Origin of the sequence: Nostoc sp., from assembly GCF_036917375.1 — a bacterium.
Classification (GTDB): Bacteria; Cyanobacteriota; Cyanobacteriia; order Cyanobacteriales; family Nostocaceae; genus Nostoc.
Genome location: NZ_JBALDN010000079.1, coordinates 57,672 through 115,342, shown reverse-complemented (window position 1 = coordinate 115,342; position 57,671 = coordinate 57,672). Strand labels below are relative to the sequence as shown.

Annotated in this window: 50 protein-coding genes and 1 tRNA gene (2 of these 51 cut by a window edge); 28 read left to right on the top strand and 23 right to left on the bottom strand. The window is 42.9% G+C overall.

The features are described 5' to 3' along the window. The 3 genes from V7K45_RS21165 to V7K45_RS21155 all read left to right on the top strand — a co-directional run. Positions 1-383, top strand: the end of a protein-coding gene (locus V7K45_RS21165) for an FAD binding domain-containing protein (protein ID WP_335006871.1). It extends 601 nt beyond the left edge of the window; 383 of the gene's 984 nt are visible here — the last part of the coding sequence; the start codon falls outside the window, past its left edge; its stop codon occupies positions 381-383. Further along, positions 380-2,593 (top strand): xanthine dehydrogenase family protein molybdopterin-binding subunit, encoded by a 2,214-nt coding sequence (locus V7K45_RS21160; RefSeq protein WP_335006869.1) that lies wholly within the window; start codon positions 380-382, stop codon positions 2,591-2,593. The genes V7K45_RS21165 and V7K45_RS21160 overlap by 4 nt, the downstream gene beginning before the upstream one ends. Before the next feature lie 290 nt (positions 2,594-2,883). Further along, positions 2,884-3,813 carry a cation diffusion facilitator family transporter gene (locus V7K45_RS21155; protein ID WP_335006867.1) on the top strand — a complete coding sequence of 310 codons (930 nt, stop codon included), beginning with the start codon at positions 2,884-2,886 and terminating at the stop codon, positions 3,811-3,813. A 161-nt stretch (positions 3,814-3,974) separates the two neighbouring features. Here V7K45_RS21155 and V7K45_RS21150 read toward each other — a convergent pair whose 3' ends face one another. Further along, complete coding sequence (locus V7K45_RS21150) at positions 3,975-4,346, bottom strand: hypothetical protein (RefSeq protein WP_335006865.1); 372 nt, start codon at positions 4,344-4,346, stop codon at positions 3,975-3,977. A 463-nt stretch (positions 4,347-4,809) separates the two neighbouring features. Here V7K45_RS21150 and V7K45_RS21145 point away from each other — a divergent pair, with 463 nt between their 5' ends. The 5 genes from V7K45_RS21145 to V7K45_RS21130 all read left to right on the top strand — a co-directional run bounded on the left by V7K45_RS21145 (position 4,810) and on the right by V7K45_RS21130 (position 10,311). Further along, positions 4,810-5,187: a DUF6632 domain-containing protein gene (locus V7K45_RS21145; RefSeq protein WP_335006863.1), complete on the top strand. Its 378-nt coding sequence runs from the start codon at positions 4,810-4,812 to the stop codon at positions 5,185-5,187. A 734-nt stretch (positions 5,188-5,921) separates the two neighbouring features. Next, positions 5,922-6,041: a twin-arginine translocation signal domain-containing protein gene (locus tag V7K45_RS33035; protein ID WP_366932849.1), complete on the top strand. Its 120-nt coding sequence runs from the start codon at positions 5,922-5,924 to the stop codon at positions 6,039-6,041. Positions 6,042-6,208: 167 nt separating this feature from the next. After that, positions 6,209-6,886: a DUF4142 domain-containing protein gene (locus tag V7K45_RS21140; RefSeq protein ID WP_335006861.1), complete on the top strand. Its 678-nt coding sequence runs from the start codon at positions 6,209-6,211 to the stop codon at positions 6,884-6,886. Between the two features lie 368 nt (positions 6,887-7,254). Next, the gene (locus V7K45_RS21135; protein ID WP_335006859.1) at positions 7,255-8,571 is read left to right on the top strand and encodes a Gfo/Idh/MocA family protein; all 1,317 of its coding nucleotides are present in this window, start codon (positions 7,255-7,257) and stop codon (positions 8,569-8,571) included. 168 nt (positions 8,572-8,739) lie between these two features. Then, positions 8,740-10,311 carry an MFS transporter gene (locus tag V7K45_RS21130; protein ID WP_335006857.1) on the top strand — a complete coding sequence of 524 codons (1,572 nt, stop codon included), beginning with the start codon at positions 8,740-8,742 and terminating at the stop codon, positions 10,309-10,311. 482 nt (positions 10,312-10,793) lie between these two features. Here V7K45_RS21130 and V7K45_RS21125 read toward each other — a convergent pair whose 3' ends face one another. The 6 genes from V7K45_RS21125 to V7K45_RS21100 are packed head-to-tail and all read right to left on the bottom strand — an operon-like array spanning position 10,794 to position 15,089. Beyond that, positions 10,794-11,411, bottom strand: a complete 618-nt coding sequence (locus V7K45_RS21125; protein ID WP_335006855.1) for a flavin reductase family protein — start codon at positions 11,409-11,411, stop codon at positions 10,794-10,796. A gap of 28 nt (positions 11,412-11,439) precedes the next feature. Then, a complete protein-coding gene (locus V7K45_RS21120; RefSeq protein ID WP_335006853.1) occupies positions 11,440-12,234 on the bottom strand; it encodes a phosphate ABC transporter ATP-binding protein in 795 nt (264 codons plus the stop codon). Then, entirely contained in the window at positions 12,231-13,085 is an 855-nt protein-coding gene (gene pstA, locus V7K45_RS21115) for a phosphate ABC transporter permease PstA (RefSeq protein WP_335006851.1), read from the bottom strand. Before pstA ends, V7K45_RS21120 begins: the two co-directional genes overlap by 4 nt. After that, entirely contained in the window at positions 13,078-13,956 is an 879-nt protein-coding gene (gene pstC / locus V7K45_RS21110; protein ID WP_335006849.1) for a phosphate ABC transporter permease subunit PstC, read from the bottom strand. Before pstC ends, pstA begins: the two co-directional genes overlap by 8 nt. Then, positions 13,913-14,761 (bottom strand): phosphate ABC transporter substrate-binding protein, encoded by an 849-nt coding sequence (locus tag V7K45_RS21105; RefSeq protein WP_335006847.1) that lies wholly within the window; start codon positions 14,759-14,761, stop codon positions 13,913-13,915. Before V7K45_RS21105 ends, pstC begins: the two co-directional genes overlap by 44 nt. A gap of 28 nt (positions 14,762-14,789) precedes the next feature. Further along, positions 14,790-15,089, bottom strand: a complete 300-nt coding sequence (locus V7K45_RS21100) for an ArsR/SmtB family transcription factor (RefSeq protein ID WP_335006845.1) — start codon at positions 15,087-15,089, stop codon at positions 14,790-14,792. A 562-nt stretch (positions 15,090-15,651) separates the two neighbouring features. Between V7K45_RS21100 and V7K45_RS21095 the strand changes: the two genes are divergently transcribed. Next, positions 15,652-16,809 carry an XdhC family protein gene (locus tag V7K45_RS21095; RefSeq protein WP_335006843.1) on the top strand — a complete coding sequence of 386 codons (1,158 nt, stop codon included), beginning with the start codon at positions 15,652-15,654 and terminating at the stop codon, positions 16,807-16,809. A gap of 5 nt (positions 16,810-16,814) precedes the next feature. After that, positions 16,815-17,450, top strand: a complete 636-nt coding sequence (locus V7K45_RS21090) for a nucleotidyltransferase family protein (protein ID WP_335006841.1) — start codon at positions 16,815-16,817, stop codon at positions 17,448-17,450. A 183-nt stretch (positions 17,451-17,633) separates the two neighbouring features. Here the strand turns inward: V7K45_RS21090 and V7K45_RS21085 are convergent, their stop codons facing one another. The 8 genes from V7K45_RS21085 to V7K45_RS21050 form a co-directional block, all read right to left on the bottom strand. Next, positions 17,634-18,044 (bottom strand): peptidoglycan-binding domain-containing protein, encoded by a 411-nt coding sequence (locus tag V7K45_RS21085; RefSeq protein ID WP_335006839.1) that lies wholly within the window; start codon positions 18,042-18,044, stop codon positions 17,634-17,636. Between the two features lie 709 nt (positions 18,045-18,753). Further along, complete coding sequence (locus V7K45_RS21080) at positions 18,754-20,121, bottom strand: NAD(P)/FAD-dependent oxidoreductase (protein WP_335006837.1); 1,368 nt, start codon at positions 20,119-20,121, stop codon at positions 18,754-18,756. Between the two features lie 144 nt (positions 20,122-20,265). Further along, a complete protein-coding gene (locus V7K45_RS21075) occupies positions 20,266-20,511 on the bottom strand; it encodes a hypothetical protein (RefSeq protein ID WP_335006835.1) in 246 nt (81 codons plus the stop codon). Between the two features lie 41 nt (positions 20,512-20,552). Further along, entirely contained in the window at positions 20,553-21,218 is a 666-nt protein-coding gene (locus V7K45_RS21070) for a cytochrome c oxidase subunit 3 (RefSeq protein WP_335006890.1), read from the bottom strand. 155 nt (positions 21,219-21,373) lie between these two features. Continuing rightward, positions 21,374-23,029 (bottom strand): cytochrome c oxidase subunit I, encoded by a 1,656-nt coding sequence (gene ctaD / locus V7K45_RS21065; RefSeq protein WP_335006833.1) that lies wholly within the window; start codon positions 23,027-23,029, stop codon positions 21,374-21,376. Next, positions 23,019-23,942, bottom strand: a complete 924-nt coding sequence (locus V7K45_RS21060; RefSeq protein ID WP_335006831.1) for a cytochrome c oxidase subunit II — start codon at positions 23,940-23,942, stop codon at positions 23,019-23,021. The genes ctaD and V7K45_RS21060 overlap by 11 nt, the downstream gene beginning before the upstream one ends. Positions 23,943-23,974: 32 nt before the next feature. After that, a complete protein-coding gene (locus V7K45_RS21055) occupies positions 23,975-24,580 on the bottom strand; it encodes a DUF2231 domain-containing protein (protein WP_335006829.1) in 606 nt (201 codons plus the stop codon). After that, positions 24,577-25,071, bottom strand: coding sequence for a DUF2231 domain-containing protein (locus V7K45_RS21050; RefSeq protein ID WP_335006827.1), 495 nt, complete (start codon positions 25,069-25,071; stop codon positions 24,577-24,579). The genes V7K45_RS21055 and V7K45_RS21050 overlap by 4 nt, the downstream gene beginning before the upstream one ends. Before the next feature lie 785 nt (positions 25,072-25,856). On the opposite strand from V7K45_RS21050, the gene V7K45_RS21045 reads away from it, so the two are divergent. From V7K45_RS21045 to V7K45_RS21030, 4 genes are all read left to right on the top strand, one after another. Further along, positions 25,857-26,669: an SDR family oxidoreductase gene (locus V7K45_RS21045; protein ID WP_335006825.1), complete on the top strand. Its 813-nt coding sequence runs from the start codon at positions 25,857-25,859 to the stop codon at positions 26,667-26,669. A 289-nt stretch (positions 26,670-26,958) separates the two neighbouring features. Further along, positions 26,959-27,897: a cation diffusion facilitator family transporter gene (locus V7K45_RS21040; RefSeq protein ID WP_335006823.1), complete on the top strand. Its 939-nt coding sequence runs from the start codon at positions 26,959-26,961 to the stop codon at positions 27,895-27,897. 73 nt (positions 27,898-27,970) lie between these two features. Beyond that, the gene (locus V7K45_RS21035) at positions 27,971-30,367 is read left to right on the top strand and encodes a glycoside hydrolase family 15 protein (RefSeq protein ID WP_335006821.1); all 2,397 of its coding nucleotides are present in this window, start codon (positions 27,971-27,973) and stop codon (positions 30,365-30,367) included. 302 nt (positions 30,368-30,669) lie between these two features. Next, complete coding sequence (locus V7K45_RS21030; RefSeq protein WP_334841545.1) at positions 30,670-30,822, top strand: lmo0937 family membrane protein; 153 nt, start codon at positions 30,670-30,672, stop codon at positions 30,820-30,822. 288 nt (positions 30,823-31,110) lie between these two features. Here V7K45_RS21030 and V7K45_RS21025 read toward each other — a convergent pair whose 3' ends face one another. Together V7K45_RS21025 and V7K45_RS21020 are read right to left on the bottom strand one after the other, a co-directional pair. Continuing rightward, positions 31,111-32,319, bottom strand: coding sequence for a 4-hydroxy-3-methylbut-2-enyl diphosphate reductase (locus V7K45_RS21025; RefSeq protein WP_335006819.1), 1,209 nt, complete (start codon positions 32,317-32,319; stop codon positions 31,111-31,113). A 117-nt stretch (positions 32,320-32,436) separates the two neighbouring features. Next, positions 32,437-33,303: an SGNH/GDSL hydrolase family protein gene (locus V7K45_RS21020; RefSeq protein WP_335006817.1), complete on the bottom strand. Its 867-nt coding sequence runs from the start codon at positions 33,301-33,303 to the stop codon at positions 32,437-32,439. Here V7K45_RS21020 and V7K45_RS21015 point away from each other — a divergent pair. After that, positions 33,224-33,424: a hypothetical protein gene (locus V7K45_RS21015; protein ID WP_335006894.1), complete on the top strand. Its 201-nt coding sequence runs from the start codon at positions 33,224-33,226 to the stop codon at positions 33,422-33,424. The two genes, V7K45_RS21020 and V7K45_RS21015, sit on opposite strands and share 80 nt — an antisense overlap. Here V7K45_RS21015 and V7K45_RS21010 read toward each other — a convergent pair. Then, the gene (locus V7K45_RS21010) at positions 33,418-34,815 is read right to left on the bottom strand and encodes an ammonium transporter (protein ID WP_442942025.1); all 1,398 of its coding nucleotides are present in this window, start codon (positions 34,813-34,815) and stop codon (positions 33,418-33,420) included. The genes V7K45_RS21015 and V7K45_RS21010 overlap by 7 nt on opposite strands. 691 nt (positions 34,816-35,506) lie before the next feature. Next, positions 35,507-35,830: a YnfA family protein gene (locus V7K45_RS21005; RefSeq protein WP_335006813.1), complete on the bottom strand. Its 324-nt coding sequence runs from the start codon at positions 35,828-35,830 to the stop codon at positions 35,507-35,509. A gap of 236 nt (positions 35,831-36,066) precedes the next feature. Here V7K45_RS21005 and V7K45_RS21000 point away from each other — a divergent pair, with 236 nt between their 5' ends. Then, positions 36,067-40,794 (top strand): GAF domain-containing protein, encoded by a 4,728-nt coding sequence (locus V7K45_RS21000; protein WP_335006811.1) that lies wholly within the window; start codon positions 36,067-36,069, stop codon positions 40,792-40,794. 130 nt (positions 40,795-40,924) lie between these two features. On the opposite strand, the gene V7K45_RS20995 is transcribed toward V7K45_RS21000, so the two are convergent. Continuing rightward, on the bottom strand, positions 40,925-41,065 hold the full coding sequence (locus V7K45_RS20995) for a hypothetical protein (RefSeq protein WP_194044144.1): 141 nt from the start codon (positions 41,063-41,065) through the stop codon (positions 40,925-40,927). 94 nt (positions 41,066-41,159) lie between these two features. Here V7K45_RS20995 and V7K45_RS20990 point away from each other — a divergent pair, with 94 nt between their 5' ends. The 5 genes from V7K45_RS20990 (at position 41,160) to V7K45_RS20970 (ending at position 45,636) form a co-directional block, all read left to right on the top strand. Next, on the top strand, positions 41,160-41,360 hold the full coding sequence (locus V7K45_RS20990) for a hypothetical protein (protein WP_335006809.1): 201 nt from the start codon (positions 41,160-41,162) through the stop codon (positions 41,358-41,360). A 472-nt stretch (positions 41,361-41,832) separates the two neighbouring features. Then, entirely contained in the window at positions 41,833-42,555 is a 723-nt protein-coding gene (locus tag V7K45_RS20985; RefSeq protein ID WP_335006807.1) for a hypothetical protein, read from the top strand. 32 nt (positions 42,556-42,587) lie between these two features. Beyond that, positions 42,588-42,656, top strand: a tRNA-Phe gene (locus V7K45_RS20980). Between the two features lie 500 nt (positions 42,657-43,156). Then, positions 43,157-44,590 (top strand): vWA domain-containing protein, encoded by a 1,434-nt coding sequence (locus tag V7K45_RS20975; RefSeq protein WP_335006805.1) that lies wholly within the window; start codon positions 43,157-43,159, stop codon positions 44,588-44,590. 41 nt (positions 44,591-44,631) lie between these two features. Further along, positions 44,632-45,636, top strand: coding sequence for an AlbA family DNA-binding domain-containing protein (locus V7K45_RS20970; RefSeq protein WP_335006803.1), 1,005 nt, complete (start codon positions 44,632-44,634; stop codon positions 45,634-45,636). 354 nt (positions 45,637-45,990) lie between these two features. Here the strand turns inward: V7K45_RS20970 and V7K45_RS20965 are convergent, their stop codons facing one another. Next, positions 45,991-46,371 (bottom strand): hypothetical protein, encoded by a 381-nt coding sequence (locus V7K45_RS20965; RefSeq protein WP_094341303.1) that lies wholly within the window; start codon positions 46,369-46,371, stop codon positions 45,991-45,993. A gap of 89 nt (positions 46,372-46,460) precedes the next feature. On the opposite strand from V7K45_RS20965, the gene V7K45_RS20960 reads away from it, so the two are divergent. Both V7K45_RS20960 and V7K45_RS20955 read left to right on the top strand, forming a co-directional pair. After that, a complete protein-coding gene (locus tag V7K45_RS20960; protein ID WP_335006802.1) occupies positions 46,461-47,294 on the top strand; it encodes a hypothetical protein in 834 nt (277 codons plus the stop codon). 26 nt (positions 47,295-47,320) lie between these two features. Beyond that, positions 47,321-47,959, top strand: a complete 639-nt coding sequence (locus V7K45_RS20955) for a HesA/MoeB/ThiF family protein (protein WP_335006800.1) — start codon at positions 47,321-47,323, stop codon at positions 47,957-47,959. Between the two features lie 158 nt (positions 47,960-48,117). On the opposite strand, the gene V7K45_RS20950 is transcribed toward V7K45_RS20955, so the two are convergent. Next, positions 48,118-49,620, bottom strand: coding sequence for an acyl--CoA ligase (locus V7K45_RS20950; RefSeq protein ID WP_335006798.1), 1,503 nt, complete (start codon positions 49,618-49,620; stop codon positions 48,118-48,120). A gap of 255 nt (positions 49,621-49,875) precedes the next feature. Between V7K45_RS20950 and V7K45_RS20945 the strand changes: the two genes are divergently transcribed. From V7K45_RS20945 to V7K45_RS20925, 5 genes are all read left to right on the top strand, one after another. Then, complete coding sequence (locus tag V7K45_RS20945; protein ID WP_335006796.1) at positions 49,876-51,027, top strand: glycosyltransferase family 4 protein; 1,152 nt, start codon at positions 49,876-49,878, stop codon at positions 51,025-51,027. Positions 51,028-51,250: 223 nt separating this feature from the next. Then, complete coding sequence (locus V7K45_RS20940; RefSeq protein ID WP_335006794.1) at positions 51,251-52,036, top strand: WecB/TagA/CpsF family glycosyltransferase; 786 nt, start codon at positions 51,251-51,253, stop codon at positions 52,034-52,036. A gap of 109 nt (positions 52,037-52,145) precedes the next feature. Next, entirely contained in the window at positions 52,146-53,990 is a 1,845-nt protein-coding gene (locus tag V7K45_RS20935; RefSeq protein WP_335006792.1) for a tetratricopeptide repeat protein, read from the top strand. 644 nt (positions 53,991-54,634) lie between these two features. Continuing rightward, on the top strand, positions 54,635-55,414 hold the full coding sequence (locus tag V7K45_RS20930) for a class II aldolase/adducin family protein (protein WP_335006790.1): 780 nt from the start codon (positions 54,635-54,637) through the stop codon (positions 55,412-55,414). A gap of 190 nt (positions 55,415-55,604) precedes the next feature. Then, positions 55,605-56,705 (top strand): LLM class flavin-dependent oxidoreductase, encoded by a 1,101-nt coding sequence (locus V7K45_RS20925; protein WP_335006788.1) that lies wholly within the window; start codon positions 55,605-55,607, stop codon positions 56,703-56,705. Here the strand turns inward: V7K45_RS20925 and V7K45_RS20920 are convergent. Next, a protein-coding gene (locus V7K45_RS20920; RefSeq protein ID WP_335006786.1) for an MFS transporter crosses the window boundary here: on the bottom strand, positions 56,702-57,671 show its 3' portion. The gene runs 302 nt beyond the window's last position; the window shows 970 of its 1,272 coding nt (coding positions 303-1,272); the start codon falls outside the window, past its right edge; the stop codon is at positions 56,702-56,704. The two genes, V7K45_RS20925 and V7K45_RS20920, sit on opposite strands and share 4 nt — an antisense overlap.

Genomic DNA, 57,671 nt, shown 5'->3' with positions numbered 1-57,671 from the left:
AGGAGACGGTTCTAGAACACGGAGAGTTAATTGTTGCCGTTGATTTACCTGCTTTAAACTTCGCAAAGCGATCGCACTATTTAAAAGTCCGCGATCGCGCTTCTTATGCCTTTGCGATGACATCGGTTGCGGCAGCATTAGATATTCAAAATGGGATTATTCGCTCGGCACGCATTGCCCTTGGTGGCGTTGGCACAAAGCCCTGGCGTGCCTTAGAAGCAGAAAAAATCCTTTTGAACAAGCCTGCAAATCAGGCAACATTTCAAGCAGCTGCGGACGCTGCGATCGCCGGAGCTAAACCTCAAAAATACAACGGCTTTAAGGTCGAACTGGCTAAACGCACAATTGTGAAAGCGCTGACAACGGTGGGAGAGATGGCATGAATACTGGGGACACAAATATAGTTGTCGGCAAACCGCTCAATCGAGTTGATGGATACCTGAAGGTGACTGGTGGCGCACGTTATGCGGCTGAGTTTCCGGTAGCAAAAATGACTTATGGCGTGACAATTCAAAGTGCGATCGCCAAAGGTAAAATAGCCCAAATCGATACCAAGGCGGCGGAACAAGTACCGGGTGTATTAGCAGTAATTACCCACCTCAACGCGCCCAAAGCTTCTGGAGAAAAGGGCGGCGGTCGCAAGCTGCAAGTCCTACAAGATAACATTGTCCTGTATAGCGGTCAGCATATTGGTGTTGTGGTTGCCGATACCTTTGAACGAGCGATGTATGCTGCTTCGCTAGTGCAAGTTCGCTATGACGAAGAGAAACCAACCATCAATATGCGGGAAAACCTCACTAAGGCATACTTGCCTAAAGGTAAAATCCCTAGAGAAGAACCGCCCGATTTAGCGCACGGCAATGTCAACCAGGGACTAGCGGCGGCGGCTGTCCGCGTCGAGCAAACCTATACCACCCCAGTCGAAAATCACAATCCAATGGAGCCTCATGCTACAACAGCAGTTTGGCAAGGCGATGAACTGCTGCTGTATGACGCAACTCAGGGAATCTTTCAGGCTCAACAAAAAGTTGCAGGGGTATTAGGAATTGAGCCTGAGAAAGTCCGCATTATGTCTTACTTTGTGGGCGGTGGCTTCGGTTGCAAAGGAACGGCTTGGTCGCACGTACCGCTAGCGGCGATCGCAGCAAAGCAAGTTAATCGCCCAGTGAAATTAGTTCTGGGACGCATACAGATGTATGGGCCTGTCGGCTTTCGACCGGAGACAATTCAACAGGTTTCTCTCGGTGCAACCCGCGATGGCAAATTGACTGCTTTGCGACACACCGGGATTTCGCAAACTTCAACTTTCGATGAATTTATCGAACCTGTTGGTAAAAGCGCCCGCATGCTTTACGCTAGCCCGAATATCGAAACTAGCCATCATCTGGTTCAACTCGATCAAGGAACACCAACCTATATGCGTGCGCCTGGAGAAGCTTCTGGGTCGTTTGCCCTAGAATCGGCAATGGATGAACTAGCTTATGCGCTCAATATCGATCCGGTAGAACTGCGTTTGCGTAACTATGCTGAAGTCGATCCTAGCAAAGGACTGCCTTGGTCGAGCAAGTCACTGAGAGAATGTTACAGATTAGGGGCAGAAAAGTTTGGCTGGCAAAAGCGCAATCCCAAGCCTCGTTCGATGCGCGATGGTAATTATTTGATTGGTTGGGGTATGGCGACAGCTACTTATCCTACCAACCGTTCTCCAGCATCAGCGATCGCTCAAATTATGGCAGATGGTACAGCCGTAGTGCAGAGCGGTTCGCAAGATATTGGTACGGGAACTTATACTGTGATGACTCAAGTTGCAGCTGAGGCACTCGGTTTACCAGTTAATAAAGTCCGCTTTGAACTAGGCGATACCAAGATGCCAAAAACCCCTGTTTCTGGTGGTTCTCAAACCGCCGCCAGTGTGAGTTCAGCCGTGCATCTAGCGGGAAATCAAGCACGCAGTCAGCTTTTGCAACTAGCACTTGCCGATCGAAAATCGCCCCTTTATAGTTCAAAGGCTGAGGATGTGATTGCCGAGAATGGCAGCTTTTTCTTAAAAAATAAATCCTCCGCCAGCGAAACATATCAGGCAATCTTGGCACGACATGGAAAGAAAATGATCGAAGCGCGTGCAGATGCCAAGCCGGGAGAAGAACAAGACAAGTTCTCAATGCACTCATTTGGAGCGCAGTTTGCCGAAGTGCGCATTGAACCTGATTTGGGTGAAGTACGAATATCCCGTTGGGTGGGAACTTTCGGTGTTGGACGCATCCTCAATGCTAAAACAGCCAACAGTCAACTGATTGGTGGGATTATTTATGGTATTGGCATGGCGCTAATGGAACATACGCTAACAGACCCCAACCGAGGACGCGTTGTCAACCATGATTTAGCTGAGTATCACGTACCAGTGAATGCAGATGTTCCTGATATTGAAGTGTTGTTTGTCGATGAACGCGATCCACATATCAACCCGCTTGGTGTCAAAGGAATTGGCGAAATTGGCATTACTGGCACTGCGGCAGCGATCGCTAATGCTGTCTATCATGCCACAGGTAAGCGCGTCCGCGATTTGCCAATTACATTAGACAAACTGCTGTAGATATAGCGATCGCTACATTACCAGTATCGGCAATGACACCTTGTAGAGACGCGATTTATCGCGTCTTGATTTATCACCGCGTCTCCATTTATAAAGAAGGGGAAGGGGGACTGGGGTTGGGGGAAAGGTAAAAACCTCGCCTCTTGTGGCGCGACAATCATCATCCCTTTCCCCTTTCCCCTTTAACCTTTTCCCTTTTATCGCGTCTAAAAATACTCAAGACTGATGATCCCTCAAGTAAAATTTGGTACTCTTATCTCGGAATCACTGTAATTACGTCCGCGACCGAGATGAGTAGTCGAACAGCCCGATCCTATGCTTTCTTGTCGATTGCAGCAGCAATCATCACTATTGCCCTAAAATTTGGCGCTTACATGCTAACCGGGTCAGTAGGTTTGCTTTCAGATGCTATTGAATCAATTGTAAATCTCCTAGCTGCATTAGTTGCTCTATGGGCATTGACCTATGCTGATAAACCAGCCGATGCCGAACACGCCTTTGGGCATTCTAAAGCCGAATACTTCTCCAGTGGTGCAGAAGGTGCGTTGATTATAGTGGCAGCCATTAGCATTGCTGTTGAAGCTTGGGGACGCTTGTTGCATCCAGAACCATTAACACAGCTGGGATTAGGGTTGGCACTCTCTCTCTTTGCAACCGCAATCAACGGCGTTGTTGCCTTTATCTTGCTACGAGCAGGGCGACGGTTACGTTCCATTACACTTAGAGCTGATGCTCACCACCTGTTTACTGATGTAGTAACTTCGGCTGGTGTGGTAGTTGGAATCTTTCTCGTCAAGCTAACAGGCACTCTCGTCCTCGATCCAGTTGTTGCGCTGATAGTGGCAGCAAATATTACTTGGACAGGATTTCGTTTGCTGCGGGAAACCAGTAGCGCGTTACTGGATGCAGCTTTGCCTAAAAAAGAAATTGACGCAATCAAGAGCATCCTTAACGAGTACAAACGTGAGGACATCCAGTTTCATGCCTTGCGAACCCGTACTGCTGGAACCCGTCGCTTTGTTTCCTTTCATGTTCTCGTGCCTGGATCTTGGACAGTGCAACAAGGGCATGATTTGTGCGAGGCAATTGAGCTTGCTATTGTTCGGGTGCTACCTTCAACCCACGTTACAACTCATCTAGAACCTGTAGAAGATCCAGTTTCTTGGGACGATTTGGAGTTGGAGCGTTCGAGCAATCAGCAAATGCAAGATATGAAATAAGAGATTAATGCTGTTGAGTTTTCAGGAATTGGGGAATTAGGAGGCAGGAGGCAGAAGTTGCACTAAGTTTTCCCCTCTGCTCCTCTGCTCCTCTGCTCCTCTGCCGTCTGATAAATCTTTAACCGGACACGATATAACTTGCGATCGCTTCCAGCGGGCGGTTACGCCATTGCAACTTGCTTTTTACGGGTGGGACGCTTGCGGTCTGATTTTTTCTTCAGTCCTACAGCCTGAGCTTGATCGCTATCTGAACCATATTGTCCGCGCACAACTTCTTTCATCGCTAATACGGCATTATGAAATTCCCACTCTGCTAATCGCGCAGCATCAGCAGCAGCACGGTATAAAGCTAGTTTCTCGGTTTCGGTTTGTTGAGAAATCAACATTGCCTGATAAGCTTCCTGTAAATTAGCAGATGAGGCATCAGCACGACTTGTGTTGTAATTGCTGACGGTTTGCAAACCGTGGAATGAGTCAATATCTTGACTAATCAGTTGAGGGCGCAAACGGTTTGTTGTATTTTGGGGAGGCATACATTTATACTTAGTAATTTGTATACTTAATGTACCCATTACAACAAGAAAAGTTATCAGTAAGATGAAATTTTCAGATAGGGCAAGCTTAGAAAGGATAGTTTAAGATAACAGACCGATGTATTGGCATAACAGACCGATGTATTGGCATAACAGACCGATGTATTGGCATAACAGACCGATGTATTGGCATAACAGACCGATGTATTGGCATAACAGACCGATGTATTAACATAACAGACCGATGTATTGGCATAACAGACCGATGTATTAACATAACAGGTCAATGTATTGGCATTGCAGACCGATGCAATTACAAAACCATAAGACGACACTAAAAACCACGAGGAGCATTAAAATTTCTAACACTCTAAAGCTGAGGTGTCACTAGTGGGAATACAATCACAAAATGATGCAGTTTTGTTAGTAAAGACTGCACTAGAAAATAGTGGAGGTTAAAGCAATGGATGAGCGCGATCGCTACTTACGAATCGCTCTGGTTCTTGTTGGCATAGCTTTTCTACTTATCTATCCGCTAACTCAGGTCTGGGCATCAGGCTGGTTATGGCAACCAGGTCAGCACGAATACGAACAGATGATTATTGGTGTTTATGCGACGCTTGGTGTCTTTTTGCTGTTAGCTTCAAGGCAACCAGAAGCTCACCTCAGTTTAATCTGGTTCACCGTCATATCAAGTGCAGTCCACGGGCTGATCATGGCGATACATGCAGTAATTGACCCTGTTGAACAGGGACACCTTTTTGGTGATGTTCCAGCATTGTTCTTGGTAGCAATTGTCCTTGGCTTTTTAGCGCCCCGCAAAGTGGTGTCAAGTACATGAACGGGCGTAGGATGTCTATCTATAAAATATACGGTGTACAAACAAGTCTGAAATAGCTGGTTAACCAAGGTTTTACCCCACCCTAACCCTCCCCTTGTAAACGGGAGGGAACTAGAAATTTCTTGTTTCCCCCCTTTATAAGGGGGGATTAAGGGGGGTAATTCGACTTGTGCGTACACCGTAGCCTTAAAAGAAGAGAGAAATAGAAGTGAAGTTTTCCAGATGCCGTGAAAAGTCAGTCTTACAAGAAGTAATTAATCCTAACTCCAGATAGATATCAATGGATAAGAATAAGTGCTAATTGTAACCAAAGTATTTGTTTAATTTGGTGAGACTTCAACAGCCAAGGGGAACAGAAAGCAGGGGGTAGGGGGAAAGAGGGTTTACTGGTTTTTGCACAGATGCGGGAATTATAAGTAATTAAGCGGACATGATATAATTCCTACCTTTATTGATAAAGTTTTAAATCGAGCAAGCTTAAACAAAAAGTAAATTTTTACAATATATTAACTTGCATTATGAATGCATCAACTTGCATTATGAATGCATCGACTTGCATTAAGAATACATTGGCTTGCATTATGAATGCATCGACTTGCATTAAGAATGCATCGGCTTGCATTGTGAATGCATCTTGCGGAGTATATTTAAAAGCACACCTTAGCTAGAGTCTCTGCGCCAGATAGCAGTGATAATATACGGCTCATTCCTGTTGGTGCTTGTAGGAGACAATTATGGAAATCAGTAGACGCAGCTTGTTAAAAACTGCTTCTGCTTCGGGATTAGTGGCAGCATTACAGTTTCGGAAGGATTTTTGCAACCGCTCCTCGCCCAAACAGAATTCAACCAGATGATATCCCTGCATTTAATTGAGAAATCTTGAATCTATTTGCACAATTTGCACCAGCGGCATCTGCTTCACATTAATCGGCTTTGCTTGTAGCTTACTCAACTGTGCGATCGCGCTTAGTTTTTCATTCAACGTTTCAAAATATAGCTTTATCCAAGGAGAACACTAATTATGTCCAATTTCAAAATATTTTCTACTGGTATAGTAGCGATCGCTTTATCTCTGGCGACTGGTTGCACGCCGACTACTCCGCACGACCAGACTACATCTGAAGCTCCAGTTGCTGTACCTGTACAAGGAACTGAGAGTCCATCCCCAACTGTATCACCAACTACCTCATCAACTCCATCAGGGCAAAATAACCTCAGTTCGGCAGACAGACAGTTCATAACTGAAGCCGCTCAAGATGGTTTAGCAGAAGTCCAACTAGGACAACTAGCATCACAACGTGGAACTAGCGATGCGGTAAAACAGTATGGACAGCGTATGGTTCAAGATCATACTCTGGCAAATAATCAACTCAAACAGTTAGCGACTCAAAAAGGTGTCACGCTGCCAACTACTATTGGCGCCAAAAATCAGCAAATAAAGCAACGTTTATCCAAACTTTCTGGTGCTAACTTTGATCGTCAATATTTGAATCAGATGCTTCAAGCTCATCAAAAGGATGTCTCCGCATTCCAAACTGAAGCTGAACAAGGACAAGATGCAGACGTGAAAACATTTGTCGGTCAAACTCTACCAATTCTCCAAGACCACCTGCAAGAGGTTCGTTCCCTTGTTAATCCTGGAAGTTCAACTAGCACCCCAACTCCAACTAGCACCCCAACTCCAACTACTACCCCGTAAGGCAATAGAGTTCAGTAGACCTCTTGCAAAAGTGCTTTTTGCACTCTTGGGGAAAAGGGTAAAGGTTAAAGGGGAAAGGGAGAATACAGAACCTTTTCCCCTTTCCCCTTTTCCCGACAAATGCCAAGAAGTCTAGTTAAGCATTTCTTCTTTCCCTTTGTATCCGCTGCGCGTATTCTTGCAAAAAAGTAAGCTACGCGTAGCATTTTGTAGACAGAGAGGGGGGTAAAGGGTATGTGGGACAAACGTTTGAGCTTAAGTTGACACCAATGAGCAATGATGTGCCCCGACGACAGATGTGGTTCAAATACATGAAAACTGCTGTAAGCCCAAAATTTCATTATTAAAGATAATTTTAAGGAACCACGATGTCTAAATTGTTTAAAGGAAAAATTTCTCGTCGTCACATTCTGACTACAGCTGGAGTAGGAGCCGTTTCAGCCGCCGCAATTGGTAGTATGGGCGAAGAGGTTACTGCCCAACAGCCAACTGGGCAAGCCACTACTCGCGGAGGCGAGTTGCCGCCTCAGATTAAGTTTCCGCCCATCTCAGAAAAAACTGAGGTTGATACGGGCGGGCCACCAACTGCATTACCTCCAGAGCGACGTTTGGGATTTGCGATCGTTGGACTTGGCAGACTGACATTAGAAGAAATCATGCCTGCCTTTGCAGAATGTAAACTAGCAAAGCCAACTGCATTAGTTAGTGGCGATGCTGCTAAAGCAAATCTTGTTGCCCAGCAGTATGGCATTAAACCGCAGAACGTTTACAACTATCAGAATTACGACAATCTCCGCAACAATCCAGACGTTGATGTGATTTATATCGTATTGCCTAACAGTATGCACCGGGAATATACGGTGCGTGGTGCGAAAGCTGGAAAGCATATTCTGTGTGAGAAGCCGATGGCAACCACAGTCGAAGATGCTCAACAGATGATCGACGCGTGCAAACAAGCCGATCGCAAGCTGATGATTGCTTATCGCTGCCAATATGAGCCGCACCATCGCGCCATGATTCAGATGATCCGTAGCAAAGAATTGGGAACTGTGAAGGTGATTCAGGCAGATAACGGACAAAACCAGGGAGGTGACTTAAATCAATGGCGATTGAAACGCGCCTTAGCTGGAGGTGGCTCCTTACCGGATGTGGGAATTTATTGCTTGAATGCAACTCGCTATTTAACAGGAGAGGAACCGATCGCAATTAGCGCCCAAATCTTCAGTACTCCCGGCGATCCGCGCTTCAAAGAAGTTGAAGAAAGTGTCACCTTCCAGCTGCGGTTTCCCAGTGGCATACTAGGGATTTGCTCCACTAGCTACGGCTTCCACGAAGGGCGGCGGTTTCGCGTTTTCGGCTCTGATGCTTGGGGACAACTCGATCCGGCGTTCTCCTACAACGGTTTGCGGATGATGATTTCGCGCAAATCACCAACCAACAGCATGGCAGAAAATATTAGCGAAGTGCGGATAGGTGAGAAGAACCAGTTCGCCTTAGAAATCGATCACATGGCAGATTGTGTGATTCAGAATAAACAACCTCATACTCCTGGTGAAGAAGGTTTGCAAGACCAAAAACTAATCGCGTTGATTTACGAAGCAGCACAAACAGGCAAAATGATCGCTCTACCTCGTGTGTCAGGATTAGATACCACTCGTGGCCCCGCTCCTCGAATGCTGAAGTAATATGTGCATACCCCCGCATTTCTCACAAGCTTGAGTGCAGATGTGCTTCAGAGGCAGAGGGGAAAGAACTTGTACAAGAACTCTCCTCTGCTCCCCTGCTCCCCTGCTCCCCTGCTCAAGAGCACAAGGTTTTGAGAAATGTGGTGATAAATCCGAGATACCGCAGTCATGACAACCTCTGCTTGGAGTCCGCTCCGTAAATCTTTGTTTCGCGATCGCTGGATTGCCTCGATTGTCTCCAACATTGGCGGTTGGATGGAGGACACAGCGGGAGCTTGGTTAATGACTTCTCTCACCACGTCTCCTCTGTTGGTGGCACTGATGCAAACAGCCGCAACTTTGCCAGTGCTGTTGTTAGGATTACCAGCCGGAGCAACAGCAGATATTTTCGATCGCCGTCGGTTACTGCTGTTTTGGCAAGTCTGGATGCTGGTTGCGGCACTGATCTTGAGTGGATTGATTTTTGCAGGTAAGATTACACCGTGGTCGCTGCTGGCGCTGACGTTTTTGCTTAACTTGGGAGCGGCAATGAATGGCCCAGCTTGGCAAGCTATTGTACCAGAATTAGTACCGCGATCGGAACTGATGGCTGCGATCGCTTTAAATAGTGCTGGATTTAATATTGCCCGAGCAGTTGGGCCTGCGATCGCAGGTTTTATACTGGTGGCGGCAAATGCGGGAGTCGTCTTTTTGATTGATGCCCTTTCCTTTATCGGGGTGATTTTCATCCTTTACCGTTGGCAGCGCCAACCGCTTTATGAAAGCGCCCTGCCCGCAGAGCGAGTATTGGGTTCTGTGCGAGCTGGTATTCGCTATGTCCGTTTTTCTCCCGCCCTGCAAGCCGTGTTAATTCGTGCGGCTGTTTTAACTAGTTGCACGAGTGCTTTGTTAGCCTTGTTGCCTTTGGTAGCACAACAAGATTTGCGACAAGGAGCAGGTGGGTATGGTTTACTACTCGGTTGCTTTGGATTGGGGGCGATTTTCGGTGCAATTTTGCTGCCACGAGTGCGTCAACATCTCACAGCCGATGGAGTTGTGATTGCCGGAACTCTGGTGTTTGCAGTTGCAACATTAATTCTGGCATTCATTCACAACGTACCTTTAGTATTGCTGGCTTTGCTGGCGGCGGGAATTGCCTGGACAAGTATGACATCCAGTTTGAATATTACAGTGCAGCTTGCGGTTCCGGCTTGGGTGCAGGCGCGGGCGCTAGGAACTTATCAGATGGTATTTCAAGGAGGTTCAGCAATTGGTAGTATTGTTTGGGGTGTAGCGGCAGAGCATTGGGGTATGCAGACTGCCTTATTCGTTGCTGCGATCGGCTTACTAGGGGGAACCTTTACAGCGCGGCGTTATCGCTTACTATCAGGAAAACTGGATTTAGGCCCAGCATTACGGCGAGCAGAACCCTTGGTAGTAATTGAATTGCAACCAGAACAAGGGCCAGTTTTAGTCACACTTGAATATTGTATTGACCCAGCTCAAGCAGAGGAATTCATTACAGCAATTCATGCCCTGCGCGTGGTGCGGCTACGAGATGGTGCGATTCGCTGGGGCATCTTTCACGATACATCTGTGCCACATCGCTACTTAGAGACGTTTATCGTCGAATCTTGGGTAGATCATTTACGTCAATATGAGCGGTTTACGGTGGCAGATCGAGAAATTCGCGAAAGGGTTTTTGCCTTTCATCAAGGCGATGAACCCCCAGTTATTTCTCACATGATTTATGCTCGCTAATCCCAAGAAGCACGAACTTAGAAAAGACTGAAAACAGAATATTCTTAAACAAGTTGAATGTAAGTTGAATGTCCAAATTGGCTTGAAAACCAATAGGCTTATTTTCAACAATGGCGAATCTAGTAGTTCGCTTTCGTGACTTGGCGGGGTAAAGGGGAAGGGGGAAGGTGGGGCCCCCTCTGGGGATAAGGGGCGGGGGGAAAGGGTTTCAATCCCTTACCCCTTTTCCCTTTCCCCTTTCCCCAGTCCTCACAAGCGCATTTTTGGGTTGGCAGACTACTAGGATATAAGTTATATCAAGTCCGGCTAATTAGTTATGATTCCCGAATCTATGCAAAAATCCAAAAACCCTTCCCCTCTGCCCCCCTGCTCCTCTGCTCCTCTGCTGCCTTAATGATAAGTCTTTGACCGGACATGATATTAAGGGTGAATTTTACAAGCTATAAAAAACCTACCTGCAACCCCTGTTAATTAACATCCGCTCATACCTTTGGAGTTGTCATCTCAAATAGTTTCCCAATCTTTGTATACTCAACTGGCCCACCTAAGCGCGTAATCGGCCGCATCCTTACAGTATCAACTAACCCCAAATCTTGGCGGTATAGGTCTTCACGCACATGAAATCGTAACACTCGACCCAATACCATCACATTATTGGTTCCTTCCACTGGAACTATTTGTGTGACTTTACACTCCATTGCCACTGGTGAGCTTTCAATCCGCAATGGTCGGACATCTGTAGCAGGAATAGCTTTTAAGTTTGCTTTTTCAAACTCGTTAACTCCATAGGGAAATTCAGTTCCGGTTTGAGCCATTGCTTGAGACAGTGTTTCATCCACCACATGACACACAAATTCATTAACTTCATGAATATTGCGTAACGTGTCTTTTTCTTTTGGCTCATGTCTACGAGATGCGACTGAGAACATAATAGTTGGTGGAAAACCTGCTACTGCATTGAAAAAGGAATACGGAGCAAGATTGGAAATTCCAGAGGCACTGATTGTAGACACCCAGGCAATTGGGCGAGGAGCAACGATGCTTGTCAATAGATGGTAAGGAGCAGGGTCTTTCATTTCCTGCGGCACGAATGATAACATAAAATTCTCTATTTTTATATTTTTCAAATCAACCCCTTGCACCCGTGACATAAGCTGCTGTTAAGGGATGTTGGGGGTACTCAAAAATTTGCTGCACTGAACCTGACTCAATCAATTGCCCAACACCTGACTGCACCCAGAACAGAGCAACTCGATCGGCGATGCGCTTGGCTTGCGCTAGGTTATGCGTCACAATCAGCAAGGTATAACGCTGACGCAAACTAGTAATTAAGTCTTCAACTATTCCGCTGGCAATTGGGTCGAGGGCGCTACAAGGTTCATCCAATAATAGGATTTCTGGTTGCAAAGCCAAGGCTCTAGCTATGCACAACCTCTGCTGCTGTCCGCCAGAAAGTGCTAAGGCAGAGGTTTGCAGTCGGTCTTTGACTTCATCCCAAAGTCCAACATCTTTCAGGCTTGTCTCGACGATCGCATCGATTTGTTCTTTACGAATACCATGTTCTCGCAAAGGTAATTCCAGATTTTTCCAAATTGATAAAGGAAAAGGATTAGGCTTTTGGAAAATCATCCCAACTTGCCGTCGCAGCGCATTCGCATTAGTTTTGGCGTTTAGCACTTCTAAACTACCTATGCGAATTCGCCCTTGGACTCGACACTGAGGAATCATGTCTGTCAACCGATTTAAGCAACTCAAAAAGCTAGTTTTTCCACAACCAGAAGGCCCCACCAATGCCAAAATTTCCCCCAGATTCACACTCAAATTGACATTAGCAAATGCGGTTTTTTGCCCGTATTGCAGAGTTAAGTTCTCCGTTTCAATCAACGGTGCAACAATTCCCGTGACGATATTTGCCGATTTCATCCAGAAAAAATTCTCCTGTGCAACCAATTATCTGCAATCCATGCTGCTGTACCATTAATCACCAGCAGTGATACCAGCAAGACTAATGCTGAGGCGTAAGCATTGGCATCTCCGCCAGAGACGTTCATTGATAAATCAAAAATATGAATCGAAAGCGCACGCCCGGAATCCAGCAGTGATTCTGGCATTCTATCTACGTAACCACTAGTAAAAATTAAAGCCGCCGTCTCGGCGATCGCTCGACCAATACCCAGCACCAATCCCACAACCAAACCAGGGACAGCAGCAGGTAACAACAGTTGAAATAACGTTGTCGTGCGAGAAAAACCAAGGGCTGCGGCTCCTAATCTATACTCATTGGGAACAGCGCGAAATCCTTCTTCTGTAGAGCGAATCAAGATTGGTAACACCATACATCCCAAGGTCAATCCTCCCGACAAAATAGAAAATCCCAGCCCCAAAACTTGACAAAAGAAGACGTTGCCAAACAACCCAAAGACGATTGAGGGAACTCCTGCCAGTACATCTAAACTACGCCGCACCAACCCACCAAACCAACTATCCACGGGGGTGAATTCTGCCAGTAAAACGGCTGTACCAACACCAATGGGAATAGAAACTGCCATACACACTGCCATAATCAGAAAAGTGGAAACAAGAATGCTGGCAATTCCCCCTTCTCTGCCAGCATTTTCTGGCTCAGTCGTCAGAAATTTCCACGTCAAGTGTCCTATCCCATGCCAAAGGATATCACTGAGTATCCAAAGAAAGATACCAGTAACTAGGGCAGCAGTTGTCCAAACAATGATTGTTGGCAACCAATCTTTAGGACTTACAACAGGTTTACCCATATATTTTTCCTTGACTGATGACTTCTGCAACCGCAACTAACAGCACAATCATTCCCATCAAGACTAAACCGCTAACAAACAACGCCGAACGGTGGTCTCCTGTGGCATAAGCCATTTCCAGAGCAATATTAGCCGTCAACGTGCGGATGGGGTCAAATATACTTTTTGGCATTTGTACCACATTGCCACACACCATCAAAATAGCCATTGTTTCGCCAATTGCTCGACCTGTTTCTAAAATTAAGCCTGTGAACAATCCAGATTTGGCAGCAGGAAGCACGACTCTAGAGATAGTTGCCCACCGGGATAATCCTAAAGCTGCTGCTCCCTGAAGGTAAGAAGTTGGGACTTTCGCTAAACTAGCATCGGCTACAAGCGCTATTGTTGGCAAAATCATCACCGTGAGAATGGCAATACCCGCGAGTAGACTTGGCCCCGGTGGATGTATCCTACCAATCATCGGCACCAGCACCACCAATCCCCAAAAACCGTAGACTACAGAAGGAATTCCTGCTAATAATTCAATTAAGCGACGGTATAACCGAGCCATTACTGGTGGGGCGTAGAATTGACAAAAAACCGCAGATAGAATTCCTATCGGTGTCGCGATCGCTACTGAGCCAACCATTGCCAAAAATGTACCCAATAACATCGGGAAGAGATTGTATAATCCGGCGGTCGGGTTCCAGGAAGAGTCTGTAAAAAAACGTGTTATTCCGACATGATTGAGGACTGGTAGAGACTCCAGAATCAGAAAGACGATAATTAAAAGTGCGATCGCTCCGGCGATCGCCGCTAAAAAACGCAGTATCCAAATTAACCAAAAGTCATTTGGAGACAACGACAAAGTTTTGCTTTTGAACAATGTCACTTACCTGTTGTGATTGCGCGAAATCAAGAAATGCTTTTGTCAATCCTTGAGGTTGGGTTTTGGTTACTAAGTTAAGTGGACGAGAAATCGGAAAAGTCCCATTCTGGACGTTGGCTGTTGTTGCAGCTATCCCATTTACAGGTAGCAGCTTAATAGCTACTCCATTGGCTGCACTATTTTCTGCTGACCCGATCGATACATAACCAATTGCATTCGGGTTTCCTGCTACTGTCTTAATTCCCTGCTGATTGTCACCAATTACTACTTGGGCTTTGATGTCTGTATTTTTCAGTTTGAAATAATGGGTAAATAATTCTAAAGTGGAACGTCCTTCGGCTTTGTTAACAACTGTAATCGCTCCATCTATACCTCCCACTTGTTTCCAGTTCGTTACCTTCCCTGTGTAAATATCTACAACTTGCTTGTCGTTGAGCGATTTTACTGGATTGTCTTTGTGGAGAATTACCGTCACTCCATCACGGGCAATAGAAAATGCTTTTAAATCGTTTTCTTCTGGCTTCAAGGCACGGGAAACCATGCCAACATTAGCTACGCCTTGACGAGCATCAGAAACCCCACGCGAAGATCCTCCTGATTGCACATCAACTCGCGCACCTGGATGCTGAGATTCAAAACGCTTGCCAATTTCAGCCGCTAACGGTGCAATTGTACTGGAGCCTGTAAGTACTAGTTTTCCCTGAAGCGGATTTGTATTATTTGCATCTCGATTTACTGAAGCACAGCCTTGTAACCAAATGCAGGAAGCCAACCCAATTGCCACAGGTAAAATTTGAGAATTTTTCATTATTGCTTTTCAACCCGAAATTGGGTTTTTAGTTAAAACAGAGGACACAACAACCAAGGTTCAAAGCTCTGCCAGTAGTTACTTCCACCTCTGGAGCTAGGCGGTAGAGAACTGTTTTTCCATCGCGCGAGGGCACAACCAACTGGGAGCGACGCAGAACTTGTAAATGATGGGAGAGCAAGCTTTGTTCCAAGCCCAAAATTGCGTTCATCTCTCCCACGTGTTTGGGACTGTCGATTAGAAGTTCTAATACTGCTAGACGAGTTTCATCTGCCAGTACCTTCAGCTTTTCTACGCAGTCAACCTGTTTTTTGCTGCTATTTTTCATTTCATTGCCTCTAAAGAAATAGGTTTTTCTTGTTTCCGAAGTTACTTGGCAGCGAATGCTCTCGTGTTCAGCGAAGATTAACAACTGCTGCGATCGCAAATAAATAGCAATTCATATGAAATTTGATTCATATTTTAAGGTAGAAAGTGTCACGCTCTACAATTCAAATTAAATTTTTAACCTTTCTTTCTGAGATTTACTGAGTTTTCATTGGTATAAACCAGAGTTACTCATTAGGGTTTCACCTTTTTGAAATAAGTTTAAAGTGCTCTGCCAAAACTGTAATTTAGGGAAAATCAGTATTCCGTGCTAACTCTTGTGATAGATAAATGACTAAAGTTGGCAACTATCCTGTGGGGCATGATTTCAGTAGTGTTTTCGATTATCTTGGATAGCAGAACACCGCGAGCGCACCTCAATCTAACGTATATACTGTAATCGTTAAAGGGCAGCAAATCTAAGGAGTGTTTGACACTAGCAGCGATGCATAATGGCACAGTCATCACATTGTTTCCATTGAGACTGCCTACTCAAGTTTATAAACTGCTAGAAACAGAAACAAATGAACGAATTACAAGCAATTTTAGAAGGCTTCCAGTCAAGTCAAAAAAATGGTGAAATTACTTTTCTTGCTACTGTAGTCAAAACTCAAGGTTCAACCTATCGCCGATCGGGTGCCAAAATGTTGATGACAGATACAGGTCGGATGATTGGAACAATCAGTGCTGGTTGCTTGGAAAACGACGTATTTGAGCATACTCAACAACGAATGTCGAACGGCGAACCAATTGTTGTTACTTACGATAACACCGCCTCGGAAGATATTCTTTGGGGCTTTGGTTTGGGGTGCAATGGGACAGTGCAAGTTCTCATCGAACGTCTTGAAAAAGAAAGTTCACCGAATGCGATCGCTTTTATACAGGAGTGTTTTCATAAAAAACATTTGGGTATTATTGCTACAGTCTTTGCCTTTGAAGGTGAGGTAGATGTGAAACTTGGGTCGCGCTTACTGCTGTATCCTGATGGTAAAATTATCGCTGACATCAAAGATCCAAATTTAATTCAATCTCTGCAAATAGATGTTCAAACAGCTTTTACTAATCAAAAGTCTAGTGTAAAAAACTATCAGTTACCTTTAGGCAGTGCAGAAGTTTTTATTGAAGTTATCCAACCACCCACGCCTTTAATAATATTTGGTGCAGGTTATGACGCTATACCCGTAGCAGAGTTTGCTCAAGCATTAGGTTGGGACATCACTGTAGTCGATTGTCGAGCTAATGAGGCAACTAAAGCGCGATTTCCAATAGCTTGTGACGTGATTCTGACTCGGCGAGAAATTGTCCAAAAACAGGTATTTATAGATGTCAACACAGTTGCTGTAGTGATGACGCATAATTATCTTGATGACCTGGAAATTTTGAAAACGTTGCTGCCATCTCCTGCACGCTACATTGGGGTTTTAGGGCCAAAGGCGCGTACTGAAAGATTGCTTGAAGATTTAGGTTCGCAAGGAATAGTTTATACTACTGAACAATTAACCAGATTGCATGGGCCAATTGGTATTGATATCGGAGCAGATACACCTGAAGAAATAGCGATCGCTATTATTGCAGAAATTCAAGCAGTGTTAACAAACCGCAATGGTAATTTTTTAAGAAATCGCAATCAACCGATTCACCAATGTGATGAAAGCAACTCAAACTTGCTACTTACCCCATAGTTTTTATGACTGCTATAGACAATGAGAAATCAACCATAGCCATTATGATTCTTGCTGCTGGTGCATCTACTAGGATGGGTACACCGAAACAACTATTGCTTTACCAAGGGCGTAGTTTGTTGCAATATATTACAGAAATAGCGATCGCTTCAGTTTGTCAACCTGTGGTAGTAGTACTTGGAGCCAACGCAGAACAGATTCATCCCCAAATTAAACAACTTCCCGTTAAAGTAGTTAAAAACTTGGATTGGGCTTGTGGAATGAGTACTTCAATCAAGAGTGGTATTGAATTGTTAAATAATCTTCCGCAAAAAATAGAAGCAGTAGTTATTACACTTTGCGACCAGCCATTTGTTTCTCCCCAAATTATCAATCAACTTGTTGATACATATTATTCGACAAAAAAACCGATTATTGCTTGTGAATATGGAGACACATTAGGTGTACCCGCTTTATTTAGTCAGACTTTTTTTTCAGAACTTGCCACTTTAAAAGAAACTTCAGGAGCAAAAAAAGTTATTAATAATAACCTTAATGAAGTGTTTTCTCTTCCGTTCCCATTAGGGGATATAGATATTGATACACCAAAGGATTACGAACAATTGCTATCAATTACCAAAGGAATTTTTGAAGTATCTTGAACAAGATAGTTAAAAGTGAACAAATAGAGAAGACCGCGCTGGCTCTACAATACAGTACAGTGTCTCCCCAACCTACACAGATAGAAAAATAGAAAAAGTTTGGTTAGTATTTTAAGGCTAGAATTTATTTCCTAGCCTTTTGTCTTCAAAGCATTTTAGCAATGAGGATATTAGTAAACAATTTTATTTAAGAGCCGCTAAAGTCCGATGTCCAATTATTCCATCTGCTCTTAATCCTTTAGATTTCTGAAATTTGATTACAGCTGCACGAGTCTTGTTATCAAACACACCATTCACACTTGCTGTATAGAATCCTTGCTGTTTTAAAGAATTCTGAACAGTTTTCACTGTCTCGCCTTTACTGCCTACTGTCAATACAGTACCAGTACTACGCTTTGCCAGATGATTAGACTTATGCTTGGCACTAACCTTTGGTACAGCATTAGCTTTTTTCATCGTGTTGCCTTGCTGAGTACTTTGGGCAACGTGGGTAGTAGTAGCCGAATTTTGGCTTTTATTATTAGTTAAAGAGTAAGCAGGTATAGCAGTAGCTAGAGTCAAAGCAGGGAGCAAAGCAAGTACTTTCCAATTCATTTTTTTGTTCCTCACAACTGTATGAGATTTTGCAATTTCTATTTGAAGAGTCATCTTCATAAGGTACTGTGCCTTAAGTGATTCTCCTCTGTAGATTCTGGTGTGTGGGTTTAGTCTAATACTATTTTGAATTTTAGATTTTAGATTTTGGATTGTGAAACATCCATTGGATAAGTGTTTCAGTTTTCCATCTGTCGCAATCATTTTTCAAATTGGTATAAGACTATTTCCGAAGCCAGAGCTATAGCATCACACGTCGTATTGACAAAGCTATTGCGAGATTGTGACAAAAGCATGACAAAATGTATTAAAATTTATGTCGCACAAAATTACGCTAGGGAACTCCAAGAAATAAATTATCCAATATTGTGGGGTGGGCCGAAAAGCCCGCCATATAAACTAGGCGGGTTTTTCGGCCCACCCCACAGGAGTTAATTGGATATTTTTTTATTTTTATTTAGAAATCCCCTAGTAAAAAGAGTTTGTAGTAAGGACTTTAGTCCTTATTTTCTAAGCACTAAAGTCCTTACCCAATGGGTGACGTTCGTACCTCGCTAACGCTGCGCTATCGTTAGCTGCTCATCGGGGAAACCCCCTTCTCTACGAGACGCTATGTGAACACGAAGCGGCTCGTAGAAAAGACCGCGCTAACTTATTACGAACTTGTTTACCCATCAATTTAAACTTAAACTTGACAGATTACTAATCCCTAGTCTCTTTTATCCTCAGAAGCCAACATTTTTAATAGTTTTCTGGCAGCTAAAACGCCCATAACTCCTGCGCCAACCACTTCCACTGCTTGGACAACTTTTTTGCCTACATCATGAGGATCGAGGTGGTGATGAAAAATCTCTTCATCTACCCATTCAGTTGTTGCTTTAAAGTCATGAATTGGTGTTGGTAATAGTGTTAAATAAGTTCCTTGACGAATTAAATGCCCGGATTCTCCTGCAACTTCAAAAATATTGAAAAGGTTAGCAGCAGCATCATTTAACCCTAATTTTAAGAGAGTTCCGCGTATATTTACCTTTACTGGTTTGAGGTCTTCGCCTAAAGCTAATGCTTTCAAATTTTGGGCAATATTGGCTCCTTGCTGATAAGCAACTTGGGCTGTTGGCGGTAGTGAATTATCTTGAACTGCTACACAATCCCCGCCTGCAAATACTTCTGGAAAATCGAGTAGTTGCATTGTGGGAGTAACTAAGAGGCGGTTATGACGATCGCGATGTTCTTGAGAAATTGGTAAATCTTTAATTAGTGGGTGAATAGAAGTACCAGCTGTCCAGATTGCAGTATATGTTGGCAATGTCTCAATTTGCTCATTGCGTTTATATTCAATAGCGTTGGCATGAATAGTAGTAGCTTCTGCTCCCGTAAGTATTTCAATTGGGATCGTGCGTTTTTGTAATTCTTTCTCAGCAATTGGGCGCAGAGGATCGTTAATATCACCATTGAGGATTTCTTTACCGTGATTGAGCAATACCACCCGGATTTCACTAGAATTTCCTCCCATAGCACTATACCAATGTGGGAGTAAATCAGCTAAGGTGGCTGCCATTTCTACACCACTTGCACCACCACCAACTATAACTACTGTTAGCAGTTGGCGACGTTGTTCTGAATCTTCAGTTTTAATTGCTTTTTGCAAACAATCGCCTAAATGCCGATCGAGAGCGATCGCATCTGCTTCTGTCCAAAAAGGAAAAGCGTATTCTTTAGCACCTTCAAGATGATGGTAAGCAGTAACACTACCCAAAGCTAAGACTAGGTTACTGTAGTTGTAGGAGTTTCCCGAAGCTAATTTGACTTGTTGTTGATGCAAGTCTATCGATTCCACTGCATCTTGAACAAAAATTACACCACTACCTTTAAGCAATTCTGCAAAACGCGGTACTACTTGAAAAGCATCCATCTCGCCACTGAAATATTCGTAGAGTAATGGCTTAAAGCAAAAGCTTTCATTTCGATCGAGCAAAATTACAGAGCGAGGATAATGTTCGTGAGCTAGGTGTAAGGCTGTAAATAAGCCAGTGAAGCCACCACCAAGAATCACAGTTTGGTAAACTGGGCTGTTCATAAAATATCTCCAAAGTATTGTCAAATAAATGAATTTGCCACGATGTTACGCATGTAAATCAGATCTTTTGTCTCACACCGAGGTGCAAATAAAGAGTCTAAATTAAGACTTTTGCGAAAATACAAATGACAAATGACTAATTCGCTATATAAATAAAAATAACGCAATTAAAAAGACGCTGAGAAATAAAGCGAAAGCAATAGCGTATTCGACTCTACGACTAAAAAATCCCACCGCAGCAATGAGAGCGATCGCTAGCCCAATAATGCCAATATATTGCTCTTTTTGTAAACCTTGTGCAATAAGTGGATCTTTACCTGGTGCGGGAGTTTCTTGAACTGCTTTTGGCGCGAGTTGTGATGCTGGTAATTCTTGAATGAATAAATTCATAAAGTTACTCCTGTAAATACTTAGTGAACTGATGAAAATTTTTATGCCCGCCAAAGATAGAGAAGCGAGAAAAGGAAGACCCAAACTACATCAACAAAGTGCCAAAATAGAGTTGTCGCACTTGTACCGAAGTGAGTTTTATTATAATTACCTGGAATGAATGAGCGAATCAGCATAATTATCTGAAGCACAACACCTGCCAGAACGTGTAAACCGTGAAAACCTGTCAGCAAATAGAATGTGGAACCAACTAATCCCGTAGTGAGCTTGAAATCGAGATTTTTCCACTCAATTAATAGACCAATTAAAAAGTAGATTCCCATTGCGATCGTTATCAACCAGAGCCAGCGAAATTTACCCAATTGATTTCGTTTCAGGGCATTTTCTGCTGGTTGAATCACAAAGCTACTAGAAAGTAAAACTACCGTATTAATAATCACGAGCTTAGACAATTCTGGCCCAGAAACACCAGGTGGTAGCCAGTTATTAGTATTCAGGCGCAGAGCAACATAAGTAAAGATAAAACTCAAAAAAATGATACTTTCCGACAACAGGAATACAGTAAACCCGAACATTCCTTTGCCATGATGATCTTCATGACTTCCGCCACCACTTGGCAGAAAGCGCTGTAACCAATTCGGTAAGCGTCGCCGCCACCGATCGAAACGGATCGGACTTTCATCTATATGAATGCTGCGATGTTGCATGATTCGTAATACTTCGACTTCGCTCAGTACAAGTTCGTAATTCGTAATTAATAATTCAGGTTCCATCTGATTTTTCAGACATAACGAATTATCTTTAAAAAACCTCCGCGTCCCTTTGCATTAACGCGTCCCTTTGCGTTAAAAAAAGCACGGAATTACTCACCATCATCAGAATTTTCCACGAATGAATATTTTGGATCGCCATAGTCGTAAGGAGGTCTGTTGACAACAGGAATCTCTTCAAAGTTATCTCGCGGAGGTGGTGAAGAAGTTGTCCATTCCAATCCTGTAGCGTGCCAGGGATTATCAACTGCTCTGGCTCCATACAGCCAAGAACCGACAATGTTAGCAATAAATGGCAGCGTAGATGCTCCCAGTAAGAACGATCCCAGGCTAGCGATAACATTCCAGCCTTGATACTGGGGATCGTAGGAGGAAATTCGGCGTAGCATCCCCTGCAAACCTAACGGATGCATAGAGAAAAAGGTGATATTGGCAGGAATAAAGGTCAACCAGAAATGCAGTTTACCCCAACCCTCGGCGTACATCCTGCCAGTTATTTTGGGAAACCAATAGTAAATTCCGGCAAAGATTGCCATTGTGATGGTATTAAAAACAATGTAGTGGAAGTGACCCACGACAAAGTAAGTATTATTGACATGGATATCAAATGGCGTGGCAGCAAGCATTACACCAGTGACACCGCCAAAAATAAACATCGCTGCACCTCCCATCGCAAACAGCATTGGTGTCTCTAGGTGCAACTTGCTTCTCCAGATTGTGGCAGTCCAAGCGAATGCCTTAACACCCGTGGGTATGGCAACTAACATTGAGGTGGCCATGAAGGTCATCCGCATCCAGCCGGGGGTTGCACTGGTGAACATGTGATGCGCCCAAACGAAGATGCTGACTACAGCAATACCTAAAGAAGCAAGAGCAACTGACCGATAGCCAAATAGAGGATTGCGAGAAAAGGCTGGCAGAACTTCCGCAATAATACCGAAGGCTGGTAGCGCCATGATATACACTGCGGGGTGAGAGTAGAACCAAAATAAATGTTGGTAAATGATCGGATCGCCACTTCCTTCCGGTTTAAAAAATTGTGTACCGAAGGAAAGGTCAAGCAACAGCAGTATCAATGCACCCGTCAAGGAAGGTAAGTTAATCAGCTGCAACAACTGGGCGCTAAAAACTGACCACACAAAGACCGGCATTCGGAAAAATGTCATCCCTGGCGATCGCATCCAAAAGATAGTAGTAACAAAGTTAACAGCCCCCATAATTGAAGAGATGCCGATTAATACTAGGCTAACTATCCAAATAAACTGACCGTTAATCAACTGATCGGCTGGAACTTGCAGACTAACTGGTGGATAAGACCACCAACCAGCTTGTGCAGTCCCGCTTGGTAGTAAGAAACTAGACAGTAGTAGAAGACCGGCTGGTGGCAAAATCCAAAAAGAGATGGCGTTGAGCAGAGGAAAAGCCATATCCCGCGCTCCAATCATCAATGGCACTAGGTAGTTAGAAAGACCTGCATTGAAGGGAATAATCCACAGGAAAATCATGATTGTCCCGTGCATGGTGAATAAACCATTGTAGAGGGGGCGGTCAACTAAATTTGCTTCCGGGGTGAGCAATTCAGCCCGGATAATCATCGCCAACAGCCCGCCAAGCAGAAAGAAAATGAAGGTCATCACCATGTACTGAACGCCGATTACCTTATGGTCAGTACTGAAGCTGAAATATTCTCGCCAATTATTCTCAGGTTCTCTATTGTTGGCTATAGCTTCACTCAAATCATGTGTCATTATTTATCTTCCTTTGATTCGCTACAGCAGGTTGAGCAGGTGCAACGGTGTACCACCCGCTTTTGAATAATGTTTTTGGTGGTTGAATATTTTCGGCAACTGCCTGATTTTTAGTATTTGTAGTTTCGCTAGACACTGTTTGCGCGAGCCACTGATTATACTTTTCAAGGGATTCAACGTATACATCTGCCTCCATCAAGGCAAAATAAGCACCACTGAATTGAGAATCTTTCAGTCGATATTTACCTGGGCGAATCGGTGTAATCACAATGTCGATGTTCCGCCCTGGAACAATATCCTGTTTTAAGCGAAACTCAGGAACGTAGAAGCCGTGGATTACTTTCTCTGCTTGCATATTTAAGCGAGTGCTGCGATTGATGGGCAAGTGTAATTCCTTACTGGTAAGATTATTTGGATAGTGGAAAGACCAATCCCATTGCCTAACGAAAACATCAATTGTTTCAGACGCAGGTTTGGGGACATCGCTAACGGTTGCGGCGTAGGCGGGTGCAGATTCTAGGGGCGCGTGCAAATGCACAATTTGGTTTAGACCGAGAATATTTAATTGCTGATAAATATTGAAGCTTTGAAAGGCAATCCATATTACTAACAAAGTTGGCGTCGCTGTCCACAATATTTCTAACTTTCCATTACCTCTAGAAGGGTGTCCCTCGCTGTAGTCTTCTGGGCGGGCACGATGGAAGGCGATCGCATACACGATAACACCAACCAGCCCCAGCAAGATAAATGCTCCAATTGAGACTAAAAAGCTAAATAAATCATCTACCCGTTGTGCTTCTGCTGTCGCCTGGGGAGGCATCCAAGAAAATGCCTGTTGTCCAATCCACCGACTGACAATTAGCAGCCCTGCTACATAAAAGGCTATTAGTACATATTCCCAAAAACTAAACATAATAATTTCATCTAAGAGTACTTCCTACTTGATTATTTGAGTAGTAAATTTGGGTTTTTACCTTCTTGGAGTAACTTCGCAGCAGTAACGTGAATTCCAAACTCTTCTCCCAATTGCGCCCCCAAAGTTCCGTGGACAAACAAGATGCCCAATATTGCAATACCTGCTAATAAGTAACTCCACTGCACCTGCCTAGAAGCATCCTTGCGCCAGCGATAACGTTGTAAACCTCTCCATACTGTCATGGCTGCGATCGCTCCCAACAGCAAAACGCCACCCAAACCATGCAAAAGCATTGTCCAACCAGCAGTTAACCCCCAAACGCTCTTTTGATCGATTGGTGGATTTGCTAGCAATAGCTCGAAAAAACCAGCTGCAACGGTGAAAAAGCTGATAAAAGCTGCTCCTATGAGGTTATACCAGCCGACATCAAAAAAACCAGAACGCAGGGTAGGTAAACCCAAAAATTTGAAGATTGGTTTTTCTAAAGCAAAAAGCGCTCCGGCAATATCAAAAATAATGGCAAGTATGAATAAACCTAATGTTAGATGCACCAGTTGCGGATGTATGGGAATCTCATAAGGTAATCCGTTAGCATTCAGCCTCAATCTCAACTGGTCAATCAGTTGCCAGTTCATGGCGCAACTCCCTGCTTCATCGCTTGCACAACTGGCTCGATGTGTAACCCGTACACCCAAACTAGCTTGCTTCCTAGATAGACTTGCAAGCACACTAAGCATACTAAAAACGTTGCAGCGCCCAAGTAAGCTGGCGGTACTTTCCGTGGGGTACGTTTGCGAATCACAAAACGCCAAGCTGTAATGCCAACAACAATAGCCGCCAGCGACCAACCCATCACCGTATGAAAATTCAGTGTTGGTTGGACTGCTGGGTAGATGTTCGCCAGACCTGCTTCAAACTGACCAAGGATCACCGCTAAAAAGATAGCTGCTGAGGCCACAAACATATTCCAGAAACTCACCTCAAACAACCGCACGTTACGGGTAAAATAACCCAGCACATCGCACACGAAAGAAAAAAGCACCATCGCGATTACGAAGTGAACAACGATCGGATGTAGAGGGTCAGGATATGGTAAATTTTGGTTATTCAGAGACAGAGCAGGCATCGCTTTCTCCTTCATGGGTCTAAATATATATGCGTTGCATGGAATTGCCATCCGCTTAACGCACCATTCATATTTTCCAGAATACTGTGCTAACGTCACAGATCGACCAATTAAAAAACATTGACAATTTCCGATGCGCTGCAATTTTTTAAGTAGCTTTTGAAATAAAAAAACAAATAATTACTATTTTTCAGTAATTATTTTTTCCAAAAGTCAAAACTCACTAAAACAAATACATTTCTGCTTGGTATCATATCTTGATTGGTATTTACAAAAAATAAAATTTTTATTTTTGATGAGATGAGGGATTGCTAATAGCAAATCAAATCAAACGCTTGAGAGGCGGCTCAAAAATATTTAACGTCTTATATGGTTCTCTTCTTTCGGTCATCTTAAATCTTAACTTGATTAACTCAAAAATTTACTTTAATCAATAATGAACTTGTTTTGAATATACCATAAATCTTTCTGGAGATTGATATAAGCTTGAAAATCACATTTTTACAAATCTTAAAAATAACAACATACGATTGTCACAGAAATGACAAAGGATTTCAATATTTTTTACTAAAAAATATGCTGGTTATCTTTCTCTAGATAGATTAGAAAAATACTAAAAATTTTTAAAATCATAAGAAAGTAAAACTTTTTTAATCCATATTTTCCTGATTTAAAATTAAACTTTTCAGGATAATATTACGCCCAAAAAGTAAAAATATCATGAAGGTCTTGCAAATATTGAGATATTCACAACGAATACAAGTTTTAAAAATATCGAAAGCATTATGAGCTATTCCCCTTACCTGCTCAAAGGTCAAAAAGCACTTGTGACGGGTGCTAGTTCTGGCATTGGTCAAGCGATCGCTCGTTATTTAGCTTTATCAGGTGCAGCAGTCGCGATCAACTATCATTCGGAAGCTGAATCAGCCCAAGAACTTGTTGATGAGATCAAAGCGGCTAATGGCGAAGCATTTGCTATTCAAGCTGATGTTAGCAAAGAAGACGAAATCAAGGCGATGTTTAGCCAGACAATCGAGCAATTTGGCACTATTGACATTTTGGTAAACAACGCAGGTCTTCAAAAAGATTCACCGTTTGTAGATATGACCCTCGATCAATGGAATAGAGTTATTGAGGTGAATCTGACAGGACAATTCTTATGTGCTAGAGAAGCTGCAAAGGAATTTCTACGTCGAGGTGTACAGCCGCATATTTCATCTGCCGCAGGTAAGATTATTTGTATAAGTTCAGTACATCAGGTAATTCCTTGGGCGGGTCATGTTAATTATGCTGCGAGTAAGGGCGGTATAAATATGATGATGCAAAGTATTGCTCAAGAACTTGCACCCCATAAAATTCGCGTTAATAGTATTGCCCCTGGTGCAATCAAAACCCCCATTAATAAATCAGCTTGGGATACTCCAGAGGCAGAAGCAAAGTTATTAAAACTGATTCCAGCAAAACGTGTGGGTGATGTAGAAGATATCGCTAAAGCAGCAGTTTGGTTAGCTTCCGATCACTCTGATTATGTCTATGGTACAACTCTATTTGTAGACGGTGGTATGACCTTGTATCCAGGTTTTGCAGACAATGGTTAATTGATAATGCCTACAAAAGTTAGTGTTAACCCTGGTTTGATAACAATCAGCGATTAATTTTGGCTGTAGGAGACGTTTTGGTACAATAGACCTCTTGCAAAAGTAATTTTTACAAGAGGCTGGGAAAAGGGGAAAGGTTAAAGGGAAAAGGTTTTTTATTATTCCTTTCCCCTTTCCCCCTTACCCTTTTCCCTACTTTTGCAAGAAGTCTAATGTCGAACCAACCCAATGGGAAGTTACCCATCTGGATGGTGAATTAGAAGTTTCTGGATAATTATTATTGACTCTTATGGCATCTGATTCATCTCATAAAACTATATTTGCAGCGATGGGCGCTAACCTAGCGATCGCTATTACTAAATTTATCGCCGCCTCTATTACTGGCAGTTCCGCCATGATATCTGAAGGGATTCATTCGGTGGTAGATACTGGCGATCAATTAGTACTTTTGCTGGGAATTCGGAGAAGCCAAAAGCCAGCAGACGATAGGCATCCCTTTGGTTACGGTCTAGAACTTTATTTCTGGACTTTTATCGTTGCTATCCTCATCTTTGCCCTTGGCGGCGGGATGTCAATTTATGAAGGAATCACTCATTTAATTCATCCCAGCCCTTTAGAAAACCCAATGTGGAATTATATTGTATTAGGTATTGCAATATTATTGGAGGGGTTTTCTTGGACTGTAGCTTTAAAAGAGTTTTTGCCGACTAAGGGTAAACAAAATTTCTGGCAAGCAATCAAAAACAGTAAAGATCCCACAGTATTTACAGTATTATTTGAAGATTCGGCGGCAATTTTAGGCTTATTCGTGGCCTTAATCGGAATCTTCTTAGGACATTTATTTAATAATGTTTATTTGGATGGCATTGCTTCGATTATTATTGGCATTATCTTGGCTATAGTGGCAGTGGTATTAGCCAGAGAAAGCAAAGGATTATTAGTTGGTGAAAGTGCCGATCCTCAAACTATAGCCAATATACGGTCTTTGTGCAAAACAGAACCAGGAGTGAAAGAAGTTATCCGGGTGCTAACAATGCAGCTTGCTCCCAAGGAAGTATTACTCAACTTAGAAATTCAATTTGCTCAAAATCTTACAGGTGAGGAAATAGCCTTAACTGTAGAAAGTTTAGAAGTAAAAATTCGCCAAAAGCATCCTGAAATCAAACAAATTTTTATTGAAGCAAAATCCTTAACTGCCGCTCGAAAATTTTCGCCAACTTCTCAATAAATTTTTAATCACATAAATATCAAACACAGCATTTTCCAAATGCACTCAAAGTTTATCGGCACAACAATGCAGTATGGTAAAGTTTATTAGTCAAGCAGAAGCTTTTGGATCGCCAGGTATTGAGCCGCGATGGACTCATGCGAATAAAGATGGAGTCGGAACAGCTTACTCTACCTCTAGTAACATTTGGTTTACTCTTTGGAGCGGTATTGTCACTGAAATCTACCATCCCACAGTAGACAAACCCCAAGTTCGGGATTTGCAGTATCTAATTTCTGATGGGAAAAGCTTTTTCCACGAAGAGAAACGCCATCTCGAATCCAAAGTGGAACCGATGTGGACTCATGGTTTAGGATACCGCATCACTAATTCCGATCCCCAAGGACGTTATGCCGTAATCAAAGAAGTGATTGCCGACCCGCATTTCCCCTGTATCTTACAGCACACCACATTAACCGGAGAGAGCGATTTTATTTCCCAACTTCAGTTATATGCTTTGTGTGCGCCGCATCTAGATGTTGAAGGTATGGGTAATAATGGTTACGCTGTAGAGGTTGCTGGACATCGTATTTTGATAGCCGAGAAACAAGGAACATGGCTAGCGCTGGGTGCAACAGTTCCCTTTAGCCGCCTTTCTTGTGGTTACGTTGGTGAAAGTGATGGTTGGACAGATTTAGCAGATAATTTCCAGATGGATTGGGAGTTTGATAATGCTGTAGATGGCAATCTTGCTTTGACTGGAAAACTAAATCTAGATCGCACTAAAGAGTTTACTTTAGGATTGGCGTTTGGTACAAATTTGCATAATGCAATTTCCACGCTATTTCAGTCGCTTAATATTCCTTTTGAGCAGCAGAAGCAGCAATACAACGAACAGTGGAAGCGATCGCGCCGCAATATCCGACCGCTAGAAGATGTTTCATACAATGATGGGAAGTTGTATCACAACAGCATTAGTTTGTTGTTAGCACATGAAGACAAAACTTATCCCGGTGCATTGATTGCATCCCTGGCGATTCCTTGGGGTGAAGCCAAAAACGACCAAGACCAAGGAGGATATCACCTTGTCTGGACGCGGGATATGATTAGCAGTGTATCAGGTTTAGTGGCTGCTGGGGAAACAGAAACAGCAGTGCGATCGCTAATTTATCTTGCAACCAGCCAGCAGGAAGATGGCGGTTTTGCCCAAAATTTCTGGGTTGATGGTAAACCTTACTGGCAAGGTATCCAGCTTGATGAGGTGGCATTTCCGATTCTTCTAGCATGGCTATTGCACCAGCAGAAGACTTGTTTAAAATTCGATATTTATCCGATGGTTTTGCGGGCGGCGGGTTATTTAATTCGTAACGGCCCGGCTACCCAACAAGAACGCTGGGAAGAAAACAGTGGTTATTCACCATCAACACTAGCATCCAATATTGCCGCCTTAATCTGTGCTGCTCAATTTGTTCGCAAACGTGGGGATGAAGCAACAGCAAAGTTTATCGAAGAATACGCAGATTTTTTAGAAGCTCATATCGAAGCTTGGACAGTAACTACTGAAGGAACTTTAGTTCCTGGGATCAAACGGCATTATATCCGAATTACTCCTTCAGATATTAATAATCCTCAAGCCGACGAAAATCCCAACCAAGGAACTGTCTTCATCAGCAATCACCCAGCTGGTGAACTCGCAGAATTTCCAGCTAAAGAAATTGTCGATGGCGGATTTCTGCAATTAGTACGCTATGGAATTCGGAAACCAGATGACCCGATTATTGTTGATTCTGTCAAAGTAATTGATGCAGTTTTAAAGGTAGATACACCTGTTGGGCCTTGTTGGCATCGTTACAACCACGACGGTTACGGCCAGCAAAAAGACGGCAGTCCTTATACTGGTTGGGGTAAGGGACGCGCTTGGCCTCTCTTGACAGGAGAACGAGGACATTATGAACTAGCTGCTGGCGGGGATGTCAAAACATATATCAAGGCGATGGAAGGATTTGCTTCAGACACTTGTTTGCTACCAGAACAGGTTTGGGATGAGGCAGATATCCCTGATATCTATATGTTTTTAGGAAAACCAACAGGTTCAGCGATGCCTTTAATGTGGGCACACGCAGAGTATATCAAGTTGCTACGGTCAACTGATGACGGACAGGTGTTTGATTTTATTCCAGAAGTGGCAAATCGCTATCTAGGCGAAAGAAAACAGTGTAAATCATTGGAAATTTGGAAGTTTAACCGACAAATCAGCCAAGTTAAAAAAGGTCAAACATTGCGAATTGACGCTTTAGCATCTTTTCAACTGCACTGGTCAGATGATAATTGGCAAACCACACAAGATACGCTTTCTACTTCTACAAAGTTAGGAGTGAATTTTGTAGATATTTCTGTTTCTGATAACCAGCAACAACCAATCAACTTTACCTTTTTCTGGATTGAAAGCAGTAAATGGGAACAAAGCAATTATACGGTTGCGGTTGATTAGTGCCAAGATGTTGGGGAAAGGTTAAAGGTTAAAGGGAAAGGGAAAATTCCATGCCTTTACCCTTTCCCCTTTCCCCTTTTCGCTTTTCCTACTTCTGCAAGCAGTCTGTAGTGATGGCAGCAGTTAACTGACAGTTCAGAACCGTTACTTTTATCTAATTGAATAGTAACGAAAGATTAAGCATAGCAAATGACTGTGCGCCATCACTCAAAGTAATCTTTCTTAAGGCAAATAGATAAAAGTGAAGCTAGGGAGTAAAATATTTGAATAAATTAAAACTGATTTAATTCAGAACAAATAATATGTTGAGTATACTTTGGGGTATTGTTGTTATACTGGTTGCTTTTTGGGCATTAGGACTGGCACTTCATATTGCCGGAAATCTCATTCATGCAGTGCTACTTATAGCCATTGGTCTTGCTATCTATAATTTTTTCAAAGCGCGTGATGTGTGAATAAATATAGCATTTCCTCATCATGGTGAATAGACTTCTTGGCATTTGTAGGGAAAAGGGTAAGGGGGAAAGGGGAAAGGAATAATAAAAAACCTTTTCCCTTTAACCTTTCCCCTTTTCCCGCCTCTTGTAAAAATTACTTTTGCAAGAGGTCTAATGATGTATTGCCAGGAGCATAATATAGCCAAAATACTTTTGTAAGGCGGGCAAGACTTCGGCTACGTTCAGTCGAATACTGCCCACCTCATAAGTAATTGGATTTTTATTTGCAAGTCCCTCTGAGAACTTTTAAACCAGTGCTGCCGTTGCTTTTAATCTAAAAATCTTCTCAATTACATCTTCTACTACTTTATCAGGCGTAGAAGCACCAGAAGTAATGCCTACAACAATTTCTCCATCAGGCAACCAGTTATCTGTAGTTATTAACTGCCCATTTAATTGCCGATGTTCAATAGAAGTTACTGATTTCAGGCGTTCAACAGTATCAATATGATAAGAAGGAATTCCTCGCTCAAAGGCAATTTGTTGCAACTGAGTAGTATTCGAGGAATTAAACCCACCAATTACTACCATCAAATCTAAATTATGTTCCACTAATTCCAGCATGGCATCTTGCCGTTCTTGAGTGGCATCACAAATGGTGTTGAAGCTTTGGAAATGCTGATTTAACTCAGTGGGGCCATACTTCTGTAACATAGTCCGCTCAAAAATCTTGCCGATTTGCTCAGTTTCGCCTTTAAGCATGGTAGTTTGGTTAGCAATGCCAACTCTTTCTAAATCGCGATCGGGGTCAAATCCTGCTGAACAAGCTTTCGCAAATTTTGTTAAAAATTCTTCACGGTTGCCACCATTGATAATATAGTCAGCAACATACTCTGCTTCTTGCAAATTCAACACAATTAAATACTTGCCGGCGAAAGAACTAGTCGCAACTGTTTCTTCGTGCTTATATTTTCCGTGAATTATTGATGTATAATCGATTTTTTTGTGCTTTTCTACTGTATTCCAAACTTTAGATACCCAAGGACAAGTTGTATCAACAATTTTGCAGCCTTTCTCGTGAAGTATCTGCATTTCTTGAACGCTAGCCCCAAAAGCGGGTAATATCACTACATCACCAATTCCAACAACAGAAAAGTCTTTATTCTTTCCTTCAATGGGGATGAATTCTACTTCCATCTCCTGCATCCGCTGATTTACAGAAGGGTTGTGGATAATCTCGTTAGTAATCCAGATGTGTTCTGTGGGGAAGTGCTGACGAGTTTCATAGGCCATAGCCACAGCCCGTTCTACGCCCCAGCAAAAGCCAAAGGCTTGTGCTAGTCGGATTGTCACATCACCCCGTTGCAAAGTGTAATTGCGATCGCGAATTTCTTGAATCAAGTTACTCTGATACTCAGATTGCAACTGGGTAGCAACTTCTGCTTGATGACCAAAGCCCTTGCGATTGTAATTTTCTGAATGTTGGAGGCTGCGCTTAAAAGCTTTTGTATCCATTAGATTTGTCTACTTAAACTCACTATTTCTTATTTTCTCGCGCCTAGACGCGATTAATACAGAGTTGTATTCAAAGATATTATCAGAGAGGGGCAAAGGGAAAAGGATTTAATGCCTTTACCCTTTACCCTTTAACCTTTTCCCCTCTTTTTCTTGCTGGGGTTTTAATTCAATCTCGCTATAAATCTGCAATGCAGAACGCCAAACCATATAGCCTTCAGGACTTAAGTGTAAGCCATCAGTAGTAAATTCGCGGCGGAGATTTCCTTCCTTGTTGGTAAACAGAGGATGTAAATCGAGGTATTTGACACCTTTTTTGGTAGATATCCTTTGCAGTTGCTGATTTAACTCGCGAATGCGACTATTGGCAACAGCCAGAAGTTTATCTCGTCCTTTCCAAGTTGCTGCTTCTGCCGCATGTGGCAAAATCGATTGGACAACAATTTGTGCTGTGGGATGCGTCTCTTGTAGGTAATTGATAATTTGTCGCTGATTATCTAAAATTTCTCCATTGCTCATTCCCCGAATTAGGTCATTAATACCAATCATCACAAAAATCACCTCTGGCTGGGTGCGGTCAAATATTTTTAATCTTTTTAATAGTCCATTGCTGGTTTCGCCAGAAATTCCTTGATTGAGCCAATTTTTACCTTCGGGTAATAACTCAGGAGGAAACCACAAACTTAGAGAATCTCCCGCCAGGATAGTTAAATGCGGAGGACGTTGGTCAGCGGCGACCTTGGCTTCTTGGTTGAGAATATTTATCCACTCTTGATAACTGAGTTGGTGACGGCGACCTAAATCAGGTGTAGCAATTTGCGGTGAATTATTCAGATTGATTGCCTGTGGGGATGCGATTATCCCAAAAAAAGCGGCCAATCTCTGCTGTTGCCAAATGAGCAGAATGACCGCCAACATTAGGATGCCGTTGGTTAACAGCGAGAAAAATGCCCAGATAGGAAAGGTTTTTGCAGATGTAGACACGACTAGCGAAATTTACCAATTATTTGAATCAAATTTTAACGCTAGCGATCGCAAATTACACAATCTTAAATTGGGCATTGGGGAAGCAACTCCTAACTCAGCACTCAGCACTCTCTACTGAGTAGGACGATCGCCAAACTCGGAGTTGTAACCTTCTTCGCCGTGTTCGTTGATATCCATACCTTGCAATTCAGCTTCCTCTTTGACTCGCAGCCCGACTGTAGCATCGATAACTTTGAGAATAATCCACGTACCAACACCTGCGATTACATAGGCAATGGCAATTGCTAATAGTTCAACTCCCAATTCACCAAAATTACCACGCAGTACTCCGTCTTTACCTCCTCCGTTGACTTGAGTAGTGGCAAAGATAGCCGTTAAAATTGCCCCCACTGTACCACCAACCCCATGCACGGGATAAGTATCTAAAGCATCGTCAACTTCTAGCTTGTGCTTGAAACTGATGGCATAGAAGCAAACAAAGGCGGTAATGAAACCAATTAAAATCGCTGATAGCGGTGTGACAAATCCGGCGGCGGGAGTAATACCTACCAAACCAGCTACGGCTCCTGTCGCTGCTCCCACGGCGGTTGGTTTACCCCGTAAAACACTCTCCAAAATTAGCCACATTAAAGCTGCTGCTGCTGCCGCTGTATTGGTAGCGACAAAGGCTGTTGTTGCCACATTTGTAACTAAGTTACCAGAGGTTCCACTAGCAACAGATAGGGCACTCCCAGCGTTAAAACCGAACCAACCAAACCACAGCAAGCCAGCACCCAATAAAATAAACGGAACGTTGTGGGGTGGGCTAAGGCGATCGGGATGGGTTTTGCGAGGGCCAAGGACGATCGCTGCTACCAAAGCTGAAACCCCAGAACTAATATGAACTACTGTGCCACCTGCAAAGTCTAGGGCACCCAATCCACCATACAAACCTAAAAATCCACCTTTTGCCCAGACCATGTGAGCCAAGGGAGCGTAAACAAAGGTTGACCACAGTAGAACAAACAGCGAATAGGCACGGAAACTCATCCGCTCAACGATCGCCCCAGAAATTAAGGCTGGGGTGATAATGGCAAACATGGCTTGGTAGATCGTGAATGCCTGATGGGGTATTGTTCCAGCATAAGAGACGACTTCCGGCGGGTTTGACCCTTTGAGGTAGTCGGTTACTTCTAATCCGACACCATTCAAACCCAGCCATTGCAATCCACCGATAAACGGTAAACCTGGCGCAAAGGAAAGACTATAGCCCCATAGAACCCAGGTAACTCCGACGATTGCCATTAACACAAAGCTCATCATCAATGTGTTTAGGACGTTGCGCGATCGCACAAATCCACCATAGAAAAACGCCAATCCTGGTGTCATCAGCAGCACAAGTGCTGCTGAAATCAGCATAAATGCTGTGTCTCCAGTATCAGCAGTAGGCGGGGCAGCAGTTGGGGTTTGGGCAAAAGCATTGCCCATCAACGGCCCTCCTAAAAATAGTAGGGTGATAGCTCCAATCATCACAACTTTCTTCAACACTTTTTTTTCTTCCTAAACACCAACAATTTGTATCCTTAACTACATTTGATTACTTTTTTTGACACATTTTTGTCTTGAAAGTTACTTAACCTGAATTTTCTTGAGATGTTAACAAAAATATAAACCTGATTTGTAGTTGCCAAGATTTAAATTAGCGTATAAACACGCAATCATTACATTGCATCTTTTTTTTTGAAGAATAGAAGAATAGTATTTTATTCAAACCGGGCAAAATTACGAATTTTTAGTTACTTACTGTTACAAACCAAAATAATTGTGATATTTGACGCGTATTGTAAATTATTGTCAGTATTTTCAGATAATTTGCCCAAATATGCAGTGAATTTCAACTTTTAGTGCGATCGCGAACAGGGTGTCAAAGACAGAGGCTACGCCAATATGAGGTACAGAAATACCCTACTTGTGCGATCGCGATCGTTAATCTTAGAGAAGGGAGAAGCAAGTAGCGTGAGGGTTGGGGAGAAGTAATAGCCGATCTAGTTGCAAAATGCTGCATCATGAGTTCTCTTTATATCTCCCTCATAAACACGTAGATATCCAGATGCCTGCTTCTAACAAGTTAGTTGCGAAAAAACTTTTGCAATTTTGCGTGAGATTATTATTTGTTTAACAGGGAACACTATAAAAGTTCAGAATAATCTAGAAATTTTACTTAGCTTCTGGGAGCAAACATGATAATTAAAACACTTACTAAAGCTAAACATACTCCGATTAAATCGTAGCGGTCTGGAGTTACCCCGTCTACCTTCCAACCCCAAAGCATTGCCATTGCGATAAACACGCCACCATAAGCCGCATACACTCTGCCAAAATTTGCCGATTGGAAAGTTGCAAGAACCCCGTAGAAAGCTAAAGCAATTCCCCCCAATATGCCCCACCAGAACGGCTTACCTTCGCGCAACCACAACCAGATTAAGTAGCCGCCCCCAATTTCCAATAAACCAGCCCACAAAAAATACAGCAGGGACTTAATCATTTGCTCAATTATTTAACAACATATAACTCAGTAAAATTACGCTAACGCTTTTAAGTAAACTATTGTCATTAATTAAAGGTAAGTTTGTTGACCAAATTGGGTATGGGGCACAAGAGCAGAGGAGCAAAGGGGCGGAGGGGCAGAGGGGAAAAAACTTGTACAAGAACTCTCCCCTGCTCCCTTGCTCCCCTGCTCCCCTGCTCCCCTGCTCCCCAGAATGTAGATAAGGCTCAAGGATGAAAGCACCATTACCTGATAACGAAGCCCAGAGAATCGAGGCAATTTTGCAGTATAAGATTCTCGATACGCCATCGGAAGCCACCTTTGACGATCTGACTCGTTTAGCCTCGTATATTTGTCAGACTCCTATTGCCTTAATTAGCTTAATTGATACAAATCGCCAATGGTTCAAGTCAAAAGTCGGTTTGGATGCTCCAGAAACGCACCGAGATTTTGCATTCTGTGCCCATACCATTCTCCAGCCTGATGTTTTGGTCGTGCCTGATGCAAAAGATGACGAACGGTTTGCAACAAATCCACTGGTGACATCTGACCCAAATATTCGCTTTTATGCTGGTGTACCTTTAATTAACCCTGAAGGATACGCCCTCGGAACTCTGTGTGTAATTGACTACGTACCACGAAAACTTCATCCAGAACAAATAGAGGCATTACAAACTTTAGGTCGTCAAGTTATCAAGCAACTGGAATTGCGCCGAAATTTAGCAAGTTTGGCACTTGTTACTAAGAAAAGCAACCAGCCACAGATGATACGCAAGCAATTTTTCAAAAAGATTGCAGCAAGTTTTGGTTTGTCGTCGGTAATTTTAGTTCTGATTGGGGTGGTTTCTTATCAAAATACAAGAGTATTTAGTAATTCTAATCGCAGTATAGTAAAACATACTTATAAAAAACTTAACAGCCAAGAGGAAATACTGTCCCAGGTAAAGGATGCTGAACTTGGGCAACGTAGTTACATCTTCACTGGAGAAAAACTTTATCTAAAATCGTATCAAACAGCACTTAGTAACGTCGATCGAGAAATTGCCGAGCTGAAGAATTTAACAGCAGATCGAGCGAATCAACAAAAGCAGATGGCAACGCTTGAATTTCTGATAACGGCTAAACTTACTGAACTAAAACAGACTATCGACTTGCGCCAGAATAAGGGATTAGAGGCGGCGTTGCAGGTACTGCTGAGAAACGATCGACAAAATCTCATGGATGATATCCGCAAGGCGATCGATGAGATGGAAAACGAGGACAAGGGACGAATCCGACAGCAGTCACAAGCAGCAAAGACTTGGACTCGGAACACAATTCTGATACTGGCGATCGCTATTTGCCTAAGTTTTATTGTTCTTGCTGTAGTCTACTACTTGATCTATCGTGAGGTTATTGAGCGCAAGAGGACAGAAGAAACCTTAAATCAAGAACGCAACTTTATCTCAGCAGTCCTTGATACAGTCGGTGCGTTGGTAATAGTTCTCGATTCTCAAGGGCAAATCATTCGTTTCAATCAAACCTGTGAGCAAATAACTGGTTACTCTTTTGATGAGGTGAGGGGTAAGTATAGCTGGAACTTGTTACTACCTCCTGAAGAAGTGGAGCCAGTTAAAGCAGTTTTTGACCAGTTACGATCTGGTCAAATTTCCAATAATTATGAAAATTATTGGGTAATGAAAGATGGTAGTCGGCGGCTGATTGCCTGGTCGAATACCATCTTAAAAGACTATGAGGGCTGTGTTGAATACATAGTTGCTACTGGCATTGATATTACCGATGCCAAACGAACACAACAGCATCTAACTGCGCAATATGCTGCAACCCGCGTTCTCGCAGAGTCCGCCACAATTAGCGAAGCAACTCACCAAATATTGCAAGGAATCTGTGAGAGTTTGGCATGGGATTTGGGTGAAATTTGGATGGTAGATGAGCAAGCAAATGTGCTGCATTTTCTCGATATCTGGCATAAACCATCCATTGAAATGCAAGAGTTTGAAATACTGAAGCGGCAAACCACCTTTGCACCCGGAATTGGACTACCTGGAAGGGTTTGGGCTAGTTCTGAATCGGTTTGGATTGCTGATATCGCTAAAGATATTAATTTGCCTAACTTCAAAATAGCTGCTCAAGTAGGACTACACGCAGCTTTTGGTTTTCCGATCCGCAGTGGTAACAAAATCCTTGGTGCGATCGCCTGCTTCAACCGGGAAATCCAGCCCCTTGACGAAGATTTAGTAAAAACGATGAATTCTATCGGCGAGCAAGTAGGGCAATTTATCCAGCGTAAACAGGCTGAAGAAGAAATACAACGCCAAAATTTGCGATCGCAACTATTTACCGAAATCACCCTGAAGATTCGTCAGTCTTTGGACATCGAAGAAATTCTCCAAATCACTGTCGAAGAGGTACAAAAGATTCTCCAGACTGACCGAGTTTTAATTTATCAGCTTTTGCCAGATCAGTCTGCAAACACCGTTGTTGAAGCAGTAGTTTCTGGCTTACCAGCAATCAAAGAGCAAAACAATGCCGCCCCCTACTTTGAAGCAGAATATCTCCAACAGTACTATCTACAGCAGTACCGTCAAGGCAAGATTTTCGGACTGGATAACTTGGATCTCCTGGAAGTTGAACAAGGCCATCTGGAATTAATGCAACAGTTTGGGGTCAAAGTCAATTTAGTTGTACCTATTCTTGTCAAAGAAGAACTTCGCGGTTTGCTGATAGTTCATCAGTGTGATGATTCCCACCACTGGTCTAACTTTGAAACCGATCTTTTGCGGCAAATAGCCGACCAAGTAGGTATTGCTTTAACCCAAGCCCAACTATTAGCAGCAGAAACTCGTCAGCGACAAGAACTTGAAATTGCCCGTCGCCAAGCCGAATTAGCTTCTCAGACGAAAAGTGCCTTTTTGGCAAATATCAGTCATGAAATTCGCACTCCGATGAATGCTGTATTGGGAATGACCAGTTTGGTCTTAGATACTCCTTTAGACGAAGAACAGCGAGATTTTATTGAAATAATTCGGAGTAGTGGAGACGCTCTTTTAAGTTTAATTAACGAGATTTTGGATCTTTCCAAACTTGAGGCTGGAGAGATGGCTCTTGAAACTTTAGATTTTGACCTATCCACTTGTGTGGAGGAAGTGGTGGAATTATTGGCTCCCTCAGCCCATAACAAGGGATTAGAAATTGCTGCACTAATCGATCGCAACGTCCCCACTCAACTCAAAGGAGATACTGGTAGGCTGCGGCAAATTTTGATGAACTTAATCAGCAACGCCATCAAATTTACCAGCGTTGGCGAAGTATTAGTACAAGCCGAATTGCGATCGCTTTCACCGACTACAGCCACCATCCATTTTGCCATTACAGATACAGGTCTTGGCATTAGCCTTGAAGACCAACGCAAACTCTTTACACCATTTACCCAAGTGGATGCTTCAACCACTCGCAAGTATGGTGGTACCGGTTTGGGATTAGCCATCTGTAAACAACTTGTAACCTTGATGGGAGGAGCGATCGGGGTAGAAAGTCAGATGGACAAAGGATCTAAGTTTTGGTTTGAGTTGCTTTTTACCAAACAAGTTGAGCCTGTTGAGCCAAAATGCGAAGGCGGACTTTTGCAAAATCGCCGCTTATTGGTGGTGGATAACAACACTACTAATTATAAAATCATCTCCCATCAAGCTACTCATTGGGGAATGGAGGTAGATCGAGTTGACAGTATTGCTGCGGCCGTTAAAGTTATTCAGCAAGCTAGCGAACAGGGGAAATCATATCATGTTGCCTTGGTTGATATGCAAATACCCCAAACAAATAGCATGACAATAAAAGAACAAATTCCAGCCAATTCTGCAATTACTGAGATTCCTTTGATTCTGCTCGCCTCTACTAATCAACGGGATGAAGTACAACAGGCGCTCAAAATCGGATTTGCTACTTATTTATTCAAACCCATTAAGCCATCACGACTCCTTGATGCCATCATAAATATTTTAGAAACTCAGCCGGAATCAGAACAAGGATGTAGAGGCAGGAAGCTAGAGGCGACAGAAGAAATTGCGAGTACAGAAACTTCAGATATTCTTAGTTGTTCTTCTAACCTATCTACTAAATCCAAGTTAAGAATTCTCTTAGCCGAAGATAATTTGGTGAATCAGAAAGTAGCACTAAAGCAACTCCATAGTTTGGGCTATAAAGCCGATGTCGTCGCCAATGGAAAGGAAGTTTTGCAGCTCTTAGAAAAAATTCCTTACGATTTGATTTTAATGGATTGCCAAATGCCAATTCTCGATGGTTTGGAAACTACAAAAGAAATTCATCGTTGGCAAGAGGACGCTTTTGCATTGGGTCATCGTCCTGTGGTAATTGCGATGACAGCTAATGTGATGAAAGAAGACGAACAAACTTGTCTAAATGCCGGAATGGATGACTATTTAAGTAAGCCAGTATTTAAAGAAAAATTGGCTGAGACTTTAGAGCATTGGACAGGTGTGATCGCTTCCCAACAAGAGGCAGGTGTATATGAACAGACAGTTTCCACGGACTTAGCAATTGATTGGGAACACTTGCATCGGATATCGGGAAATGATGAAGAATTTGAATTAAATTTATTGCAAATATCCGTTGAAGATATTAAACCCCGTTTAGAGATAATTAAAGCAGCGATCGCAACTGATGACTTCGAGCAAATAGCGCGAGAAACTCATCACCTTAAAGGTGCTAGTGCCAACATTGGAGCCACAGCTATGTACTTAGCAACTGACAAACTAGAACAACTAGCTAGCGATCGAGACCTTAAAGGTACTACTAATTTAATTTTAGAATTAGAAGAATTTGTCAACTGCATTCAATACTTTTTAATTAAAAACAAAGTCGTGAAGGAGGCAGGAGGCAGATCGCTTTTAGCGTCTCCCCTTGGGAGAAGGCAGGAGGCAGATGGGCAATGGTTTCCATGACACTAGATCGAGGACAATTGCCCGATCCATCCCGACACTTGACATTATGTAAATTATGTAATACATTTGTAGTATACAAGAAAAGCCTCCTCAAAAGCATTGCAATAATGCTTTCCTTGGGTCTGTAGCTCTAACGGTAGAGATCCCGGATGTCACTTGTGCCCTGACAGAAAAAGCTTACATACTTGCTCAATGGTAGAGCGATCGTCTCTAAAACGATAAGTTGCAGGTTCAATTCCTGCGGTGTAACCACAGCTTTTTCAACTTGCATGAGGTGTGAGTGTAACTCTCACAGGGAGGGTATCGGTTCAATCCCGATCAGATCCACTAATATCAGTTTGTAATTACAACAGGAGGCGATCGCAATGGTTCATATTCGATTTGAAGGACGTTCTGTTGATGTGCCAAAAAGCCAATTGGGAATTGCGGCAGGGATGAATGATGTGGCAGTGAAGGAGCGCGTTGCTCGGCATTTAGATGTGAATAGCGATCGCCTTTCTGCTTACGTAATCGATCGCCGTCCTAGTGGCGATTTGATCGTCCGCCCTGAAGCTGTCTATGGTTAAATTTCCGAGTCATCCGTGCCCCAACACAAGAAGCATACATACACATTCATAACGGCCCTAAGGTAGTAAAGTTCGAGCGATCGGACTAAGCGAAGCATGATTTCTAAGTCTCTCGCAGATTTAGCGTGCGTGCCCACTGCCAATATTTGGTAAGAGCGGCCGTAGCTGTAAAAAGCTTCTTGAACTTGCACGGAATGATTTAAGACTTAATTCCGCGCCCTAACTTGTAAAGCCTACACACACTCCGGCAACGGAATGCAGGTTCAAATCCTGTCGCTCCCTTTGATGGGAGCGTAGCCAAATTGGTATAGGCAATTGTGAAAACTGCTTTGCTAACTTGTGCGGAATTTAAATTATTTAAATAGTATTTATCTATAACCTTTACTCAATACGGAGGTGAGTTCAATGATGTTAGCTAACTCATGTTTAATAACAACTCAATTAGAAAAACTGCATTTAAACAACGTGAGATATGAGCGAACATCGTTTGAGCGAGATTGTGATTGAGCGTCCTCGCGGTGGGAGGAGAATTAGCCTCAAAAAGGTGACTGGCTTTAAGAAGCAATTATACAAAATCACCCAGGATGCCATTCAGGATGGATTGTTGAATCCTTACCTGATTAAACCAATAAATAAATCTAAGTATCTTTCAGACCATCTTGGCCCTCTGCGGCGGTTTTTGCGATCGCAAGTCGGACAACCTTGGAATGAGGTTTACAGCCAACTGTGTCAACGGTTAGATCCCAGCACAATGGCAGGACAGCATGTTATCGATCATGTGTGGGATTACGTTGAACGGCATGTGGAGATAATTGATGGTGGTTTTTATAGCAAGCCTTATCAAGGGTATCGAAATCAGCTAAATACAAGCCATCGCGATCGCTTCTATATCCATCCTGAAATCGGTATTCTTTGTGCAGTCGAGAAAGTACCTCGAAAGCAGAAGCAAAAGCAGGAACAAAGTGATATTGTCATCATTGATAATTATCATCAATACCAAAAGCTAAACGAAATTTGGTATTTAATTACCTTTGAAGATTTGCCATGGCCAGCCATTCATTATGTGAGGGATGCTGTCAAAGGTATAATTCATCGTTCTGTGGCATATACAGGTCGAATGATTTACGCTGTTAAGAAACAGCAGTGTAATAAGAAAGAAATTCGATTTATTTTAAATCAACTTTCTAAAACCTAAAATTTTCACTTCGTGCCCTAACTGAAAAAGCTTACATACTAGCCGAATGGTAAGGCACTTGACTGAAGCTCAAGCAACTACGGGTTCAAATCCCGTGTGTGAATCAACAGCTTTTTCGACTTGCACGAAGCGATATTATAGCGCTTCTCGGTTGAGCTCAATACAGACCTAACCCCAACCCCTTCCCTTGTAGGGAAGGGGAGCAAGATTCAAAGCCTCTCTCCTTTTAGGAGAGAGGTCAAAGTGTATTGCATCCACGCGATAACCGCTATATTTCATTAATGATTGATGAAAACTTCTCTTTCGGTATTTTCTTCGTGTCTTTGTTGAGTTGCAAAAATTACTTTTTTAAACGAACCGCCAAGGACGCATTCGCGCAGCGTCTCGTTAGAGAAGGACGCGAAGTTGAAGAAGAAGACAGAGAATTTCACATACTAATTAGGATTGCTACATAGTTATTGGCAGTTGTTGCCGCGCCCCGATCGCAGAAGCTTACATAACTCTGCACAAGTTATACACAATGCTTCTACAACTTGCGCGGTGATATCACCTCGCGTGCAACATCTGCCTCCTCATCCATCACAACTAGAGGAGGTTCATAATGAATACCGCAGAACGGGACCTGCGTTTGGAAATGCTCAACAGTTTGCTCACAACTCCTCACCGCAAGCTTGAGCAAGTCGCAGAAATTCATCAGTTAATTGTTGAACTCGATCCCATCTTCTACGGACACCTGGCAGTTTGGTATCAGCGTCATGGTGATGTCCGCGACCACAAAGAGGTGTTTATTGCTCATTTGTTAACTAGCAATTTAACTGAACACCGAGATGCTGGATTTATGATGCTGCAAGAGTTTCCACCCTATCAGGTGGCTCGTGTGGTGGACTTCATGAAGCAACAGCAGAATAAACTGCCTCGTTCGGCTCGGACTGCGGTACGGCGTTATCTAAAGGTGCGGGAAAGCAATCCGGCTCTGTTCGATCGCGCCGCACTCAGAGGTCGTAAAGCAATGAAGCACTTATATGCTTCACTGCACATCAAGCCAAATGAACGGGCAAATGCGATTCTATTCTGCGATACTCCTCCAGAGGGTTCCTTGGCGAATGTGCTGAAGCAGCTTGCTAAGGCAGAAAGTGCGGCAGAACAGGCACGGCTGATTGTGGAGTTCAAAATTCCCTACACGATCGCAGTTGGTGCGATCGTGCAACTTACACCAGTTGTATTGGTGGCGTTAATCAACAGCATGTCTCCACAAGAAGCGATCAACAATCTCAAGTCTCTCCAGACTAGAGGTGCAATGGATCACCCACAAGTGAAGAAGCTGATTGATTCCAAGCTGGAAGCAGCTTCTAAGAGTGGGCGTGTTTCAGCATTCAAAGCACAGATTGCGGCAGATGCAGGAGATTTTGACGCAGACACCGTTGCCCAACTGGAAAAGGTGACAAACGAACAGGTGAAACGGCGGGGTGCGATCGCTCGTCCAACTGCTTTATTGGTGGACAAGTCTGGTTCAATGGAAAATGCGATCGCGATCGGTAAACAACTCGCTGCCCTAATTTCTGGTATCACTAAGGCAGAACTGTTTGTGTACGCTTTTGACACCATTCCTTACGCTGTTACGGCAAAAGGCAAAGAGTTGACCGACTGGGAACGTGCCTTCCAGCACATCAACGCAGGTGGTGGTACTAGCATCGGCTGTGCATTGGAAGCAATGCGGAAGAAGAAGCAGGTAGTTGACCAGATAATTCTGGTGACGGACGAGGGCGAAAATGCTGCTCCTTACTTCGGTGAAGTTTACAAGAACTACTGCCGGGAGTTGGCGATAATGCCCAATGTGGTGATTGTCCGTGTGGGTACTCATTACAACTGGGTGGAGAGTCAACTGAAGCAGCAGCAAGCACCTGTAGATACGTTCACTTTCGCAGGAGACTACTACAGTTTGCCGAACATCGTCCCACTCCTGACGCGCCCCTCTCGTCTGGATTTGCTAATGGAGATTATGGATCTGCCATTGCCAGTGCGAGACGATAAGTAAGGTTAGAATATGGCATTGCTTGTCAGTAGAAATGATGAGTAATGCCATCCATTCAATTACGAATTTTTAAGATGACGATGACGACACCACTCAAAGAATGGTCTGAAGAAACTATCCTCTCTATGATTAAGGATAGAGTTCAGGAAAGCCTTGAACTTGATTATAAGGAATGCCCTGCAATCTTTCCACTTACTGAGGGAAAGAAAAAAGAACTTAGCAAAGATGTCTCAGCTTTTGCTAATTCTGCTGGAGGCATAATTATCTATGGTATAAAAGAAAATGGGCATATCCCTACTGAAATTGATACAGAATTTGATCCTAATGCATTGTCAAAAGAGAGGTTAGAACAGATTATAAATTCAATCATTCATCCTCGTATCAATGAACTTCTTATTAAGCAAATAGAACTAGTTACTACTAGCCCAGGTCATGTATTGTATGTAGTTTCAATTCCTCAAGCTACAACAAGAGCGCCTCATCAAGCTACCGACAAGAGATATTACAAACGTTTCAATTTTGAGTCGGTTGCAATGGAGGATTATGAAATCAGAGATATTCTCCGTAGAGCAACAACACCTGATTTACACTTTCATTTTTATTTGGGTGGTCAAGATACTGTGCCAATACAGTTTTCTCAAGACCAGCCATTCTCTGAAGAAGTAGATATGATTATTGCTGTAGAGAATAGAGCAGAAGAACCTGCATCCTATGCTGTAATGGATGTATTTATAGATTCTGCTCTAAAGTTATCTAACTCTGCTGATTTAGCAATGACAAATAATGTCTTTCTTACTTTGAAAGATGAGAAAATATCTTTTACACATCTTAGTAAAAACTGGTCTATTCCCAGCAAGTTGCCTATATTCAAGGAAACTAATTTTAGAATTACAGATATACCCATTAAGCTTGCCATCCCAAAGGATCATGCTGATTCAGAGGTAATCTATTATATGTGCGTATGGCAAATTAGATCACCTGGAATGATTAATAATGGTTCTTTTGCATTTGTTCTCAAAGACAGTTATTTGACAGTAGCTAAACCTTAAGTACTGCTGACAAGATGCAGCGATCGCTCTACTCCAAAATCCCTCTTTTCATCTCTTCCAATTTTATGTAGTACCTTGTATTATATGAATATCCTGCGTGCCCCAACTCTTGGAGCCTACATACTAGTACGAGAGGAAAAGTAACACTGTCAAATACAGTGGGCGTGTGTGAACGGGGAGTGCGAAGAACCTGGAAGGTAGGCTTAAAAGTAGCCATCCTTGAAAGAGTGTGTAACAACTCACCAGCGGAGTCCCTCTAGTAACTGAGAACACGCAATGCTCCACCAACTTGCACGCAGGAATTTTACTACTTCCTAAGTAGGAGGCTATTGATTAACAAAATTAAAATTAACTTCAAGTTTTTGACTTTAATACTTCTATAGCTTTAAATCCTTCTATAGTCTGACCTAAAAATATCATGGGAACACTCAAGCTAAACGGATTACCAGTTTGAATCATATTATAAATGGCAGTTAACGCATTTAGCGACATCAATCCTACTGCAATACCTAATGCAATTTTTGATTTACGTTGGACAAAGAAACCTAGAGTTAGATACAGTAAACCGAAAAATAAACAGCTAATTCCCAATGTTAGATAATCACGAAATCGACTACCGGCGAAAAATAATATTATGCTGAGAAAAATGCACAGGACTCCAACTGCGTAAACTGCACGGTAAGCAGATGCTAACTTTTTTCGGGATTCTGATATTTGTTGTGTTTGGGTAGTCATTTTTTGGTTGATAGAGTGCAAATTATGTTTTTTTATATACTCCATTACTGGCAATAATCTTGGGTAATTATGCGTAAAGAGAGATAATTATGTCTGATATCCGTAAGCTAATCAACCAAATTGCGATCGCAGAAGCACAATTGTCTACGACCCAATTCCTAGCACCCTGTGTCAAAGGTGGACGAGTTCGCACACGGGTAGCCGGGATGATCTACACCTTCAGTCCAAAGCCTAGTAAATTTGAAGGTTGGGGCATCTTTCAGGCTGTGGATGAAAAAACAGCAACGGTTGTAGAAGAAGCAGATTTACCCCAAATTGCAGAATACCTGCAACACTTTCCCCAAATACGGCTGCGGTTAGCACACCAACTGCAAAAACAAACTTGGTTAGCATACCCTGTAAATGAAGCAGATATGCGTCAACGGTTGAAGGTAGTTAAGCCGATCGCAGTCCACTTAGTAACCGAGGGCGTTACCTTTGAGCAAATCATTGCCCGATGGAATGGACAGTCATGCTGGTTTGAGGAAGTCGATCGCCGTACCGATCCGGCAATTTCTGAAACTCTGCAATCTGCCGTCAAGCAACTCATTCCTGCTGAGGAATTACAGTTTAAGGGTATTACTCCAGAAATCCGCACAGTGTATGAATTAGCAACTCGGCGCATTGAGGGATTTACTCAACCTCAACAGGATGAAAAGCGACTAAAAAAGGCATTGCAAATGGGTGGCGGTGAATTAAATCAATTCCACGATCGCGGCGATTATTGGACAGTCGATTGGACAACTGCTGATGGTGTTCGCCATAGTAGTGCGATCGCTAAAACTGACTTGACTGTTGTCAGTTCTGGTATTTGTCTGAGTGGACGCGATCGCGATTTTGACTTGCAATCCTTAGTAGGTGTCATGGAACAACAAGAGTATTAATTACGAATTACGAATTACGAATTATTATGAGTATCTTTTTTCACGAACAGCTTTACCGCACTAATGCTGTGATGGCAAAACTAAAAAATTATCCTGTAACAATTTGTGGTGCTGGAGCATTAGGAGCTAACATCGCGGAAAACTTAGCTCGGTCTGGTTTTGATAAACTTACAGTAATAGATCGCGATCGCATTGAGGAGCGTAACCTTTCGACTCAGCCTTACTACCGTTCCGATGTTGGAGCGTTCAAGGCGAAGATTTTGGCGAATAATTTATATCGAGCAATTGGTACTAAAGTTGATGCCAAAACAAAGGAGTTGACACCAGCAAATACAAATCAATTACTTCAAGACAGCCAGCTAATTATCGATGTCTTTGACAATAGCGTGGCTCGTCAAGCAGTGAAAGATTATGCTGAAAAATTAAGCGTACCCTGCCTTCATGCTGGGCTAGCAGCAGATTATGCAGAAGTAATTTGGAATGACGTTTATCGCGTTCCTTCCGAGGTTAATGATGATGTCTGTGATTATCCGTTGGCACGAAACCTGGTGATGTTAACTGTTGCTGTGGCGTGTGAAGCGATCGTTTCATTCATTGCCACAGCAGAACAGCGTAACTTCAGTATCACTCAAAAGGATCTGACTGTTCAATCTCTATTTTTGTAGAAGGTACTTGTCCCGCCGCGGCGATCGTGGCTCAAAATGAAAAATGTTTAAGTTTAGCGATCGCCATCTCCCAATTGCTGATACCAATTCACGAAATTACTGATACAAATCACTTCCTTTACTTCCTCTGCTCCCCTGCTCCTCTGCTCCTTTCCTCCCTATTCCCCTATATTCAGCAATTTCGCCATCGCCAACCGTTGCAGTTTACCGGTAGCACCACGAGGTAGTTGCTCTAAAATGTGAATTTGCTTGGGAACTTTGAAGTCTGCCAGCATAGTTGCACAGTGAGCTAAAAGTTCTTTTTCACCAACTTCTGCTTTCAGAACAACAGCCGCGTGGATATCTTCTCCTAAAGATTTGTGGGGGACGGCAAAGGCTAAGGCTTCGGCGACGGCGGGATGGCGTAGCAAGACATCATCCACTTCTAAAGGAGAAATTTTTTCCCCACCCCGGTTAATCAATTCTTTAATCCGTCCAGTCAAGCGGAGGTAGCCATCTGCATCCACAGTTCCTTGATCTCCTGTACGGAACCAACCGTTCACAAAAGCAGTGGCGTTAGCTTCTGGATTGTTTTCGTAGCCATCTATAACGTTGGGTGCTTTTACCACCACCTCGCCCAAGCTTCCCTGAGATAATAGGTTGCCTTCAGAGTCCATAATGCCCACTTCTACACCGAAGCCATAACCGACAGTACCTGGTTTCCTAACTTTTGGCGGTAGGGGATTAGTAGTCATCAAGTGAGATGCTTCAGTCATGCTGTAAGATTCCACCACAGGAGCATTAAGAGTTGCCTCTAACTGTTCAATGATAATCGGCGGCAAAGAAGCGCTACTAGAACGAATGAAACGAAAGCGGTTTGCTTTGACAATTTCTGGGTTGCGGCTAGCGCGCGCCAAAATTGTCTGGTGCATGGTTGGCGCTGCGGAGTACCAAGTGGGTTTGTAAGTATCTACCAGTTTCCAAAACTCCAAGGCATTAAAACCATTGGGACAAACTAATGTACCACCCGAAGCCAGAGTTGCCAACAAACAGCCCACCAATCCGTGAACATGAAACAAGGGCATTAGGCAAAGTGTAGTATCTGCTGCTGTGAGTGAGTAAGCACTAGTCAGGTTGCCGGCTGAAGCGATTAAATTGCGATGACGAATCGGCACCCGCTTGGGACGACTGGTAGTGCCGCTAGTGTGAAGAATCATCGCTATATCATCACCGTTGGGGGCTGTGGGATTCGCGGATTCTGCTGATTCTGAACCTGTTTTGACTGATTCAAAGCTTAATGTGCCATCAGTATTTACCTTAGCATTAATCAGCATCATATCGGGTGTGACACTAGCAATGGCTGCTTCTAACCCCTCAGACAACGTAATCAGTGCTTTTGCTTGGGTATCTTGATAGTAAAAGGCAAATTCTTCTTGTTTGTATTTGGGATTTAAAGGTGCAGTAGTGCCACATAAGGCAGCAGCCAAAAAGGTAATTGCCATTGGTGAACCGTTAGTCATGGCAATGGCAATGCGTTCTCCCCGTTTCAATCCAAAGCTGTTGAGTTGAGATACCAGTCCAATAATATTCTCGCGTAATTGCTTATAAGTTAGCGATCGCCCTTCAGGGGTAACTAAGGCTGGATGATTGTCTTCCCCCACTAAAAGCTCAAATAAATTCATTGTTTTTCCGATCTGTAAATACATGATTTAGCTTAAACAAAAAATTGTTACTTAGCTTTGAGTTATGAGATAGTGCTAGAATGCTGTTATTAACAACAATGTTTTAAACATCCTCATAACAATTTCTCTGACAGAATTTTGTTATGGAGATCATCCTGTAAAATCATAAAAGTGTACATTGAATAAATTTGTGGATCTGCGCTCAAGTAGATAGAGTTATTAGGATTAATTCTCAAAATGCTCTTGGAGTACGCCTTGGAATATAAACTAGAAGAAATTCGTTCAATAGTTTATCTAAATAGCCGTGTACTCAATTTCCAAAACATATTAATAGCAATTATGAATCCCAGAAAAATTACTATGTTGGGCGAAAGCTTGGAGCGCCAAGGTGGAATAGTTTCTGTGGAAAAGCTCATTCTTGAAGAAACTAACTCTGATATTCAAATTAAACACATTACGACTTTACCGAATGGTTCTACTGTATATAAAATGTTAGTGTTTTTGCAGGCAATAGGTGAGTTATTTTGGAACTTATTAAACCAAAGAACTGACCTAATTCACATCCATGTTTCAGATAGAGGTAGCGCTTTTCGTCATTCAATCACTACTCTTATTGGTTGGTTATTTCATAAACCAGTAATTATTCATACTCATAGTGCTGATTTTCATTTGTTTTACTCTAAACTACCCCAATTGCTTAAGCAATGGCTAAGTTGGTCGTTTTGTAAATGTACCCGTTTCATTGTTTTATCAGATAGCTGGAAAAAATTCTACATTGAGAATCTTGGCTTGAAATCAGAGCAAGTTATTGTTCTGCCTAACCCAGTAAAAATTCCCGCACAAATTCCACAAAGAATAGATTCCGAACAGATATTTTTCTTATTTTTAGGGCGCATTGGTGAGCGCAAAGGTACTTTTGATTTAATTAAAGCATTTGCTTCTATGCCTGTTGCTCAACAAAGCCAAGCCAAGTTAGTTATAGCGGGGGATGGAGATATAGAACAAGCTCGTAGTTTGATACTAACTCTAAATCTTACTGACTACATCACTATTCTTGATTGGGTAGATCGAGAAAAACGTGACGATCTTTTAACTAAAGCTGATGTCTTTGTATTACCTTCCTACAACGAAGGTCTGCCTATGGCACTATTAGAAGCAATGAGTTGGGGTTTGGCAGTTATCACTACCCCAGTAGGAGGAATACCCGAAATAGTTACTCAAAATCAGAATGGTTTATTAGTTAATCCGGGGGATATTCAACAATTGTCAGAGGCAATGCAATCTTTAATTGCAGACGAAAATCTGAGAATATATTTGGGAAATAATGCACGAGTCAGAGTTAAACACTTGGACATTAACAAATATCTTACGTCTTTAAGAGGTATTTATACAGCAGTTATCAATTGATAACCATCTTGATGAAAGTAGGTTTAAGTTACATAGCCTATGTATTAAACACCAAATTCAAAAACGACATAATATATTCTGTATGCAAGGAAAATAGGTGTTACAAAGGTAGGGATTTAATTTAAGATTATGAAAATTTAAGGTAGCGATAAAGGTATTATTATTTTGTTGTTCTGATTCTTCTAAACTTGGTATACTGGCTAATAAGTGAGGGAGTGCAGAAATGAAAACTTTTCCGGAAGTTAAATTGTTTAATACAAGATTCCATAAAGTTCAAGTACAAGAATTAGTTGATTATTTAATAGAAGCAGCAAAAAATCAAAAAAAGACAGTTGTAGGACATGTGAATATCAGAGCAATGAATTTCGCTTATGAAAAGTCTTGGTATCGAGATTTTTTGAATAAGGCTGATTTAGTATTTTGTGACGGATTTGGTGTAATGGTAGGAGCTAGATTCAATGGTTATTCAATGCAATCTGCGCATCGAATGACAGCACCAGATTACATAGAAGATTTAGTATTAAAGTGCGAACGAGAAAACCTTTCTTTATTTTTATTAGCTGGAAAACCTGGCGTAGTAGATAAGGCAATTATTAAGTTAGGATCGATTGCGCCTAATTTACGCATACAGGGACATCATGGTTATTTTGATAAATCAGGAAAAGAGAATGATTTGGTAATAGAAAAAATTAATAAATTCCAACCAGATATTTTATATATTGGTTTTGGTATGCCATTACAGGAACGCTGGATTTTAGATAACTTCAATAAAATTGAAACTACTGTATTTTTACCTTTAGGTGCTTGTCTAGATTTTTATACTAACTCTATATATCGCGGCCCGCGTTGGTTGACTGATAATGGTCTGGAATGGTTAACGCGCTTAATTACTGAACCTACTCGTCTAGCAGACCGTTATATCTTAGGTATTCCATTATTTTTTTATCGTGTAGTTAAACAGCGAATCACTCAAGGGATTATAACAAATCGCTCAAGAAATTTTTTCTAAATTTCGCATTTGTTATGACCATGACTGCCCAAAAGTGGCCAATTGTTTCCCCTACCTCTGCGGCCAAGACTAGAATTAGAATTGACGTGACATTCTCCTAGTAGCCAAAGTGCCAGACTCTCTGCCATTAAGCGATCGCTATCTTGCCTTAATCGATGAAATTGTCGAAACCACCCTTAAGGGCAAAATTAGCTCTGTAGAACAGGTGTATCAAATGCTGCTTAAAGGAATTACTTCCGGTACAGGGGAAGTCTTTGAGCTAGCTTTGAGCGATCGCCTGAATTCCCTCCAAAGCCAAGTAGATAGCGAAAAAGACGAACTCAAGAAAGCCAAGGCAACTCGCAGTTTGAGAGCCATTAAGACGATTCAAAGTCAATGGCAACGCTGGCAAGAACAAAACAAAGCCACAGAAGCGATCGCTTTTGCAGCTACAGAAATTACTACAGCCCCTGCTGGCGATCGTCTAGCGACATTTATCCGGGTTACTGACCCGAATCAGAAGTATCCGCTAAATTTACAACAGTTACAGCAGTTATCAAAGGCATTACAGCAATTTGCTCAGGCAGACGCTGATTTACAACAATTTTCCGAAGGGATTACCCGTGGTTTAGCTTCTTGGCAGCGATTGCAAGACAACTTGCTCAGTTGGATGTACGAGCAAAAAGAATCTCTGGGATTTGGTGGTGTACCGGGAGAAAGTGGCCCTTGGGCAAGTTGGGCGAAACAACTCAATAGTGAGTTACCCAAAACACTACTTCGCACCTTAGCTAGGGAAGAATCTGCAATAGAGTTTGCCGAGCGACAACGGGGAATCACCCTGAGAGATTGGGTGGAAATGGCATTGATTTTACAGTTCTTGCAACGGGGACTAATAAACTGGTTTGACCAACAAGCTTACGATGTGAAAGCGGGGCCAAAGTTGTCCATTTCCACTTTTTTGACCTTTGCAGTGATTTGGAGTCAGTTAGCAAGTGGTTTTAGGAGCATTGGCACAATATACAGCGATGCTTGTTCTCAAATCATGCTCCAGATTTTACGAACCTTCGCCCAGCGTCCGTATTTTCCCTTTTATGGCGGGATTTTTGCCTCTTTTACTGGCACTTATTTGCGAGATGCCCTAGATTATTTGGATGAACCACTACGACGAGGCGAGGGAACCCAGGAAAAGGCGCGGATTCTGACTCTTTTAGGCTATTCTCAGCGTGCTTTGGGACAATACCAGCGCTCAATTGATTTTCATCAGCAGGCGCTAGAGATAGCCAGGAATGCAGGCGATCGCACCTGTGAAATTGCCAATTTCAACCACCTCAGCCGTACCTACGTGCAACAGCAAAATTATGCTGAGGCAATTAATTACAGTCAACGAGCATTAATACTAAGTCGGCAAGCAGGCGATAGGACAGGAGAAGCAAACGCGCTAGTAAATTTAGGTTACAGCGAAGTCATGCAAGCTCAGGAACTGGAAAACTTAGAACCAGAAACTTATGAAGCTGCAATTAATTATTTGGAACAAGGTTTAAAATTATCAGAAAAATTAGGCGATCTTCAAAGTAAAGCCTTATGTGTCAGCAGCTTAGGAATTGCCTATTTAGTAATCGGAGAACACCAAACTGCAATTAAATATCTGGAAGATGGTTTTAAAACCGCGCAAGTTTCCGGTGATTTGTATCTCCAAGGGCGGAACTTAGCTTATTTAGCAGAAGCTTATTATCACCTGCAAAATTCGGAAAAAACTGTTTATACAGGTTGCTTGGGAATGTATCTTTTAGAGCAAATTGCTTCTAATGAGTGGCGTCAAGCAGCAGGTTTACTGACAATTTTACAAGGACAAATCGGCGCAGAAGCTTTCCAAAAGTTCTTACAGCAACATCGCCCGAAAATTATTGCGGTTATCGGTGTAGATGGGTACGATCACATTCCGCAATTGTTAGAAGAATATAAGGGAGATATGTGAGAAGGCAGGAGGCAGGAGGCAGGGGGCAGATCGCTTTTAGCGTCTCCCCTTAGGAGAAGGCAGGAGGTAAACCCCATACAAAAAATATATTTTCTTCGTCTTGCTTCCTGTCCTCTGGTTTTGTCTGGTAAAAACGGTGCGATCGCTCCACAGCTTAACAAATCGCAACAATCTTTATACAAGTAAAGAAACAACACTCTCTTCAAGTATATTTTCTAGCAAAACTCCATATTGAACTTGCTTATTTAAATCAGCTGTGGTAACTTCATTGTAGTTTAAACAGCTAAAATTCGATTGACTTACCGTAGTTTGTTTGATAGCATGACTACTCTAGTAAAGAAATTTGTTGTCACTAGGTAGTTTAAAAGCTGATATCAGTTAATTAGTAACATATTTACGGTTATCAGCCAAAAGTTATTTGTAGCATTGTCCACTGGACATGATTGAACAATACGTTTTTGCAGCGATAAAAACTGCGTAGGCGCAGCCCGTCGTAGAAGTCGCCCACCGAGCCATAACCATAAATCCTTTGTTGTCTCGTTAGTTTAATGGTGAAGCGATGTCTATCGACAAACCTTGAGGCTTTCAGCAGCAGTGAGGCAGCACTGTAGGTCTACCCAATCCATACGTAGGAGTTGAAAATTATGGTGCAAACTTCTCTCGTCCGCCCCAGCAATCCCTTTCAGCCACCGACCTTCGTTTCCATTGAATCAGAGCGTCGTCATCGTCAAGAACGCTTGGCGGCAGCTTTTCGGGTATTTGCGCGTTTGGGTTTTGCTCAAGGATTGGCAGGACACATCACTGCCCGCGATCCTGAATTTACCGATCATTTTTGGGTAAATCCCTTTGGGATACATTTCAGTCGCATTCGGGTATCAGACCTGATACTAGTGAATAGTGAAGGTCAGGTAGTCCAAGGTGAAGGCAAAGTTAGTCAAGCAGCATTTGCCATTCACTCTCAAATCCACGAAGCCCGCCCCGATGTCATTGCAGCGGCTCATGCCCATTCCTTCTATGGCAAAACTTGGTCATCTTTGGGTCGGTTGCTCGATCCGATTACCCAAGATTCTTGCGCTTTTTACCAAGATCATGCTCTATTTGATGATTTTACAGGCATTGTCTTGGAGACAAGCGAAGGAAAACGCATTGCTCAGGCACTAGGCAGGAGCAAAGCGGCGATTTTACGCAACCACGGAATATTGACCGTAGGGCAGAGTGTGGATGAAGCCGCTTGGTGGTACATCAGGTTAGAGGATACGGCGAAGGCGCAATTACTAGCAGAAGCTGTAGGAAAACCCATCCTAATTGACCACGACATCGCCTTAAAAATCCAACAACGCGGTGGTACTCACCAAGCAGGCTGGGGTGGATTTCAGTATTTGTGGGATGAAATTACCCACGACCAACCAGACTTATTAGATTAGGTATTGGGGAATGGGGATTGGGGATTGGGCATTGGGCATGGGGAAGAGGACAAGGAGAATTGGAGACAAGGGGATCTAACTTTTGTCACCTTGTCCCCCTTGTCCCCCTTGTCCCCTCTGCTTCCCCTGCTCCCCCGCTCCCCTGCCCCCCTGCTTCCTTTGCTCCCCAACACTTTCAGGAGAATTAATTATGCCAATTGAATTTATTGGATTGATTCGGACAAAACCGACTTCGGAATTAAATAGTGCATCAGGCGGCCTGGGCGATGACATCATCGATCCAGCTTATGTTCGTGAATTTGCCAAAGCCCATGAAGAAGGAGGCTTTGACAAAGTATTAATTGGCTATAGTTCTAGTAGCCCGGATGGCTTGACTATTGCTAGTTTCGCTGCTTCTGCAACCGAGCGATTGGGCTTTTTAATTGCTCATCGTCCGGGTTTTGTCGCGCCAACTCTGGCAGCTCGCAAGGCAGCTACTCTTGACCATTTTACCAACGGTCGGATCGCAATACATATTATTACCGGTGGCAGCGATGCTGACCAGCAGAAAGATGGCGACTGGCTAGATCATGACAGCCGTTACCGTCGCACCGATGAATATTTAGAAATTGTTCGTCGCGTCTGGACAAGCGACACTCCCTTTGATTACGAAGGTGAATTCTACCGCATCAAGGATGCTTTCTCTGCGATCAAGCCGCTGCAAAAGCCTCATATCCCGCTTTACTTTGGCGGTGCATCTGGGCCAGCCGTACAGGTAGGAGCAAAACACAGCAATGTCTATGCCTTGTGGGGTGAGCCAATTGCCGCAGTGAAAGAACGAATTGCAGAGGTACGTGCTGCCTTACCAGCCGATCGCTCCATTCGCTTCAGTGTCTCTCTGCGACCGATTCTTGGTGCTACAGAACAAGAGGCTTGGGAGAAAGCACATAACATTTTAGCGCGAATTCAAGAGTTGCGAGGAGGCGCAAAATTAGCTGCCCCAGCTAGACCCCAAGCGGTAGGGTCACAACGTCTGCTGGATTTTGCCGCCAAAAAGGAGATTTATGATAAGCGTCTATGGACACCGATCGCCGCAGCTACTGGTGCGGCAGGTAACACTACTGCTCTAGTGGGTACACCAGAACAAGTAGCAGAGGCTTTGGTTGATTATTACGATGCAGGTGTGACTACCTTATTGATTCGGGGCTTTGATCCTTTAGAGGATGCGATCGCTTATGGGCGTGATGTCATTCCTTTAGTACGTGCGGAAGTCGCGCGACGAGAACGGCAAACAGTTGGAGTCGGGGTTTAGCGATCGATCCAACGCCTCACTGCTGGCAGTTGTGTAGAGAACCATAGCGCACCTAAGATATTTAGACTGCCACAGACGATCAAGGCATTAGTCGCACCAAAATTCTGTGCCAAAGTTCCAGCTAACAGATTCCCAAAGGGCATCATACCCACCATTGCTAGGGCATAAAAACTCATCACCCGTCCCCGCTTATCCTCGGCAACTAGGGTTTGGATAATCATATTACTACTAGTAATCAGGAGGATAGAAAAGCAGCCTGTAAACACCAATATGATTATGGATAATCCAACTTGACGCGATAGTGAGAAGGAAATCACACTTATCCCAATCAAGACTTGAGCGACTACAATCAAACGCTCTAAGCCCGCAATCCCTCGTCTAACACTGAGATACAAACAAGCAAACAACGAGCCAATGGGCGCTGAAGTGCTGAGGTGAGCCATCGTAGTTGCATCCCCATTTAAAATCTTAGCCGCGAAGACAGGCATGAGCGCGACATGAGACATCCCGACTAAACCTTGTAATGCCAGTATTAATAAAATCGCTCTAATGGGCTGGAATTTGGAGACATATTCAAAGCCCTCCCGCAATTTCTGCAAAGTATCGCTAAGGCTCGTCAGGGTCTGTGTGGGTCTGACTTTCAGCCGCATCGCTAGCAAGGTAAAGATGGCAGGGATATAGCTGAGAGTATCGTAGAGAAAACAATATTTCACCCCTAGCGTCGCAATCAAAATCCCGCCCATAGCAGGCCCCAATACCAGCGAGGAACTTAACATCACTGAATTCAAAGCGATCGCATTACTCCAATCAGCGCGATCGTCTACGGTTTCGGTGACGATTGTATGACGCACAGGCATATCTAATCCCTTGAGGAAACCATTGAGAACGCTTAATACCAATAGGATGGGAAAGGTAATCCAATTTGTAAAGGTAAGAATCGTTAAAGTCAGGGAAACGCTAATTCCC

Excerpts from the sequence above, each read along its gene's own strand:
- V7K45_RS21160 (WP_335006869.1), top strand. The coding sequence starts at position 380 with ATGAATACTGGGGACACAAATATAGTTGTCGGCAAACCGCTCAATCGA.
- V7K45_RS21155 (WP_335006867.1), top strand. The coding sequence starts at position 2,884 with ATGAGTAGTCGAACAGCCCGATCCTATGCTTTCTTGTCGATTGCAGCA.
- V7K45_RS21150 (WP_335006865.1), bottom strand. The coding sequence starts at position 4,346 with ATGCCTCCCCAAAATACAACAAACCGTTTGCGCCCTCAACTGATTAGT.
- V7K45_RS21145 (WP_335006863.1), top strand. The coding sequence starts at position 4,810 with ATGGATGAGCGCGATCGCTACTTACGAATCGCTCTGGTTCTTGTTGGC.
- V7K45_RS33035 (WP_366932849.1), top strand. The coding sequence starts at position 5,922 with ATGGAAATCAGTAGACGCAGCTTGTTAAAAACTGCTTCTGCTTCGGGA.
- V7K45_RS21140 (WP_335006861.1), top strand. The coding sequence starts at position 6,209 with ATGTCCAATTTCAAAATATTTTCTACTGGTATAGTAGCGATCGCTTTA.
- V7K45_RS21135 (WP_335006859.1), top strand. The coding sequence starts at position 7,255 with ATGTCTAAATTGTTTAAAGGAAAAATTTCTCGTCGTCACATTCTGACT.
- V7K45_RS21130 (WP_335006857.1), top strand. The coding sequence starts at position 8,740 with ATGACAACCTCTGCTTGGAGTCCGCTCCGTAAATCTTTGTTTCGCGAT.
- V7K45_RS21125 (WP_335006855.1), bottom strand. The coding sequence starts at position 11,411 with ATGTTATCATTCGTGCCGCAGGAAATGAAAGACCCTGCTCCTTACCAT.
- V7K45_RS21120 (WP_335006853.1), bottom strand. The coding sequence starts at position 12,234 with ATGAAATCGGCAAATATCGTCACGGGAATTGTTGCACCGTTGATTGAA.
- pstA (WP_335006851.1), bottom strand. The coding sequence starts at position 13,085 with ATGGGTAAACCTGTTGTAAGTCCTAAAGATTGGTTGCCAACAATCATT.
- V7K45_RS21105 (WP_335006847.1), bottom strand. The coding sequence starts at position 14,761 with ATGAAAAATTCTCAAATTTTACCTGTGGCAATTGGGTTGGCTTCCTGC.
- V7K45_RS21100 (WP_335006845.1), bottom strand. The coding sequence starts at position 15,089 with ATGAAAAATAGCAGCAAAAAACAGGTTGACTGCGTAGAAAAGCTGAAG.
- V7K45_RS21095 (WP_335006843.1), top strand. The coding sequence starts at position 15,652 with ATGAACGAATTACAAGCAATTTTAGAAGGCTTCCAGTCAAGTCAAAAA.
- V7K45_RS21090 (WP_335006841.1), top strand. The coding sequence starts at position 16,815 with ATGACTGCTATAGACAATGAGAAATCAACCATAGCCATTATGATTCTT.
- V7K45_RS21085 (WP_335006839.1), bottom strand. The coding sequence starts at position 18,044 with ATGAATTGGAAAGTACTTGCTTTGCTCCCTGCTTTGACTCTAGCTACT.
- V7K45_RS21080 (WP_335006837.1), bottom strand. The coding sequence starts at position 20,121 with ATGAACAGCCCAGTTTACCAAACTGTGATTCTTGGTGGTGGCTTCACT.
- V7K45_RS21075 (WP_335006835.1), bottom strand. The coding sequence starts at position 20,511 with ATGAATTTATTCATTCAAGAATTACCAGCATCACAACTCGCGCCAAAA.
- V7K45_RS21070 (WP_335006890.1), bottom strand. The coding sequence starts at position 21,218 with ATGCAACATCGCAGCATTCATATAGATGAAAGTCCGATCCGTTTCGAT.
- ctaD (WP_335006833.1), bottom strand. The coding sequence starts at position 23,029 with ATGACACATGATTTGAGTGAAGCTATAGCCAACAATAGAGAACCTGAG.
- V7K45_RS21060 (WP_335006831.1), bottom strand. The coding sequence starts at position 23,942 with ATGTTTAGTTTTTGGGAATATGTACTAATAGCCTTTTATGTAGCAGGG.
- V7K45_RS21055 (WP_335006829.1), bottom strand. The coding sequence starts at position 24,580 with ATGAACTGGCAACTGATTGACCAGTTGAGATTGAGGCTGAATGCTAAC.
- V7K45_RS21050 (WP_335006827.1), bottom strand. The coding sequence starts at position 25,071 with ATGCCTGCTCTGTCTCTGAATAACCAAAATTTACCATATCCTGACCCT.
- V7K45_RS21045 (WP_335006825.1), top strand. The coding sequence starts at position 25,857 with ATGAGCTATTCCCCTTACCTGCTCAAAGGTCAAAAAGCACTTGTGACG.
- V7K45_RS21040 (WP_335006823.1), top strand. The coding sequence starts at position 26,959 with ATGGCATCTGATTCATCTCATAAAACTATATTTGCAGCGATGGGCGCT.
- V7K45_RS21035 (WP_335006821.1), top strand. The coding sequence starts at position 27,971 with ATGGTAAAGTTTATTAGTCAAGCAGAAGCTTTTGGATCGCCAGGTATT.
- V7K45_RS21030 (WP_334841545.1), top strand. The coding sequence starts at position 30,670 with ATGTTGAGTATACTTTGGGGTATTGTTGTTATACTGGTTGCTTTTTGG.
- V7K45_RS21025 (WP_335006819.1), bottom strand. The coding sequence starts at position 32,319 with ATGGATACAAAAGCTTTTAAGCGCAGCCTCCAACATTCAGAAAATTAC.
- V7K45_RS21015 (WP_335006894.1), top strand. The coding sequence starts at position 33,224 with ATGACCGCCAACATTAGGATGCCGTTGGTTAACAGCGAGAAAAATGCC.
- V7K45_RS21010 (WP_442942025.1), bottom strand. The coding sequence starts at position 34,815 with ATGATTGGAGCTATCACCCTACTATTTTTAGGAGGGCCGTTGATGGGC.
- V7K45_RS21005 (WP_335006813.1), bottom strand. The coding sequence starts at position 35,830 with ATGATTAAGTCCCTGCTGTATTTTTTGTGGGCTGGTTTATTGGAAATT.
- V7K45_RS21000 (WP_335006811.1), top strand. The coding sequence starts at position 36,067 with ATGAAAGCACCATTACCTGATAACGAAGCCCAGAGAATCGAGGCAATT.
- V7K45_RS20995 (WP_194044144.1), bottom strand. The coding sequence starts at position 41,065 with ATGCAAGTTGAAAAAGCTGTGGTTACACCGCAGGAATTGAACCTGCAA.
- V7K45_RS20990 (WP_335006809.1), top strand. The coding sequence starts at position 41,160 with ATGGTTCATATTCGATTTGAAGGACGTTCTGTTGATGTGCCAAAAAGC.
- V7K45_RS20985 (WP_335006807.1), top strand. The coding sequence starts at position 41,833 with ATGAGCGAACATCGTTTGAGCGAGATTGTGATTGAGCGTCCTCGCGGT.
- V7K45_RS20975 (WP_335006805.1), top strand. The coding sequence starts at position 43,157 with ATGAATACCGCAGAACGGGACCTGCGTTTGGAAATGCTCAACAGTTTG.
- V7K45_RS20970 (WP_335006803.1), top strand. The coding sequence starts at position 44,632 with ATGCCATCCATTCAATTACGAATTTTTAAGATGACGATGACGACACCA.
- V7K45_RS20965 (WP_094341303.1), bottom strand. The coding sequence starts at position 46,371 with ATGACTACCCAAACACAACAAATATCAGAATCCCGAAAAAAGTTAGCA.
- V7K45_RS20960 (WP_335006802.1), top strand. The coding sequence starts at position 46,461 with ATGTCTGATATCCGTAAGCTAATCAACCAAATTGCGATCGCAGAAGCA.
- V7K45_RS20955 (WP_335006800.1), top strand. The coding sequence starts at position 47,321 with ATGAGTATCTTTTTTCACGAACAGCTTTACCGCACTAATGCTGTGATG.
- V7K45_RS20950 (WP_335006798.1), bottom strand. The coding sequence starts at position 49,620 with ATGAATTTATTTGAGCTTTTAGTGGGGGAAGACAATCATCCAGCCTTA.
- V7K45_RS20940 (WP_335006794.1), top strand. The coding sequence starts at position 51,251 with ATGAAAACTTTTCCGGAAGTTAAATTGTTTAATACAAGATTCCATAAA.
- V7K45_RS20930 (WP_335006790.1), top strand. The coding sequence starts at position 54,635 with ATGGTGCAAACTTCTCTCGTCCGCCCCAGCAATCCCTTTCAGCCACCG.
- V7K45_RS20925 (WP_335006788.1), top strand. The coding sequence starts at position 55,605 with ATGCCAATTGAATTTATTGGATTGATTCGGACAAAACCGACTTCGGAA.